The organism is Sphingomonas sp. BK069 (assembly GCF_014193405.1).
GTDB lineage: Bacteria > Pseudomonadota > Alphaproteobacteria > Sphingomonadales > Sphingomonadaceae > Sphingomonas.
Window position 1 is genome coordinate 57,672 of the sequence record NZ_JACHZH010000006.1, and the last position, 55,495, is coordinate 113,166.

Annotated in this window: 53 protein-coding genes (2 of these 53 only partly in view); 19 read left to right on the top strand and 34 right to left on the bottom strand. The window is 70.7% G+C overall.

Features of this window, described 5'->3' with window-relative positions; all coding sequences use genetic code 11:
- A protein-coding gene (locus FHY02_RS17215) for a penicillin acylase family protein (RefSeq protein ID WP_409314217.1) crosses the window boundary here: on the bottom strand, positions 1-735 show its start. 1,470 nt of this gene lie to the left of the window's left edge; the window shows 735 of its 2,205 coding nt (coding positions 1-735); it begins with the start codon at positions 733-735; its stop codon lies beyond the left edge, outside the window.
- Positions 736-905: 170 nt separating this feature from the next.
- Between FHY02_RS17215 and FHY02_RS17220 the strand changes: the two genes are divergently transcribed.
- Positions 906-2,861 carry an ATP-binding protein gene (locus FHY02_RS17220; RefSeq protein ID WP_183924498.1) on the top strand — a complete coding sequence of 652 codons (1,956 nt, stop codon included), beginning with the start codon at positions 906-908 and terminating at the stop codon, positions 2,859-2,861.
- 210 nt (positions 2,862-3,071) lie between these two features.
- A complete protein-coding gene (locus tag FHY02_RS17225; protein WP_183924500.1) occupies positions 3,072-3,251 on the top strand; it encodes a hypothetical protein in 180 nt (59 codons plus the stop codon).
- A gap of 9 nt (positions 3,252-3,260) precedes the next feature.
- On the opposite strand, the gene FHY02_RS17230 is transcribed toward FHY02_RS17225, so the two are convergent.
- From FHY02_RS17230 to FHY02_RS17255, 6 genes are all read right to left on the bottom strand, one after another.
- A complete protein-coding gene (locus FHY02_RS17230; RefSeq protein ID WP_183924502.1) occupies positions 3,261-3,596 on the bottom strand; it encodes a protealysin inhibitor emfourin in 336 nt (111 codons plus the stop codon).
- Positions 3,596-4,675: a M4 family metallopeptidase gene (locus tag FHY02_RS17235; protein WP_183924504.1), complete on the bottom strand. Its 1,080-nt coding sequence runs from the start codon at positions 4,673-4,675 to the stop codon at positions 3,596-3,598. Before FHY02_RS17235 ends, FHY02_RS17230 begins: the two co-directional genes overlap by 1 nt.
- Before the next feature lie 20 nt (positions 4,676-4,695).
- Positions 4,696-5,475: a hypothetical protein gene (locus FHY02_RS17240; RefSeq protein WP_183924506.1), complete on the bottom strand. Its 780-nt coding sequence runs from the start codon at positions 5,473-5,475 to the stop codon at positions 4,696-4,698.
- A gap of 10 nt (positions 5,476-5,485) precedes the next feature.
- Positions 5,486-6,478, bottom strand: coding sequence for a hypothetical protein (locus FHY02_RS17245; protein ID WP_183924508.1), 993 nt, complete (start codon positions 6,476-6,478; stop codon positions 5,486-5,488).
- Between the two features lie 438 nt (positions 6,479-6,916).
- Positions 6,917-7,300, bottom strand: coding sequence for a hypothetical protein (locus FHY02_RS17250; protein ID WP_183924510.1), 384 nt, complete (start codon positions 7,298-7,300; stop codon positions 6,917-6,919).
- 119 nt (positions 7,301-7,419) lie between these two features.
- Positions 7,420-8,481, bottom strand: coding sequence for a phosphatidylinositol-specific phospholipase C1-like protein (locus FHY02_RS17255; protein WP_183924512.1), 1,062 nt, complete (start codon positions 8,479-8,481; stop codon positions 7,420-7,422).
- Between the two features lie 193 nt (positions 8,482-8,674).
- Here FHY02_RS17255 and FHY02_RS17260 point away from each other — a divergent pair, with 193 nt between their 5' ends.
- From FHY02_RS17260 to FHY02_RS17270, 3 genes are all read left to right on the top strand, one after another.
- On the top strand, positions 8,675-11,908 hold the full coding sequence (locus tag FHY02_RS17260) for a glycoside hydrolase family 2 TIM barrel-domain containing protein (protein ID WP_183924514.1): 3,234 nt from the start codon (positions 8,675-8,677) through the stop codon (positions 11,906-11,908).
- A gap of 421 nt (positions 11,909-12,329) precedes the next feature.
- Positions 12,330-14,786 (top strand): TonB-dependent receptor domain-containing protein, encoded by a 2,457-nt coding sequence (locus FHY02_RS17265; RefSeq protein WP_311731872.1) that lies wholly within the window; start codon positions 12,330-12,332, stop codon positions 14,784-14,786.
- 52 nt (positions 14,787-14,838) lie between these two features.
- Positions 14,839-17,361, top strand: a complete 2,523-nt coding sequence (locus FHY02_RS17270; RefSeq protein WP_183924516.1) for a TonB-dependent receptor domain-containing protein — start codon at positions 14,839-14,841, stop codon at positions 17,359-17,361.
- Positions 17,362-17,370: 9 nt separating this feature from the next.
- Here FHY02_RS17270 and glf read toward each other — a convergent pair whose 3' ends face one another.
- Positions 17,371-19,743, bottom strand: coding sequence for a UDP-galactopyranose mutase (gene glf / locus FHY02_RS17275; protein ID WP_311731873.1), 2,373 nt, complete (start codon positions 19,741-19,743; stop codon positions 17,371-17,373).
- 179 nt (positions 19,744-19,922) lie between these two features.
- Between glf and FHY02_RS17280 the strand changes: the two genes are divergently transcribed.
- Together FHY02_RS17280 and FHY02_RS17285 are read left to right on the top strand one after the other, a co-directional pair.
- Positions 19,923-21,755: a family 1 glycosylhydrolase gene (locus tag FHY02_RS17280; RefSeq protein WP_183924518.1), complete on the top strand. Its 1,833-nt coding sequence runs from the start codon at positions 19,923-19,925 to the stop codon at positions 21,753-21,755.
- A gap of 99 nt (positions 21,756-21,854) precedes the next feature.
- Entirely contained in the window at positions 21,855-22,268 is a 414-nt protein-coding gene (locus tag FHY02_RS17285) for a VOC family protein (RefSeq protein ID WP_183924520.1), read from the top strand.
- A gap of 30 nt (positions 22,269-22,298) precedes the next feature.
- On the opposite strand, the gene FHY02_RS17290 is transcribed toward FHY02_RS17285, so the two are convergent.
- The 3 genes from FHY02_RS17290 to FHY02_RS17300 form a co-directional block, all read right to left on the bottom strand.
- Positions 22,299-22,892: a cysteine hydrolase family protein gene (locus tag FHY02_RS17290; RefSeq protein ID WP_183924522.1), complete on the bottom strand. Its 594-nt coding sequence runs from the start codon at positions 22,890-22,892 to the stop codon at positions 22,299-22,301.
- Positions 22,885-23,316 carry a hypothetical protein gene (locus FHY02_RS17295; protein WP_183924524.1) on the bottom strand — a complete coding sequence of 144 codons (432 nt, stop codon included), beginning with the start codon at positions 23,314-23,316 and terminating at the stop codon, positions 22,885-22,887. Before FHY02_RS17295 ends, FHY02_RS17290 begins: the two co-directional genes overlap by 8 nt.
- 122 nt (positions 23,317-23,438) lie before the next feature.
- The gene (locus FHY02_RS17300) at positions 23,439-24,536 is read right to left on the bottom strand and encodes a CAP domain-containing protein (RefSeq protein WP_183924526.1); all 1,098 of its coding nucleotides are present in this window, start codon (positions 24,534-24,536) and stop codon (positions 23,439-23,441) included.
- Between the two features lie 215 nt (positions 24,537-24,751).
- Between FHY02_RS17300 and FHY02_RS17305 the strand changes: the two genes are divergently transcribed.
- Positions 24,752-25,090 carry a P-II family nitrogen regulator gene (locus tag FHY02_RS17305; protein ID WP_132910351.1) on the top strand — a complete coding sequence of 113 codons (339 nt, stop codon included), beginning with the start codon at positions 24,752-24,754 and terminating at the stop codon, positions 25,088-25,090.
- 92 nt (positions 25,091-25,182) lie between these two features.
- On the top strand, positions 25,183-26,595 hold the full coding sequence (glnA, locus tag FHY02_RS17310; RefSeq protein ID WP_183924528.1) for a type I glutamate--ammonia ligase: 1,413 nt from the start codon (positions 25,183-25,185) through the stop codon (positions 26,593-26,595).
- A 210-nt stretch (positions 26,596-26,805) separates the two neighbouring features.
- Here the strand turns inward: glnA and FHY02_RS17315 are convergent, their stop codons facing one another.
- The 3 genes from FHY02_RS17315 to FHY02_RS17325 form a co-directional block, all read right to left on the bottom strand.
- The gene (locus tag FHY02_RS17315) at positions 26,806-27,309 is read right to left on the bottom strand and encodes a pyridoxamine 5'-phosphate oxidase family protein (protein WP_183924530.1); all 504 of its coding nucleotides are present in this window, start codon (positions 27,307-27,309) and stop codon (positions 26,806-26,808) included.
- A 263-nt stretch (positions 27,310-27,572) separates the two neighbouring features.
- Positions 27,573-28,187: a 30S ribosomal protein S4 gene (gene rpsD, locus FHY02_RS17320; RefSeq protein ID WP_183924538.1), complete on the bottom strand. Its 615-nt coding sequence runs from the start codon at positions 28,185-28,187 to the stop codon at positions 27,573-27,575.
- Between the two features lie 168 nt (positions 28,188-28,355).
- A complete protein-coding gene (locus FHY02_RS17325; RefSeq protein ID WP_409314215.1) occupies positions 28,356-28,655 on the bottom strand; it encodes a DUF1244 domain-containing protein in 300 nt (99 codons plus the stop codon).
- A gap of 68 nt (positions 28,656-28,723) precedes the next feature.
- On the opposite strand from FHY02_RS17325, the gene pyk reads away from it, so the two are divergent.
- Both pyk and FHY02_RS17335 read left to right on the top strand, forming a co-directional pair.
- Positions 28,724-30,199 carry a pyruvate kinase gene (gene pyk / locus FHY02_RS17330; RefSeq protein ID WP_183924542.1) on the top strand — a complete coding sequence of 492 codons (1,476 nt, stop codon included), beginning with the start codon at positions 28,724-28,726 and terminating at the stop codon, positions 30,197-30,199.
- A 98-nt stretch (positions 30,200-30,297) separates the two neighbouring features.
- Positions 30,298-30,480 (top strand): hypothetical protein, encoded by a 183-nt coding sequence (locus FHY02_RS17335; protein ID WP_183924544.1) that lies wholly within the window; start codon positions 30,298-30,300, stop codon positions 30,478-30,480.
- 157 nt (positions 30,481-30,637) lie between these two features.
- Here FHY02_RS17335 and FHY02_RS17340 read toward each other — a convergent pair whose 3' ends face one another.
- Entirely contained in the window at positions 30,638-31,759 is a 1,122-nt protein-coding gene (locus tag FHY02_RS17340) for a carboxypeptidase family protein (protein ID WP_183924546.1), read from the bottom strand.
- The gene (locus FHY02_RS17345) at positions 31,756-32,367 is read right to left on the bottom strand and encodes a hypothetical protein (protein WP_183924548.1); all 612 of its coding nucleotides are present in this window, start codon (positions 32,365-32,367) and stop codon (positions 31,756-31,758) included. The genes FHY02_RS17340 and FHY02_RS17345 overlap by 4 nt, the downstream gene beginning before the upstream one ends.
- A 377-nt stretch (positions 32,368-32,744) precedes the next feature.
- Here FHY02_RS17345 and ykgO point away from each other — a divergent pair, with 377 nt between their 5' ends.
- The 4 genes from ykgO (at position 32,745) to FHY02_RS17365 (ending at position 34,858) form a co-directional block, all read left to right on the top strand.
- Positions 32,745-32,870, top strand: a complete 126-nt coding sequence (gene ykgO / locus FHY02_RS17350; RefSeq protein WP_003046794.1) for a type B 50S ribosomal protein L36 — start codon at positions 32,745-32,747, stop codon at positions 32,868-32,870.
- Positions 32,871-32,878: 8 nt separating this feature from the next.
- Entirely contained in the window at positions 32,879-33,505 is a 627-nt protein-coding gene (locus tag FHY02_RS17355) for an HAD family phosphatase (protein WP_183924550.1), read from the top strand.
- A 2-nt stretch (positions 33,506-33,507) separates the two neighbouring features.
- A complete protein-coding gene (locus tag FHY02_RS17360; protein WP_183924552.1) occupies positions 33,508-34,419 on the top strand; it encodes an EamA family transporter in 912 nt (303 codons plus the stop codon).
- A 64-nt stretch (positions 34,420-34,483) separates the two neighbouring features.
- A complete protein-coding gene (locus tag FHY02_RS17365) occupies positions 34,484-34,858 on the top strand; it encodes a DUF4440 domain-containing protein (protein WP_183924554.1) in 375 nt (124 codons plus the stop codon).
- A 193-nt stretch (positions 34,859-35,051) separates the two neighbouring features.
- Here the strand turns inward: FHY02_RS17365 and FHY02_RS17370 are convergent, their stop codons facing one another.
- On the bottom strand, positions 35,052-36,515 hold the full coding sequence (locus FHY02_RS17370; RefSeq protein WP_183924556.1) for an ATP-binding protein: 1,464 nt from the start codon (positions 36,513-36,515) through the stop codon (positions 35,052-35,054).
- A gap of 372 nt (positions 36,516-36,887) precedes the next feature.
- Between FHY02_RS17370 and FHY02_RS17375 the strand changes: the two genes are divergently transcribed.
- Both FHY02_RS17375 and ruvC read left to right on the top strand, forming a co-directional pair.
- On the top strand, positions 36,888-37,631 hold the full coding sequence (locus FHY02_RS17375) for a YebC/PmpR family DNA-binding transcriptional regulator (protein WP_183924558.1): 744 nt from the start codon (positions 36,888-36,890) through the stop codon (positions 37,629-37,631).
- A 64-nt stretch (positions 37,632-37,695) separates the two neighbouring features.
- Entirely contained in the window at positions 37,696-38,202 is a 507-nt protein-coding gene (gene ruvC / locus FHY02_RS17380) for a crossover junction endodeoxyribonuclease RuvC (RefSeq protein WP_183924560.1), read from the top strand.
- Between the two features lie 19 nt (positions 38,203-38,221).
- On the opposite strand, the gene FHY02_RS17385 is transcribed toward ruvC, so the two are convergent.
- The 8 genes from FHY02_RS17385 to FHY02_RS17420 form a co-directional block, all read right to left on the bottom strand.
- Positions 38,222-39,169, bottom strand: a complete 948-nt coding sequence (locus tag FHY02_RS17385; protein WP_183924561.1) for a DUF1176 domain-containing protein — start codon at positions 39,167-39,169, stop codon at positions 38,222-38,224.
- Between the two features lie 302 nt (positions 39,170-39,471).
- Entirely contained in the window at positions 39,472-40,386 is a 915-nt protein-coding gene (locus FHY02_RS17390; RefSeq protein ID WP_183924563.1) for a hemolysin family protein, read from the bottom strand.
- A 9-nt stretch (positions 40,387-40,395) separates the two neighbouring features.
- Positions 40,396-40,905 carry an rRNA maturation RNase YbeY gene (ybeY, locus tag FHY02_RS17395; protein WP_183924572.1) on the bottom strand — a complete coding sequence of 170 codons (510 nt, stop codon included), beginning with the start codon at positions 40,903-40,905 and terminating at the stop codon, positions 40,396-40,398.
- 1 nt (position 40,906) lies between these two features.
- On the bottom strand, positions 40,907-41,305 hold the full coding sequence (locus FHY02_RS17400) for a type II toxin-antitoxin system VapC family toxin (protein ID WP_183924575.1): 399 nt from the start codon (positions 41,303-41,305) through the stop codon (positions 40,907-40,909).
- Positions 41,302-41,556, bottom strand: coding sequence for a type II toxin-antitoxin system VapB family antitoxin (locus FHY02_RS17405; protein WP_183924577.1), 255 nt, complete (start codon positions 41,554-41,556; stop codon positions 41,302-41,304). Before FHY02_RS17405 ends, FHY02_RS17400 begins: the two co-directional genes overlap by 4 nt.
- 46 nt (positions 41,557-41,602) lie before the next feature.
- Entirely contained in the window at positions 41,603-42,604 is a 1,002-nt protein-coding gene (locus FHY02_RS17410; protein ID WP_132908698.1) for a PhoH family protein, read from the bottom strand.
- A gap of 129 nt (positions 42,605-42,733) precedes the next feature.
- On the bottom strand, positions 42,734-43,612 hold the full coding sequence (locus FHY02_RS17415; RefSeq protein ID WP_183924578.1) for a hypothetical protein: 879 nt from the start codon (positions 43,610-43,612) through the stop codon (positions 42,734-42,736).
- 56 nt (positions 43,613-43,668) lie between these two features.
- The gene (locus tag FHY02_RS17420; RefSeq protein ID WP_183924580.1) at positions 43,669-44,256 is read right to left on the bottom strand and encodes a TetR/AcrR family transcriptional regulator; all 588 of its coding nucleotides are present in this window, start codon (positions 44,254-44,256) and stop codon (positions 43,669-43,671) included.
- 122 nt (positions 44,257-44,378) lie between these two features.
- On the opposite strand from FHY02_RS17420, the gene FHY02_RS17425 reads away from it, so the two are divergent.
- Positions 44,379-44,771 (top strand): RidA family protein, encoded by a 393-nt coding sequence (locus FHY02_RS17425; RefSeq protein WP_183924582.1) that lies wholly within the window; start codon positions 44,379-44,381, stop codon positions 44,769-44,771.
- Between the two features lie 126 nt (positions 44,772-44,897).
- On the opposite strand, the gene miaB is transcribed toward FHY02_RS17425, so the two are convergent.
- The 8 genes from miaB to FHY02_RS17465 form a co-directional block, all read right to left on the bottom strand.
- Positions 44,898-46,235: a tRNA (N6-isopentenyl adenosine(37)-C2)-methylthiotransferase MiaB gene (miaB, locus tag FHY02_RS17430; protein ID WP_183924584.1), complete on the bottom strand. Its 1,338-nt coding sequence runs from the start codon at positions 46,233-46,235 to the stop codon at positions 44,898-44,900.
- Complete coding sequence (locus tag FHY02_RS17435; protein ID WP_183924586.1) at positions 46,226-46,969, bottom strand: 1-acyl-sn-glycerol-3-phosphate acyltransferase; 744 nt, start codon at positions 46,967-46,969, stop codon at positions 46,226-46,228. The genes miaB and FHY02_RS17435 overlap by 10 nt, the downstream gene beginning before the upstream one ends.
- 249 nt (positions 46,970-47,218) lie before the next feature.
- A complete protein-coding gene (locus FHY02_RS17440) occupies positions 47,219-47,638 on the bottom strand; it encodes a Fur family transcriptional regulator (RefSeq protein WP_132908705.1) in 420 nt (139 codons plus the stop codon).
- 155 nt (positions 47,639-47,793) lie between these two features.
- Entirely contained in the window at positions 47,794-48,270 is a 477-nt protein-coding gene (rimI, locus tag FHY02_RS17445; RefSeq protein WP_311731874.1) for a ribosomal protein S18-alanine N-acetyltransferase, read from the bottom strand.
- On the bottom strand, positions 48,267-48,902 hold the full coding sequence (gene tsaB, locus FHY02_RS17450; RefSeq protein WP_311722147.1) for a tRNA (adenosine(37)-N6)-threonylcarbamoyltransferase complex dimerization subunit type 1 TsaB: 636 nt from the start codon (positions 48,900-48,902) through the stop codon (positions 48,267-48,269). Before tsaB ends, rimI begins: the two co-directional genes overlap by 4 nt.
- Before the next feature lies 1 nt (position 48,903).
- On the bottom strand, positions 48,904-49,506 hold the full coding sequence (locus FHY02_RS17455) for a malonic semialdehyde reductase (RefSeq protein ID WP_183924590.1): 603 nt from the start codon (positions 49,504-49,506) through the stop codon (positions 48,904-48,906).
- 44 nt (positions 49,507-49,550) lie between these two features.
- A complete protein-coding gene (locus FHY02_RS17460; protein ID WP_183924727.1) occupies positions 49,551-50,123 on the bottom strand; it encodes a NifU family protein in 573 nt (190 codons plus the stop codon).
- A 105-nt stretch (positions 50,124-50,228) separates the two neighbouring features.
- Complete coding sequence (locus FHY02_RS17465) at positions 50,229-51,086, bottom strand: aspartyl/asparaginyl beta-hydroxylase domain-containing protein (RefSeq protein WP_260159377.1); 858 nt, start codon at positions 51,084-51,086, stop codon at positions 50,229-50,231.
- 176 nt (positions 51,087-51,262) lie between these two features.
- Between FHY02_RS17465 and FHY02_RS17470 the strand changes: the two genes are divergently transcribed.
- On the top strand, positions 51,263-54,226 hold the full coding sequence (locus tag FHY02_RS17470; RefSeq protein ID WP_183924592.1) for a pitrilysin family protein: 2,964 nt from the start codon (positions 51,263-51,265) through the stop codon (positions 54,224-54,226).
- Between the two features lie 134 nt (positions 54,227-54,360).
- On the opposite strand, the gene FHY02_RS17475 is transcribed toward FHY02_RS17470, so the two are convergent.
- Positions 54,361-55,495, bottom strand: the 3' portion of a protein-coding gene (locus FHY02_RS17475) for a long-chain fatty acid--CoA ligase (RefSeq protein WP_183924594.1). 698 nt of this gene lie beyond the right edge of the window; 1,135 of the gene's 1,833 nt are visible here — the last part of the coding sequence; its start codon lies beyond the right edge, outside the window; the stop codon is at positions 54,361-54,363.

The window sequence follows — 55,495 nt, forward strand, 5'->3', positions numbered from 1 at the left end:
CCCGGTGTCGCTGCTCAGCTGCGCCTCGGAGCGGAAGTAGAAGCTGGTGTGCGGGTTGATCAGCAACAGCGCATGCCCGTCGCGGGTGAGCCGCGGCGCGATGGCGATGCCGTTCGAGCCCGACGGCTCGCGCGGTACCACACCGCGCTCCTCCGGCGTGGGCGGGGTCGGGCGATCATAGAAGCTGCGCAGCGCGCTCAGCGGGACGCGCTCGACGTCGCCGCCGATGCTGCCTTCGGTGAAGCTCAGCGCCATCCACGGCTCGTAGCGGGTGAGCACGCGCGGCCGCACCGCGGGATGGGAGGCGAGATAGAAGTTGAGTCCGTCCGCCCAGGCCTGGGTCAGCGCGCGTAGCCACGGCGGGCAGGCGGAATAGGTCGCGCGCAGCTCGGCCTCATCGACGAACAGCCGCTGGCGCAGGTCGGCCCAGAGCGCGGCCTCGCCCTCGGCCTCGGCGGTGCGACCGAGCGCGGTGAGATAATTGGCTTCGACGCGCGCGAGATCGTCCTCGGCCTGGGCGTAGCTCAGCGCGAACACCGCGTCCGCGTCACTGCGGCCGTGGACGTGCGGGATGCCCCAGTCGTCGCGCGTGATCGTCGCCGCGGCGGCGTGGCGACGCCAGCGCGCGGCGTCTGGCTCGGCGGCATCGGCCCGCGCGCCGAGCACGAGCAGCGCGGCGGCAGCCGTGATCCGAAGTGGCGACGTTCGTGGGGGGTGGGAAGGAAGCGGGCTCACCGTATGAGGATAGCCGTGCCACGCGCGGAGGCAACGCCACTGGCAATAACCTGGCAGTCGCCATCACCGCTGGTTCTTCTCCCGCTAAGTCAGTAGCCTGCGCCAGGAGCCGCGGTCCGACGGGCGCGTGCGAGACGAAGGGGACCGAGGGCGGTGAGGGAGATCGACGCATGAGGCGCTCGCTCGCTCTGCTCGTGCTCGCGGGCGTGATCCCGATCGTGGCGCTGGGCGGCACGTTCGGCGCGCTGACGCTGCGCAGCGAGCGCGAGGCGGTCGCCGCGCGGGGCCGCACCGACGCCAATCTCGCCGCTGCTCTGGTCTCGCAGACGCTGCGCAGCAACGTCGCCGCGGTCGAGATGGTGGCGCAGTCGCCCGCGCTCGACGGCGCCGCGCCGGACGTGGCGCGCTTCGCGACGCTGGCGCGCCGCATCCTCGCGAACCAGCAGGACTGGCACGCGATCGTGCTGGCGGACGTCGAGGGGCGCGTGGTGTTCGGTACGGCGCCGGTCGGTACGGCGGCGGCGCCGCTCGCCGGTCTCGACGCGGCGGTGCTGCGCCGACTGCGCGACCGCGCCGAACCGCAGATCGGTACCTTCTCGGTCGCGAGCGACGGTGCGCGGGTCTTCCCCGTCGCCGTGCCGGTGGGCCGGGCAGGGCAGGTGCGTTATGTCGTCGCCGCACTGGTGCCCGCCGCGCGGCTCGAGCGGCTGCTCCGCGTCGAGCCGCTCGCGCCGGGCTGGACCGCCTCGATCATCACCCCCGCCGGCCCCGCGCTGATGGTGCCGCGCGACGCCGCCCCGCTCGTCCACACCGACCCGCGCCCGGTCGAGCTGTGGATGCCGGTGAGCGGGGCGCGCTGGTCGGTCCGCATCACCGCGCCGGCGCAGGCTTTCTTCGCCCCGGTGCGGCAAGCCGTGCTGCTGCTGCTCGCTGCGGCGGCGCTCTGCATCCTGCTGCTGGCACTGCTCGGGCGGCTGCTCGTGGGCGAGCTGCGCCAGCTGCGTCGCCGCGACGCCTCCGAGCTGCAGCGTCAGCGGATGGAGACGCTCGGCCGGCTCACCGGCGGCGTCGCGCACGACTTCAACAACCTGCTGACGCCGATCATGATCAGCCTGGAGCAGCTGCGGCGCCACGCCGCCGACGCCGCGTCGACGCGCCACGTCGACGTCGCGATGGCCGGCGCCGAGCGCGCGCGGCTGCTGGTCAGCCGGCTGCTCGCTTTCTCGCGGCAGCAGCAGCTCTCGCCCGAGCCGGTCGAGCTCGCGGCGCTGGTCGACGGGCTGATGGACCTCGTCGAGAAGTCGCTGACGCCCGCCATCACGATGACGGTCGCGGTCGCGCCCGAGCTCTGCGCGGCCGAGGCCGATCGCGGGCAGCTCGAGCTCGCCATCCTCAACCTCGTCATCAACGCGCGCGACGCCATGCCCGACGGCGGCGCGCTGCGGCTCTCGGTCGCGCGCGCCGAGCCGCGGCATACGGCGGGTCTCGCCGCCGGCCACTATGTCGCGATCACCGTCTCCGACACCGGCAGCGGCATGGACGCGGCGACGATCGCGCGCGCGATCGACCCCTTCTTCACCACCAAGCCGATCGGCAAGGGAACCGGTCTGGGGCTGTCGATGGTCGATGGCTTCGCCTCGCAGTCGGGCGGGGCCTTCGTGCTGGAGAGCGAGCCGGGCCGGGGGACGAGCGCGCGGATCGTGCTGCCGTGCAGCGCGCGACCGGCGGTCGCGGCGCCGCTCGCCGCGGCGGCGGCGGGCACCAGCGCGCTGACGATCCTGCTGGTCGACGATGATCTTCGTGTGCGGCGTGCTACCGCCGAGGTGCTCGCCGAGGCCGGTCACGCGGTGACTGAGGCGGCGGACGTGGACGAGGCACTGGCGCTGCTGGCGACGCGGGAGCCGGTCGACGTGGTCGTGACCGACTTCATCATGCCCGGTCGCTCGGGCGCCGAGCTGATCGAGCAGCTACGCGCCGCGTGGCCGCACGTCGCGGTGCTGATGGTCACCGGCCATGTCGAGGACGATGGCGCGCTGCCCGACGGCGTCGAGCTGCTGCGCAAGCCCTATCGCGGCGCCACGTTGCTGGCGGCGGTGGAGCAGGCGGTGCGCCAGCGCGGCAGGTGACGGGCGCCGGGAGGGTGTCTCCGCGTATCAGCGGCACGGGCGGCTTATCTCCTTCGCGATGCGCCCGGAACGCGCCATGGCGCGTTGAGGCAGGAAGCGGAGGATCACGGCAGTCATGACGAGAGGTCGGCGCGTTCCGCTGCCCCTCGTCGCGGCCGACGCGTCCGCCCCGGCACGGGCTTCTCCCGCGCCGGCGAGGAGGAGCCCAAGATGCGCGACAGCGAGACCTTCACCGCCAACGCCGTTCGCTGCCGCGAGGAAGCCGACGCGGCGACGCTCGACAACGTGCGCGACCGCTGCCTGCGGGCCGAGGCCGCCTGGGCCGCGATGGCGTCGCGCAGCCGCCGCTCCGAGAGAGCGCGCGACGAGCGAGTCGCCGCCGTCGCCTGACGAGGGCGATCAGGCGCCGCCGCGCTCGCGCGTGATTCGGCGCACCGTCGCGACCAGCGCGGCGAGCCTCGGGTCGTGGATCGGTTCGGCGAGCTGCAAGTCGCGGCTGCGGCCATCGATCGTCAGCCCGATGGTGTAGGTCCGCGCGTCCGGGCTCGGTGCGGCGGGCTGGGGCGTGCAGTCGAAGAAGCTGGCCTCGTCGGCGAGCCGCGCCAGCTCGGCGCGCTCGTCACCGCCCAGCCGCTCGAGCGGCACGCAGGAGTCCGTCGCGCGGCCGGGCAGATGCGCGAAGCCGCCCTCCACCCGCATCCGCGCCTCGCCGCCGCACCCCGCCTCGTCCGCCATCAGCTCACTCCGACATCGCTCCACGCCGTGCCGACCGCGGTCGCCTCGGCACTGCCCGCGCCGTACAATCGTCCGGCCACGTCCACCGTCACCCGCGCGAAGGCGGCGAAGTCGGTGTTGGCCCTGACATTGGGGTCGAGCAGCGCATTATACCAGATCGTGCCGGCGCGGTCCCACGCCTTGCCGCCGATCGCCGTCGCGGCGAGGTAGAAGGCTCGGTTGGGAATACCGGAGTTGATATGGACCCCGCCATTGTCCTGGTTGGTGCGGACGAAATCGTCCATGTGCGCGGGCTGCGGGTCCTTGCCGAGCACGGGATCGTCATAGGCGGTGCCCGGTGCCTTCATCGAGCGCAGCGCGCTGCCCTTCACCTTGGGCGTGAACAGCCCCTCGCCGATCAGCCAGTCGGCCGCGGCGGCGTCCTGGCCGAGCGCCTTCTGCTTGACGAGCGATCCGAACACGTCCGAGATGCTCTCGTTGAGCGCGCCCGACTGGTTGAAATAGGCCAGCCCCGCCTCCTTCTCGGTGACGCCGTGGGTCAGCTCGTGGCCGATGACGTCGAGCGCGAGCGTGAACCGGTTGAACAGCGCGCCGTCGCCGTCGCCGAACACCATCTGCGTGCCGTCCCAGAAGGCATTGTCATAGTCCTGGTCATAGTGGACGGTGGCGTCGAGCGGCAGGCCGGCGTCGTCGATCGAGTTGCGCTGATACGCCTCCCAGTAGAGCGCGAAGGTGGCGCCGAGCCCGTCATACGCCTCGTCGGCCGCCGGATCGCCGGTCGGCGCATCGCCCTCGCGGCGCACGACGGTGGCGCCGGGCGCCTCGGGCTTGTGCTGGGCGTCGCGGATCGTGCGCAGCGGGCTCGGCGTGAGGATGTTGCCCGCGGCGCTGCGCAGCCGCGCGACGCTGCCCAGCACCGGCCCGGCGGTGGTGGCGCGGACGATCCGGATCGAGGGATCGACCAGCAGCGCGCGGATCGCCGTGCCGCGCAGCTCCGGCGGGCCATGCTCGGCGATGCGCGAGAGGATGTAGGGTGGCAGGATGCAGTGGATCGCGTGGCGGTGGGTGAGCGTGCACATCGGCGTCTCTCCTTGGCAGATCAGCGGCGGGCGCGGCGCAGCCACAGCGGCGCGAGCGCAACCCAGATGATGGTGACGAACGCGAGCAGCTGGCGCGTCTGCTCGGCGCCGCCGGGCAGGTAGCCGAACCCGCCGAGCGCGGCGGCGTAGAGCAGGAAGGAGGCCAGCGCGACCGCGATCGCGGAGACGTCGGGCTGGCCGCCGCTGTCCTGCGTGCCGAACCAGCGCAGCGCGACGACGAAGACGCCGATCACCGCGATCAGGATCAGCCGCACCGAGCGGTCCTCGCCCGCGATGCCGGCGGCGAGCGGGTACAGCGCCACCGCCTCGACCGGGAACAGCTTGGCCAGGCTGGTGTAATAAGGCTCGGCGGCTGCCGTGGTGGGTGGCGCGAGGGCCTGCCGCGCCGGTTCGTCGCGCGCACGGTCCAGTCGCAGTGCGCCGCGCAACAGGGGCGGGGACGGGGTCGAAGCGACGGCGTTGGGCGGCTCGGCGCGCAGCGCGGCGGTGGCGCGTTCCACCGCGGCAGCGTAGCGCTCCAGCGCGACATCGCTCGGCATCAGCCCCTCGCCCGCGCGCCGCGCCTCGATCGAGCGGTCGAGCACCGCGGCGAACACCGCGGCGTCGCCCGGCACGGTGATCAGCGTCGCCGCGAAATGGTCGAGCGCGTCGCCCAGGGCCGTGCGCAGCCCGAACAGCCGATCGAAATAGCGCGGCAGGAAGCGGCCGTCGGCGACATAGGATTGCACCTGCTCGGCGAGCGCGTCGGCGGCGGCGAGTGCCTCGGCGTAGCGGGTCATCCCATCCTCCTCACAGCGGGCGCGCGATGGTGGTGACCAGGGCGAGCGCGCGCGCGATCCGGTCGAGGTTGAGCTTGGCGGCGGCGCGGCGCTGCGCCGGGGTGAGCCGCCCGGACAGTGCCGCGCGCAGGTCGGCCTGGGCGGTGGACGCCAGCGCGAGCGCGTCCGCCACCGCCGCGACGCGCGCGGGGCCGGTGCGCGCCGCCTCGCGCGCGGCGAACACGCGCGCGGCGAGCTGCTCGCGCTGCTCGGCGGTGAGGTCGGCGCGGTGGCGCAGATAGGTGCGGAACAGTGCGTTCCCGTAGAGATCGTCGGCGCTGCGCGCGGCGGTGCGGCCCCAGCCCTCGACCTCGCCGCGCAGCTCGGCCAGCGCGCGGTCGACCGCGTCGCCGCGCTCGTCCACCAGCGCACGGACCTGGCCCGCGGTGCGCGCCTCGCGCGCGAGCTCGGCGGCGAAGGTGGCGAGGGCGACCAGGCCTTGGCCGCGCGGCGTCGCCGGATCGACCTCGGGCACGCCCGCGGCGGCGACGACGCGGCCGACCCGCTCCGCGAAGGCGGTCAGCTCGGCGGAGACGTCGGTCTGGGGGGCGGCGAGGATCGTCGCCAGCGCCTCGACATAGTCGCCGACGGCGGCGAGCAGCGCGACGCGCGGTTCGAGCAGCGCGCGCGGGCTGGTGCCGACGTCGATGCTGAGGACGGTGTAGCCGGGCGCGGGCGTGTCGCCCTCGGGGCAGAGCGATGCCGGCGGAGCGGTGGCGCTCACCGGTACCTGGATCCGCAGCGGCGAGGCAGGCAGGCAGCTCGGGTCGCTGGCGACCAGCGCCGCTGCGGCGTCGCGGCGGCGCTGCTCGACCGAGTCGAGATAGGCGGCGGTGGCGGTGACCGCCTCGCGCCCGCGTGCGCTGACGTCGGACGCGGCCTGTACCCGCACCGCGTTCGTCGCACAGCCGGTGAGCAGCAGCGCGACGGCGAGCGCGGCCGGCGGTGGGACGGGTGGGCGCATGGCGGGCGACTTACCTCCATCTCAACGGGCGAGATCGCCGAATCGGGTCACGCCGCGACTTATGTTCCACACCTGTTCTATGTAGGACAGAGCAAAGCGGCGGACCGCCACGGAAAAGGCGCGATTGATCAATCAACGAGCGTCGCTCATCCGTTCCCCGCTTAGGGCCGGGAGCCCGTTGGAGTGATCTGGGTGGCGGTCACTGCCGTCTCCCACCTGGCCCCGGGCTTCGCCGGGGCACGACGGCGCCGCGCTCGGGCTGGAGGACGAGACGCTCGCCGACGGTGCGGCGACCACCTACCGCGTGCCGATCCCGCCGATCGGGATTGTGCCCGACCATCGGCACGGCACGGCCGCCTTCTAGCGCGAGGACATCGATTGGGCCGGGAAGGCGCTGACGCTGCGCCGCTGGTGTGTGAGGCGAGCCGACGTTCGCCGCTACGCCGCCGCCGACTCCGCGCCGAGCAGCCAGACCTCGGCCTGCTCGACCGTCTCGAAATAGCAGGCGGCGCGCTCGGCCGCGGCGCGGCGGATCTGCGAGCGCGCGAGCGAGCGGGCGACGACGAAGGCGAGGCGGCGCGAGGCGTGGCGCGGGTCGGCGAGAACGGCGCGGAACTCGGCGACGCTGCCCTGCGCCTGGATGTCCATCTCGCGGATGTCGACGAGCGTGACATGCGCGTTCGCGCCGCAGGTGAGCAGGGCGTGGGCGGCGTCGCGCGCGGCGAGGAAACGCGCGATCGCGGCGGCGTCGAAGAAGCCCGACATGGTGATGCGCACCAGCGCGCGCGGCACGTCGACCTGGATGAGGAAGTGCGCGGTCATCGCTGAGTGGCTTAGCCGAGCGCTGGTAAAGGTTGCGTTAGCTGCGTCGGGGGGCAACGGAAGGGCTCCGGCCGCGCGACGCCGGAGAGTTGCCGTCGCTTATGCCTCCCGCTCCCTGCTCACCGCTCGCCGATCGAACACCCCTTCGGCCGGCGCACCGGGTTGCAGCGCGCCACGCCGCCGCCCGGCAGCGCCACGTGATAGCCGCCGCGGAAACGCGGGTCGGGCCAGAGATAGTCGGTCGACACATACTGGGCCCCGCTCGCCAGCGCGGTGTCGCGACGGCGCGTGTCATTGCTCCGCGCCTCGCGCGTCTCGGCATCGGCGCGGGTGCGCACGAGATAGCCCGCGGCGACGTCGCGGCGGATGCGCGCGGCGTCCGCCATCGTCTCGTTGAGCGTGAGATAGGCCGCCGCGGGCGAGTCCTCGTCGGTGTTGATGAAGAACACGCGCCCTTCCAGCGATCGCCGCGCACCGCGGTACAGCGCTACCTTCGCCGGCGTCTCGTCCATCGCGAACAGGATCTTGCCGCGCGCCTGCTTGAGCGTCGGCCAGTTGTTCGCCAGCACCGCCTCGCGCAGCGTCGGGTAGCGGCCCTGGACGTCGTCGGGGGTGATCAGCTTGGCCGGCGGCAGCACCGCGCGGATCTCGGCGTCGAGCGCGTCATAACCTACGGCGTCGGGCACGACCGAGTCGATCCCGCCCCGCGCCGCATTCTGCTCGTCCTTGACGTTGAACATCAGCATGATCGGCACGTGGCGCGGGTGCGCGTCGGACCAGCGGCGGATGATCGTCAGGCACTCGGTCAGCAGCACGCAGTTCGACGAATTGTCGATGCCGGGGATGTGGAGCACCTTGTAGCCCGGCCGGCGCAGCGCCGGATCGTCCGACCCGCGCGCGTAATGGCCGCCCTGCGGATCGTAGTTGACGTCGATCTCGAGCTGGCGCGCGCCCTTGTCGAGCTGCTCAGTCAGGTCACGGTGCGCGTAATCGAGCGCGTCGGCGAGCTTCGGGTCGGCGGCGCGCAGCCGGGCCATCGTCGCGGCGGGCATCGCGCGCTTGTAGCTGTTGTGCGTACCGATCACCTGCACGTCGTTGAGTCGCAGCGGCCCGGCGTCGCGCGCCGCGGCCGGGGCGGCGAGGAGGGTGGCGAGAGCGAGCGTGCGGGCGAGACGGATCATGCGCGCTCCCTAGAAAGCGCGCGTGAAACTGGCGTGACACCGTCGGACGTCGCCCGAGTCTTGCGCGCCCTCAGCAATGGTTTGCGCTCAACATCAGCGGCTTGCGCGAGACCGCTTGTGCCGCTGCGGCGTGGTATTATCGTCAGACAATAGCAGGGTGGCGGAAGGCTGCCCGCACGGGAGGAAAGAGGGAATGCGCTCGCTGTTGCTCGCCGGCGTCGCCGCCGCGTCGCTGGTCACGCCGCTCGGATCGAAGGCGGTCGCGCAGGGGCTGCCGCAGGTGCAACCGGTGCAGGTCGATGCGTCACGGCCCGACTGGGAGAACCCCGCGGTCAACGCGCGCAACAAGCTGCCCGCGCACGCCACCGGCTTCCCTTTTGAGACGCGCGCGCTCGCGCAGGCGGGGGAGGAGGCGCGCTCGTCGCGCTATGTCGCGCTCGATGGGACGTGGAAGTTCGCGCTGTCCCCCAGTTCCGACGACCTGCCCGCGGGGTTTGAGAAGCCCGACTTCGACGTCGCGGGCTGGAAGGACATCAAGGTCCCCGGCGATTGGCAGGCGCAGGGCTTCGACCAGCCGCGCTACAACAACGTCACCTACCCGTTCCCGGCCAACCGCCCGCTGATCCCGCATGCGACCAACCCGGTCGGCTCCTACCGCCGCGACGTCGACGTGCCCGCGGGCTGGCAGGGCAGCGACGTGATCCTCCACATCGGTGCGGCAGGCTCGGCCTATGACGTCTGGGTCAACGGCGAGAAGGTCGGCTATTCCGAGGATTCGAAGCTGCCGAGCGAGTTCGACGTCACCCGCTTCGTCAAACCGGGGCGCAACACGGTGGCGATCCAGATCCACCGCTGGTCCGACGGCAGCTACCTCGAGGATCAGGACTTCTGGCGCGTCTCGGGGATCGAGCGCTCGGTCTACCTGCTCGCCGCGCCCAGGACGCGCGTGCGCGACGTGTTCGTCCACGCCGGGCTCGACGACGCCTATCGCGACGGCAAGCTCGCGGTCGAGGTGGCGGTGACCGGCACAGCCGCGACGAGCGCGCGCTACGCGCTGATGGACGGCGATCGTCTCCTCCAGCAGGCGCGCGCCGCCGTGCCGGCGGGGCCGGGCGAGCGCGAGGTGACGCTGAGCGGCACCGTGGCGAACGTGCGCCCGTGGACCGCGGAGACGCCGAACCTCTACACTTTGCTGGTCGAGCTGTACGACGCCAAGGGCGCGCTGATCGAGTCGAGCGCGCGCCGGATCGGCTTCCGCACCGTCGCGATCATCGACGGCCGCGTGACGGTCAACGGCAGGCCGATCACGATCCGCGGCGTCAACCGCCACGAGCACGACCCGGAGACCTTCCACACCATCACGCGCGCCTCGATGGAGCGCGACGTGCAGCTGATGAAGCGCAACAACATCAACGCGCTGCGCATGTCGCACTATCCCAACGACCCGTATATGTACGAGCTCGCCGACCAGTATGGCCTGTATGTGATGGACGAGGCCAACGTCGAGAGCCACGCCTATATGGAGGCGGGCAACAATCACCCCGACGACCGCGCCAAATACCAGATCGGCTTCGACCCGGCGTGGAAAGACGCGCATGTCAGCCGCGTCACCAACATGATCGAGCGCGACAAGAACCACGCCTCGATCATCTTCTGGTCGCTTGGCAACGAGGCGGGGATCGGGCCGAACTTCGAGGCGGGCGCGGCGGCGGCCAAGCAGCGCGACCCGTCGCGGCTGCTCAGCTATCTCGGCTGGGGGACGTGGGAAGGCGTCCACGACCATCGCCCGAACTACTTCGCCGATATTTACGCGCCGATGTACGACACGGTCGAGAAGATGCGCGACTATGCCGTCAACTGGCGCTTCAAGCAGCCGATGATCCAGTGCGAGTACGCGCACATGATGGGTCAGACCGGCGGCAACCTGAAGGAATATTGGGACACGATCTACGCTCACCCCGACAAGCTGCAGGGTGGCTTCGTGTGGGACTGGGTCGACCAGTCGATGTACCGCTATACCAAGGACGGGCGCCGCTACTGGGGTGACGGCGGCGAGTACGGCCCCAACCCGGGCGGCGACATTGAGTTCGGCGACGGGCTGCTCCAGTCCGATCGCACGCCCAACCCGCAACTGTATGAGCTGCGCAAGGTCTATGCGCCGGCGCAGTTCGACGGCTTCGATCCCGCCACGGGCCGCGTGACGGTGCGCAACCGCCACGACTTCCGCGACCTGTCGGGCTTCAGCTTCGATTGGGAGCTGGAAGAGGATGGCGTACCCGTCGCCAAGGGTGCGCTCGCCCCGCTCGCCACGCCCGCGCGCGGCGCGGAGGCGATCACGCTGCCGCTCACGGGCTATCAGCGCCGCGCGGGCGCCGAATATTTCGTCACGGTTAATGTCCGCGCCAGGGAGGGCGCGATCCCCGGCGTGGCGGGCGGTACCTTGCTCGGCTTCGAGCAGTTCCAGGTGCAGCCGGGCGCGGCCACCGCGCCGGCCGTTGCGACGGGCGCGGTGGCGCTCAAGCAGGCGAGCGGCGCGGTGACCGTGTCGGCGAACGGCGCGACGCTCACGATCGATCGCGCCACCGGGCTGGTGCGCGACTATGCGCAGGGCGGGCGCACGCTCGCGAGCGGCGGCGCGCCGCATTTCTGGCGCGCGGTGACCGACAATGACATCGGTATCGGCACCGACCGCAAGCTGGCGATGTGGAAGGCGATGAGCGACACGCGCCGGGTGACCGCGGTGCGCAGCGCGCGCACCGACGCCGGCGCCGAGGTGACGGTCGACTATGCGCTCGGCGACGGCGCCGCGACCTTCACTACCCGCTATGCCATGACGGCGGACGGCAGCGTCGCGATCGACGGCCAGTTCACGCCGGTGAAGACCGACCTGCCCGCGCCGTTCCGCGTCGGTCTCGCCTTCGCGATGCCGACCGACGTTACCGAGGTGGAATGGTACGGCCGCGGGCCGCACGAGAGCTATGTGGATCGCAAGACCTCGGCGCCGATCGGACTGTGGCGCGGCAAGATTGCCGAGCAGAACCACGACTTCATCCGCCCGCAGGAGACCGGCAACAAGGTCGACGTGCGCTGGATGGAGCTCTCGGGCGGCGGGCGCGGCGTGCGCGTGCAGGGCGACCGACCGCTGATGATGAACGCGCTGGCTTTCCCCTATGCCGATCTCGACCGACACACGCCGGGCACGTGGAAGTCGACCGACGTGGTGCCGCACGGCCAGGTCACGCTGCTGGTCGACTCCGCGCAATGGGGCGTCGGCGGCGACACCGAGTGGAGCCAGGCGGGGCTGCCGATGCCGCAGTACCGGACCCGGCTGGAGCCGACGCGCGTGACCTTCCGCCTCACCCCGTTCGCGGGCGAGGGCACCACGCCCGACCGCGCGCGCGCGGCGAGCGCGACCGGCGAGGACTGATCGCGCCGGGTCGCATCGCTTGGTGGGTCATCCACCGGGTTTAAACCAGTGGAGTACTCCTGCGAACGCCGGAGCCCAGGGCCACGAACGTCGTGCGTGCCGCCCTGGGCTCCGGCGTTCGCCCGAGCACGGATCGGTGAAGGCAGATCGCGATCCACCCCCGCCGCGAGCGGGAGGTTGATGCCGCAGTATACTCCGTCGCTGACACCAGTGGTGACCCAGACCGGTGATTTTCTATATCGTAAGTAGAATTAAACGGCCCGCCAATCAGCGGCTTCACCTTTTGATCTGATCTGGCGCAATCTTCGTTGCCGCAGCACCATCATCAATCCGACTTATCATAGGGGCGCCAGACAATAAGGGGCGCGCCGTGCATATTAAGACCTTGCTTCTGTTCACCTGCGTACCGTTAGGAGTCGGCGTGCCGCAGCTCGCCGCCGCGCAGCAGGCGCCCGCGACGAACGACCGGGACGAGGTCGCCGCCACGCCCGACGCGACGACACCGCGCCGCGACGTGGTCGTCACCGCGGTGGCGCGCGGGCGCGACCGGCTCGACACCGCGGTCTCGACCAGCCAGCTGCTCGCCAGCGACATCGACAAGATCGCGCCGCGCTCGGTCGCCGAGATCTTCCGCAACATTCCCGGCATCCGCTCGGAGAGTTCGGGCGGCGAGGGCAACGCCAATCTCTCGATCCGCGGGCTCCCGATGGCGACCGGTGGAGGCAAGTATCTGCAGCTGCAGGAGGACGGCCTCCCGCTCGTCGAGTACGGCGACCTGGTTTTCGGCAACGCCGACATCTTCCTGCGCGCCGACCTGGGCGTCGCCAGCATCGCCTCGGTGCGCGGCGGCTCGGCCTCGACCTTCGCGTCCAACTCGCCCGGCGGCGTGATCAACCTGATCTCCAAGACCGGCGAGACCGAGGGCGGGGCGGTGCAGCTGCTCACCGGGCTCGACTATGGCGAGCATCGCCTCGACCTGGACTATGGCGGGCGGCTCGGCGACGGCTGGCGCTTCCACGTCGGCGGTTTCGTCCGCCAGGGCGAAGGGCCGCGGCGGATCGGCTATGACGGCAACCGCGGCGGCCAGATCAAGCTCAACCTCACCAAGGAGTTCGACGGCGGCTACGTGCGGCTCTACGGCAAGGCGCTCGACGACCGCACCGTCAGCTACATGCCCAACCCGGTGCGCGTGACCGGCAGCGACGCCGACCCGCGTTACGAGAGCCTTCCCGGCTTCGATATCGGCCATGACGCGCTCTATTCGCGCTACGCGCTGCCCAACGTCACGCTGGACGGCGCCAACCGCCGCAGCGTCCACGACCTGCGCGACGGCATGCATCCGGTGGTCAACGCGGTTGGGCTCGAGGCGCAGGCGACGCTCGCCGGCTGGACGGTGATCGATCGCTTCCGTTTCACCAGCATCACTGGCCGCTTCATCGCCAACTTCCCCGCCGCGATCGACGGCGCGAGCGACATCGCCACCGCGCTCGGCGGCGCCGGCGCGACCCTGCGCTACGCCAGCGGGGCGCAGCCCGGACAGGCCATCGCGCGGCCGGGCCAGCTCGGCGCAGGCAACGGCCTGCTCGTCGAGAACATCGTCTTCGACGCCAAGATCAACAGCTTCGGCAACCTGTTCAACGATCTGCGTGCCAGCCGCGTGGACCCGATCGGGCGCGGCGAGCTGACCAGCACGCTCGGCTTCTACCGCTCGCGCCAGGACGTCCACACCGACTGGCTGTGGACATCGGACCTGCTCGAGCTGCGCGGCCGCGGCACCGCGGCGATGATCGACCTCTACGACGCGCAGGGCGTGCCGGTGACGCAGGACGGTTTCTACGGCTACAGCGCCAGCTTCTTCGGTGACTGCTGCCACCGTCGCCACCGCGTCGACTATCACACCAACGCGCCGTTCGGCTCGCTCAACTACAAGCTCGGCCGCGTCTCGATCGGCGGCAGCCTGCGCTACGACTTCGGCGACGCCGCCGGGCTGATCTATGGCTCGGACCTCGGCGGGGATCGCCCCAAGCTCATCGCGCGCGACATGAACGGGGACGGCACGATCGCGGCGGCGGAGCAGCGTGTCGCGGCGCTGCCGCTCGGCAGCCCGGCGCCGGTCTTCTACGGCTGGCATTACCTGTCCTACTCGACCGGCATCAACTGGCGCGTCGCCGAGCCGTTCGCGGTCTTCGCGCGCTACAGCCGCGGCGCCCGCACCAACTCGGACCGGCTGCTGTTCGGCCCCGGGCTAGACGTCGCCACCGGCGCGCTGACCAACCGCCGCGCCGCCGTGGACCGGGTCGAGCAGGTCGAGGGCGGGCTGAAGTACCGCCGCGACGGCGCGCGGCTCGATCTCACCGGCTTCTGGGCGCGCACCGGCGAGCAGAACGCGCAGATCACCACGCCCGGCTCGTTCATCGACCGCGTCTATCGCGCGCACGGCATCGAGGCGGAGGGAGCGCTCACGGGCAAGGTCTTCAGCCTCACCGCCGGCGCGACCTTCACCGACAGCAGGATCGCGATCGACCAGATCGATCCCAGCACCATCGGCCATGTGCCGCGGCGCCAGGCACGCTTCATCTTCCAGACCACGCCCGAGCTGACGTTGGGGCTGATCGAGCTCGGCGCCAATGTCGTCGGCACCACGAGCAGCTTCGCGCAGGACGTCAACAAGCTGAAGCTGCCGGGCTTCTCCACCGTCAACGCGTTCGCGACCTATCATCTCACCGAGCGGGTGCAGCTCTCGCTCAACAGCAACAACGCCTTCGACGTGCTCGGCTTCACCGAGTCCGAGAATGCGACGATCCCGGCGAACGGCATCGTTCGCGCCCGTTCGGTCAACGGCCGCACCACCTCGTTGGCGCTGCGCCTGCTGCTCTGAGCACGGCGCCGCTCCCCGACCCGCTTCCTCTTTTCACCACGGACGACATATCATGCGTTTCAAGACCCTCCTCCTCGCGGCGGCGGCGCCGTTGTCGATCGTCGTGCCCGCGCACGCGTTCGCTCAGGCCACGACGAACGTGACCACGCCCTCAGTCGAGACGACCGCTTCCGACCAGCGGGGCGCGACGGAGACGCCGCACCGCGACGTGGTCGTCACGGCGGTGGCGCGCGGGCGCGACCGGCTCGACACCGCGGTCTCCACCAGCCAGCTGCTCGCCGACGACATCGACAAGATTGCGCCGCGCTCGCTCGCCGAGGTGTTCCGCAACATCCCCGGCATTCGCTCGGAGAGCTCGAGCGGCGAGGGCGGCGCCAACCTCTCGATCCGCGGCCTGCCGATGGCGACCGGCGGGGGCAAATACCTCCAGCTCCAAGAGGACGGCCTGCCGGTGCTGGAATATGGCGACATCGCCTTCGCCAACGCGGACATGTTCATGCGCGCCGATCTCAACCTCGCCGCGATCGCCTCGATCCGCGGCGGTTCCGCCTCCACCTTCGCGTCCAATTCACCCGGGGGCGTGATCAACCTGATCTCCAAGACCGGCGAGACCGAGGGCGGCGCGGTCCAGCTGCTCGAGGGCCTGGACTATGGCGAGCACCGGCTCGACGTGGATTATGGCGGGCGGCTGGGCGACGACTGGCGTTATCATTTCGGCGGTTTCGTCCGTGTCGGCGAGGGGCCGCGCCGGATCGGCTATGACGGCAACCGCGGCGGCCAGTTCAAGCTGAACCTCACCCGCGAGTTCGCGGGCGGCTATGTCCGGCTGTACGGCAAGGTGCTCGACGACGGCGCGGTCGGCTATGCGCCCAACCCGGTGCGCGTGACCGGCAGCGACGCCTCGCCGCACTATCAGAGCCTGCCGGGTTTCGACATCGCCCACGACGCGCTGTTCTCGCGCTACGCGCTGCGCGTGCCCACGCTCAACGGCGACAATCGCTACAGCGTCTATGACGAGCGCCACGGCCGCCGCTCGACGGTTCAGTCGTTCGGCGTCGAGGCGCAGGCGACGCTCGCCGGCTTCACCGTGATCGACCGCTTCCGCTACAGCCATATCAGCGGGCGGATCGGCGGCGACTTCCCGGAGAGCGTCGGCGCGGCGAGCGAGATCGCCGCTACGATGGTCAAGCCCGCCGGCACGCTGCGCTACGCCACCGGCCCGAACGCGGGTGTCCCGATCACGGACCCGACCGCGCTGAGTGGCGGCAACGGCCTGCTCGCGCGGATGATCGTCTTCAACACCAAGCTCAACGATCTCGGCAACGTCTTCAACGATCTGCGCGGCAGCCGCGTCGACCCGATCGGCCCCGGCGAGCTGACCAGCACGCTCGGCCTGTACAATTCGCGGCAGGATATCCACACCGACTGGCTGTGGGCGTCGCGCGTGATGGAGGTGCGCGGCGGCGGTAACGCGACGCTGGTCGACGTGCTCGACGCCGATGGTGTGGCACAGACGCAGGAGGGTGTGTACGGCTATGGCGCCAGCTTCTTCGGCGATTGTTGCCGGCGCCGACATCGCGTCGATTATTTCACCAACGCACCGTTCGGCTCATTGAACTACAAGCTCGGCCGCGTCTCGATCGGCGCGAGCCTCCGCTATGATCTGGGCCACGCCGAGGGGCTGATCGCCGGGTCCGACCTGTACGGCAAGCCGATCCCGCTGACGTCGCGCGACATGAACGGCGACGGCGTGATCGCGCCCGCGGAGGAGCGGGTAGCGTATTTTCCGGCCGGCTTCTCCGCACCGGTCGATTACGACTGGCACTATCTCTCCTACTCGTCGGGCATCAACTTCCGCCTGGCCGAGCCCTTCGCCATCTTCGCGCGCTACAGCCGCGGCGGGCGCACCAACGCCGACCGGCTGCTGTTCAATCCCGCGAACATGAGCCTGGTGACCGGGCGACTCACCAAGCCGAACGCAGCCGTCGATCGTGTCGAGCAGGTCGAGGGCGGGTTCAAATTCCGCCGGGCCGGTACACGGCTCGATCTCACCGGCTTCTGGGCGCAGACGGGCGAGCAGAATGCGGAGAGCACGCATCCCGGCGTGTTCGTCGACCGTGTGTATCGCGCGCACGGCGTCGAAGGCGAAGGTAGTCTCGATCTCGGCGTCTTCCGCCTCTCCGCCGGTGGCACCTACACCGACTCCAAGATTGTCGCCGACCAGATCAAGCCGATCACGGTGGGCAATGTCCCGCGGCGCCAGGCACGCTTCATCTACCAGGCGACGCCGGAGCTGGCGTTGGGGCCGATCGAGCTGGGCGCCAATGTCGTCGGCACCACCAGCAGCTTCACCGACGACACGAACCAGCTGAAGCTGCCCGCCTTCACCACGGTCGGCGCGTTCGCCACCTGGCACCTGGGCGAGCGGCTGCAGTTGTCGGTCAACAGCAACAACCTGTTCGACCAGCTCGGCTTCACCGAAGCCGAGGACGCGGCGATCCCGGCGAATGGCATCGTCCGCGCCCGCGCGATCAACGGCCGCACCACCTCGCTGGCGCTGCGCCTGCTGCTCTGATCACGCCGATCAGGCCGCCGCGGGGCGGAGCAGCGGCTCCACCCGCGGCGCGTCGGGCTCGCGCCAGCGCTCCGCCAGCCGGCGGTAGGTGGCGAGCGCCTGCCCGACGACCTGGTCCATGTTGTAATAGCGATAGGTCGCCAGCCGCCCGACGAAGCTCACGCCCGCCTCGGCGATGGCGAGTGCCTCGTAGCGCTTGAACAGTTCCTGGTTCTCCGCGCGCGGGATCGGGTAATAGGGATCGCCGGTGGCGCTCGGATATTCGTAGGTGATGCTGGTGTTGGGCGCCTGCTGCCCGGTGAGATACTTGTACTCGGTCACGCGGGTGTACGGCACGTCGGGCGAGGGATAGTTCACCACCGCGACCGGCTGGTGCCACTCCTGCTCCAGCGTCTCGTGCTGGAAGCGCAGCGAGCGGTACGGCAACTGGCCATAGCGGTAGCCGAAATATTCGTCGATCGGGCCGGTGAAAACGAGATGGTCGTGCGGATAGGCGTCGCGCGCCTCATGGTAGTCCACGCCGAGCAGCACGTCGATGTTGGGATGGTCCAGCATCCGCTCGAACATGCGCGTGTAGCCGTCGCGCGGCATCGCCTGGAAGCTGTCGGTGAAGTAGCGGTCGTCGGTGTTCGTCCGGGTCGGCACGCGCGCGGTGACCGATTTGTCGAGCTCGGACGGGTCGAGCCCCCATTGCTTGCGCGTATAGCCCTGGAAGAAGGTCTCGTAGAGATCGCGCCCGACGGCGGAGATTACCACGTCGGCCGAGGTGCGCACCACGTCGACCGGCTCGGCGCGGTTGGCCAGGAAGGCGGCGGCCTCCGCTTCGGTCTCCAGCGCCAGGCCGTAGAGCGCGTTGAGGGTGGTGCGATTGATCGGCATCGGCACCAGCGTGCCGCGCACGTCGGCGAGGACGCGGTGCTCATACGGGCGCCAGTCGGTGAAGCGCGACAGATAGTCGACGATCTCGCTTGAGTTGGTGTGGAAGATGTGCGGGCCATATTGATGGATCAGCACGCCACCCGCGTCGAGATGATCATAGGCGTTGCCGGCGACATGCGGGCGGCGATCGACCACCAGCACGCGCTTGCCCGAGCCGGCGGCGAGCCGCTCGGCCATCACCGCGCCCGCGAAGCCGGCGCCGACCACCATCACGTCGTAGCGCTCGCGCTTCGTCACCGGCCAGGCCACCGGAGAAACGATCGGCTGGACGTGGCTGCCGCGCGCGATCGCGGCGTCGATCAGCGCGGCCATCTCGCTCTGGACCTGGTCCCACGACCCGCGTGCGAGCAGCGCGTCAACTTGCGGCAGCCAGCGCTCGGGCGCGCGCGCCAGCGCGAGCGCGGCGTCGCACGCCGCGGCGAACTGGGGCGCCTCGGCCGCGACGAACACGCCCGGCACGTCGCCGTAGCTGCGCACCACGTCGGTCACCGGGGTCGACACCACCGGGCGGCCGGCGGCGAGATATTCGGGCGTCTTGGTCGGGCTGATGAAGCGCGTGGCCTCGTTGATCGCGAAGGGCATCAGCGCCACGTCCCAGCCGCGCAGATAGTCGGGCAGTTCGGCGTAGCCGCGCCCACCGGGATAATGGAGGTTGGCGCGCCGCGGTAGGTCGTCGGGTGAGATCTTCACCACCGGGCCAAGGATCACGATCTGATAGTCGGGGCGCGCGTCAGCGAGCGCGGCGAGGAGTCCGAGATCCATCCGCTCGTCGATCACGCCGTAGAAGCCGAGCCGCGGCGCGGGCAGGTCGCTCTGGTCCGCGGGGGTCGCGCCGGGCGCGCGCGCGGCGGCGAAATGCGCGACGTCGACGCTCGACGGGAAGGCGTGCACCGCGTCGTGACGTTCGCGTTTCGCCTCATAGAGGCTGTGGCCGCCGGTGAAGACCAGATCGGCCTGGTCGAGCAGCCGCTGCTCGAGCGGCAACAGGTCATGCGGCGCGTTCTTGAACTGCGACAGCTCGTCCATACAGTCGTAGACGATGCAATCGGCGGCGAGATGCTCGGAGAAGGGCAGCATCATCGGCGTGTAATACCAGCGCACCACCGGGCCGCGCGGTGCCGCCATCATCGCGTCGAGCAGGTCGCGCAGCGTCGCGCATACCGCGTCGCCGGCGAGACCGGCGGGAAGGTGCGGGGTGCACACCGTCACCCCGGTATTGGCGCAGCGGCGCTGCTCCACGCGCGGCCCGGCGTCCGCCGCGGTCACGATGGGCTCCTCCCAGAACAGCACCTGCCGTGCGCGCGCGAAGCGACTCATCAGATGCTGCGGTCGCTGGAAGACGAAATCCCAACGCAGGTGGCTGAAGCAGATCAGCGTGCCCTCGTCGTCGCTAGCGGTCGCACGGCTGTCCTGGTGCGGCAGGGGGGGCGAGGGCAGGGTCACGGAGGAGTCTCCCGATGGTTCGGACACATTGGGAAACTCAGCAACATAGCCGCATGTTCCAGTGTAAGTATCTGATAAACCTAGGTTTGCTTTGGAGTGTCGACGGCGATTTTGCGCTGGCGAGGCAACGGCGCGCGGGCCCGGACGTTGGCGGCACGATCGGGCAGAGGAGCCGGAGCATGCGCGAACTCGAGCTGTGGGGCGGCCTGGAGTGTACCGTGAATCGTGTCGGCGACCATTACGTCGATCAATTCGCGCTGCTCGGCCATCGCGACCGCCCCGAGGACATCGATCTTATCGCCGACCTCGGGATCAGCGCGCTGCGCTATCCGATTCACTGGGAGAGCGTCGCGCCGGAGCGGCCGGAGTCGCGCGACTATGGCTGGTATGATCAGCGGCTGGAGCGGCTGCGCGCGCGCGGCGTCGGCGTGATCGCGGGGCTGGTCCATCACGGCTCGGGTCCGCGCTACACCGACCTGCTCGACGAGCACTTTCCCGCGCTGCTCGCCGATTACGCCCGCGCCACCGCCGAGCGTTATCCGTGGATCGACGACTGGACCCCGGTCAACGAGCCGCTCACCACCGCGCGCTTCGCCGCGCTGTACGGCCATTGGTATCCGCACCGCGTCGAAGAGCGCGACTTCTGGCGCGCGCTGGTCAACCAGGTCGACGGCACCGCGCGCGCGATGGCCGCGATCCGCTCGGTCAGCCCGCGGGCACGGCTGATCCAGACCGAGGACCTGGGCCGCAGCTTCGGCACCGTCGCCACCCGTGATCAGGTGGCGTTCGACAATGTCCGCCGCTGGGCGACGTGGGACCTGCTGTGCGGCCGAGTCGTGCCCGGTCATCCGCTGCACGCGCGCTTGAGTGACTTCGGCCTCGCCGCGCGGCTCGACGCCCTCGCGGCGGCGCCGTGCCCGCCCGACGTGATCGGGGTGAACCATTACCTCACCAGCGATCGTTTCCTTGATCACCGCGTGGCGCGCTATCCCGCTCACACGCACGGCGGCAACGGGCGGCAGCGCTACGCCGACGTCGAGGCGGTACGCGCGCTCCAGCCCGGCGCGCCGGGGCTGGTGGGGGTGCTGCGCGAGACTTGGGCGCGCTACCGGCTGCCGCTGGCGGTGACTGAGGTGCACAACGGCTGCACGCGCGAGGAGCAGATGCGCTGGATGGCCGAGGCGTGGGACGGTGCCGTGGCACTGCGCGCCGAGGGCGTCGACTTGCGGGCGGTGACGTGCTGGTCGCTGCTCGGCAGCCAGGGGTGGAACACGTTGCTGACCGGCGGCGGATGGTACGAGCCCGGCGTCTACGACGTCTCCTCCGGCGTGCCGCGCGCGACGGCGATGGTGCCGCTGCTGCGCGCACTGGTGTCGGGTAGCGCGCGCGACCCGCTGGCGCACGTGCCCGGCTGGTGGCGCCGGTCGGAGCGGCTCGCTTATGCCGCGGTGCCGCGCCCCGCACCGATGTCGGCGCAGCGGCCGTACCAGGAGGTCGCGCGCGTGGCGGTGCCGCCGCTGCTGGTGCTCGGACGCGACGACGCGCTCGCGCCGCATCTCGCCGCAGCCTGCGCGCAGCGCGCGATCCCTATGGTCTTCGGGGAGCGCGATGACGACTCGCCGGAGGCCTGGGCCGTGGTCGACCTCAAGGGCGACCCGCGCGGCGGCGGCTCGCCTCCGACACGTCCGCGCCTGCGAATCGAGGCGAGCTGGGGTGATGAACCGCCGCGATCGCGGCGCCGCACGCCCGCGACGCTGGTTGCCGTCGCCGATGATCTGTTCGCGCCCGACCGGCCGCCGACGCCGCGGGCCGCGACGCCCACCTACGTACCCGACCTGATCCGCGCCGCGCTCGATCTGCTGATCGATCGCGCGACCGGCGAGTGGCACCTGCGCCACGGCGATGCGGGGCGGGAGCCGCCGGTGCGCAACCTGCTGCTGCTGCGACCTCTGGAGCAAGCACTCGCCGAACAGGCTTCAGCCGCCGCCGCGCTCCCCGCGCGCGCCGCCTGAGCCGCGAGCGGGGCGGAATAGAGTGAGGCGGATCGCCGCGGTCGGGCTGGTCGTTGAGCGTAGCGGCGGCGCCTGAGCGCCGCACCACGGGAGACGATGATGCCGCAGCTCAACGGGGTGCTCGAGACCGCGCTGTATGTCGACGACAAGGCGCGCTCGATCGCCTTCTTCCGCGACGTGCTGGGGCTGACGATCCTGCGCGACGAGGAGCGGCTCACCGCGTTCGACGCCGGCGGCGGCAGCGTGCTGCTGATCTTCGCGCGTGGCGAGTCGACCGCGGGCGAGGACACGCCACAGGGGCATATCCCCGGGCACGACGGCGCCGGTCCGCTCCACATGGCGTTCAAGACCGCGGCTGAGGATTATGACGCCTGGCGCAATCATCTGCGGGCGAACGGGGTGGGCGAGCTCAGCGAGATCCACTGGCCCGCGGGCGGGCGCAGCGTCTATTTCAACGATCCCGACGGCCATGTGCTCGAGATCGCCACGCCGGGGCTGTGGCCGAACTATTGAGCGGGTGATCTTCCGGGTGGCGGGCGCAGCTCAGGTGTCGGCCCGCGCCAACCACGTCTCCAAGCTCAGGTCGTCGCTCGCCGCGGTCTCCGCGCACATGCTCTTGCGCATCAGCTCCAAGGCCCAGTCGAGATGCTCTCTCCGCTCGCTCGCGACTGTGTCCTCGGGCACCCACAGGTCATAGTCGCGCATGTGCGCGTCGGCGGCGGTGAACAGCACGCAGATGTCCGCCGCGACCCCGGTCAGGATCAGCCGGCTCACGCCGAGCTGGGGCAGCAGCACCGGCAGGTTGGTCGCGTAGAAGCCGGAGAACTGCGGCTTCACCACGAAATAGTCGCGCTCGCGCGGGCGGAGCGCGTCGATCAGCGCGGCGCCGCGGCTGCCCTCGCGACGGCAATGGTCGACGATGCTCGATCGCTCGGCGTGCCAGCGCCCGAAATTGTCGTTGACGTAGATCACCGGCACGTCGGCCGCGTCGGCGCGGTCGCGCAGCGCGCGGATGCGGTCCGCCGCCGCGATGGCCGCGGGAGCGAGCTGCTCGCCGCCATCGAAGTCGAGGTCGTTGATCATGTCGATGATCAACAGCGCAGTGGCGCCGGGCGTCGGCTCGGTGGCGTCAGCCATGCCGAGCGCTCTCGGCTACTGATGCGGGTGCGGGTGACAGCGGCCTCATCGCGACGAGCAGCGCGCGGACGGCATCGACGATCTGATAGGAGGCAAAAGGTGCGAGCAGGCACGGGCGCGCAGCGAGATGCGGCGGCGGTGCCATCCCCGCCTCGCCGATGAGCAGCAGCGGCACGCCGCCGGCGTCGAGCGCGTCGAGCAGCGGCAGCGCGCTTCCATCGCTCAGCCGCAGGTTGACGATCGCGGCGGCCGGGCGCTCGCGCAGGTTGGCGAGCAGCGCCAGCCCCTCCGTCACAGAGCGCACCGGCCCGAGCAGCTGCGCCCCGGCGTCGTGGAGCGCGTGGCGGAGATAGTCGGCGCGGAACGGCTCGGCCTCGGCGAGCAGGAGCAACGGCCGTGCGGGCAGGGAAGCGTCCGGAAACATGCGCGCAACCTGACACGCGCGTCGCGGCTTCGCGTTGATCTGGAGTGGTTCCGGTTGATTTAGCCAGGGACGTGCCCGGCATGAGCCGGGCGAATGCCCGTCGCGGCAGGTCGGGTGCCCGGCTACGGCACGATCCGGAAGGTGTAGCTGTAGCTCTGCGGCTGGCCGCGCACCGTCACGCCGTCGATCGTCACGGTGTAGGTCACGCCGTTGGCCAGCCCCGCGACCGCGAACTGGATGTTGTTGGGCACGCCGTAGCCGGTGTTGTCGAAGCTGATGTTCGACACCGTCAGCGCCGTGTCGCCGTTCGCCACCCGTATCGTCGCCTTGGAGAAATCGACCTGCGCGTTGGCGCCGCCGCGCCGCGTCGCGTCGGCGATCACCGAGAAGGATAGCAGCGCGGCGGGGTCGAAGTAGCGCGCCGGATAGTCGCCGTAGGGATAGGCCACGTACGGCGGCAGCCCGCCCGGCGCCGTGACCCCGCCGGTGAACGACACCACCTTCATCGCCGCCGCGTCGGTGCGGCTGCCGTCCGCGAGCACCTGCGCGACGCGGCCGTAGCTGATCTTGCCCAGAAAGGGATCGAGCATCCAGCGGCGATGGCCGACGTTGTTGGCGACCAGGTTGGTCGTCTCGGTGAGCCACCCGCCGAGATACATGTCCTCGGTATAGTAGGCGAGATAAGGCGAGATCAGGCCGCCGTAGAGGTTGCTCGTTCCCGCGCCGGTCGAGCCGGTATCGGTGTAGCATTTCCAGTCGGCCGGCGGCGTGTGGGTGAGCTGGCCGTTGGCCGCCATCATCAGCGCCGCCTGGGTCGCCTGCTCGTCGTCGGCGCTGGAATAGGTCACCGCGGGCAGGCGGTGGAGCGCGCGGATCGCATTGAGCCGCGCGAGCACGTCGGCGCGCACGCTGTCGGCCAGAACACCGGCGCGGCAATCGGGCACGTCGGGTTGGCTGGTGAAGAGCGCGGCGGCGCGTGCCGCCCAGCTGCCGGTCGGCGCGGGGGAGGCGGGATCGGCAGCGACCGGCGTGGGGGTGGGGGTGGGCTGCGGCGTCTGGCTCGGCGTCGGCGAGGGAGCGGGTGCGGTGGCCGGCGTCACCACGACCGCGGCGGGGGTGTTCGCCGTGCTGCTGCCACCGTCGCCACCACCCCCGCAGCCGCCGAGCAGCAGCAAGAGCGACGACACGCCGAAGATCCAGGACAACCGGAAGTTACGCATGTCGCCCCTTATCCCCCTGCCGCTTAACAAATTGGCCTGCGTCGGGTTGCTCAAAGCGGTGGCAGTCGGCGGGTGTTTGCCCGTTTTTCGGGCAGGCGCGCCGACGGCCCGGTCGGTCGCCGCACTGGGTTGCCCTGAGCGTCCGCGGCTGGCACGGTCGGTGCAAGGTACCTCGCGGGGTATCGGTCTTTCATCCGAGGTGGGGCGTCAATCGCGTGAAGAAGATCGAGGCGATCATCAAGCCGTTCAAGCTGGATGAGGTGAAGGAGGCGCTGCACGAGATCGGCGTCAGCGGCATCACCGTGACCGAGGCCAAAGGCTTCGGGCGGCAGAAGGGCCATACCGAGCTGTATCGCGGCGCAGAATATGTCGTCGACTTCCTGCCCAAGGTGAAGCTTGAGGTGGTCGTCGAGGACGGACTCGCCGAGCGCGTGGTCGAGGCGATCGCCGCCGCGGCGCAGACCGGCCGGATCGGTGACGGCAAGATCTTCGTGATTCCGGTGGAGACCGCGCTGCGCATCCGCACCGGCGAGCGCGACAACGACGCGATCTGACATCCCATCGCCCCGGCCGCACGCCGGGGCGTCCCTGTTACCGCGTGCCCCGGCAACGTTCGGGGAGCGCACCTGCGAGAGAGAGAAGCATCATGGCGAACACGGCCGCAGACGTTCTGCAGAAGATCAAGGACGAGGAGATCGAGTGGGTCGATCTGCGCTTCACCGATCCCAAGGGCAAGTGGCAGCACCTCACCATGGTCGCTTCGGTCATGGGCGAGGACGAGTGGACCGACGGCCTGATGTTCGACGGTTCCTCGATCGCCGGCTGGAAGGCGATCAACGAGTCGGACATGATTCTCAAGCCCGACCTCGACGCGGTCTACACCGATCCTTTCTCGGCGACGCCGATGCTGATCGTGTTCTGCGACATCGTCGAGCCGTCGACCGGCGAGGGCTATAGCCGCGACCCGCGCACCACCGCCAAGCGCGCCGAGGCCTATGTCGCCACCACCGGGATTGGCGACACGGTCTATGTCGGCCCCGAGGCCGAGTTCTTCATGTTCGACGACGTCCGCTTTGAGAACAGCTACAACACCAGCTACTTCAAGATCGATGACATCGAGCTGCCGACCAACACCGGCCGCGAATATGAGGGCGGCAATCTCGCGCACCGCCCGCGCGCCAAAGGCGGCTATTTCCCGGTCGCGCCGGTCGACTCGGCGGTCGACATCCGCGGCGAGATGGTCTCGACCATGATCGAGATGGGCCTGCCGTGCGACAAGCACCACCACGAGGTGGCGGCGGCGCAGCACGAGCTGGGCCTGACGTTCGGCACGCTGACCACCACCGCCGATCGCATGCAGATCTACAAGTACGTCGTGCACCAGGTCGCGCATGCCTATGGCAAGTCGGCCACCTTCATGCCCAAGCCGATCAAGGAAGATAACGGCTCGGGCATGCACACCCACTTCTCGATCTGGAACGGCAAGGAGCCGCTCTTCGCGGGCAACGGCTATGCCGGCCTGTCCGACACCTGCCTCTATTTCATCGGCGGGATCATCAAGCACGCCAAGGCGATCAACGCCTTCACCAACCCGACCACCAACAGCTACAAGCGGCTGGTGCCGGGTTACGAGGCCCCGGTGCTGCTCGCCTATTCGGCGCGCAACCGCTCGGCCTCGTGCCGCATCCCCTACGGCACCGGTCCGAAGAGCAAGCGCGTCGAGGTCCGCTTCCCCGACGCGATGGCGAACCCGTACCTGGCCTATGCCGCGCTGCTGATGGCGGGTCTCGACGGGATCCAGAACAAGATCCATCCCGGCGAGGCGATGGACAAGAACCTGTACGACCTGCCGCCGGCCGAGCTGGCGCAGGTGCCGACGGTCTGCGCGTCGCTGCGCGAGGCGCTCGACTCGCTGATGGCCGACCACGACTTCCTGCTGAAGGGCGACGTGTTCACCAAGGATCAGATCGAGGCCTATGTCGAGCTGCAGTGGCAGGACGTGGCGCGCTGGGAGATGACCCCGAGCCCGGTCGAGTACGACATGTACTACAGCGCGTAAGTCGCGCCGAGCGGCTGACGCGAGAAGGGCGCCCGGTGCGAACCGGGCGCCCCTTTTGCTTAGATAGGCTCCTCCCCGCTCGTGGGGAGGGGGACCACTCGCGCCGCGAGTGGTGGAGGGGGCCGCCTCAAACGAGCCGCCCCATGGGGGGAGAGCCTCCTCCGTCAGCGCATCGCGCTGCCACCTGCCCGCGAGCGGGGAGGATTAGGGTCACGCCGGCGAGCTCTCCGCCGTCGTCGCCACCTTGGCGTGGCTGCCCGACTCGCTCGCCTTGATCGTCCCGCCGAACAGCATCTTCACGCGGCCCGAGAGCGAGATGTCGCTCTCCCACAGTTCGGCGCTGTCGATGTCGACGCGCAGCAGCGCCAGGTTGGGGTCCTCGCGGCCGCCCGGAAACCAGGCCTCGGCCTGCTTGTTCCAGAGCTTGTCGATCAGCACGGGATCGTTGTCGATGCGCGCCTCGCCGTCCATGCAGGCGAAGAAGTCGTGCCCCTTGGACACATATTGCGCCATCACGCGTCCGCCGCCGGCGAGCCGATTGTCCTTGCCGACGAAGAAGAACAGCGTGTCGACCTGATCCTTGTCGAGCTGCGCGGTGAGCGGCTCACTGTGCGACGAACCGTCCGCCGCGCCGACCATCACGAACGGGCTGTCCGCCATCCTCTGCCACAGGTCGTGCTTGAGCTTGGTCGGGTCGGTGTTGGCGTCCGCCATCTTGGGTCTCCTATCGATGTGGACGGAGAACGAGAGCGGGTCGGGTTGGTTGCGGGCAGGGCGGCCGCGCTAAGGTGGCGACGGCGTGCTCCTGCGCACGCAGGAGCCCAGAGCCACGAGCGCGACGCGTGCGGCCCTGGACTCCGGCGTTCGCCGGAGCAGATTACCCCAACGAAAAACCCCGGCACGCGGCCGGGGTCTTGGAGGAGAGCGACGGCTCTCCCGCGCCACCCCGGCAATACCGGGGCGACGGATGGGTCAGGTCAGCGCGAGTAGAACTCGACGACAAGGTTCGGCTCCATCTTCACCGGATAGGGCACCTCGTCCAGCGTCGGCACGCGAATGAAGGACACCTTCGCGGCGCCGTCGGGAGCGACATAGTCGGGCACCTCGCGCTCGGCGAGCTGCTGCGCCTCGAGCACCAGCGCCATCTCCTGCGCCTTGGTGCCGAGCGTGATCTCGTCGCCGACGTCACAGCGGCGCGACGCGATGTTGCACTTCACGCCGTTGACGCGGACGTGGCCGTGGCTGACCAGCTGGCGCGCGGCCCAGATCGTGGGCGCGAACTTGGCGCGGTACACGATTGCGTCGAGGCGGCGCTCGAGCAGGCCGATAAGGTTCTGCGAAGTGTCGCCCTTCATGCGCGACGCCTCCTCATAGGCGTGGCGGAACTGCTTCTCGGTGACGTCGCCGTAATAGCCCTTGAGCTTCTGCTTGGCGCGCAGCTGGATGCCGAAGTCCGACATCTTGCCCTTGCGACGCTGGCCGTGCTGGCCCGGGCCGTACTCGCGCTTGTTGACCGGGCTCTTCGGCCGGCCCCAGATGTTCTCGCCGAGACGACGGTCGAGCTTGTACTTGGCGCTGCTGCGCTTCGACATCAGATATTCCTAAGCAATGGCGTACAACGTTGGTCCCGGTCATCGCGCCGCGTGATCCACGAGGTGGAAAGCGCAGGCCCGCCGCTTCACCGGGGTGCGGGGGCGATTGCGAAGCGGCGCGGGTAGCGGGGCAGGGCCGCGGAGTCAAGCTGAACGCCCGCGCCACCGTCAGGCGTTGCGCGCGACGCTCTCCTTCATCCGCGCCAGCTGCTCCGGAGTCGCTTCCTGCTGGTGGCGGTCCTTCCATTCGGCGTAGGGCATGCCGTAGATCGTTTCGCGCGCGGCGTCCTTGGGCAGGCCGCCGGCCTCGCCGATCCAGTCGGACAGGCAGTTGCGGCAGAAGCCCGCCAGCCCCATCAGGTCGACGTTCTGCGCGTCGGTGCGGTGGCGCAGGTGGCGCACCAGGCGGCGGAAGGCCGCCGCGGCGGTCGCGTCGTCGAGCGTGTCGAGGGGGTCGCGCTGATCCATCTGCATCTCCGGATTTGATCCCGGCGCGTTAGTCGCTAAGGCGTCCGCGGCAAAGCAGGAAGGCGCATGTGACCGAGACATCCGATACGATCGCCCCGCGCTCGCGCAAGGTTCGCGTGCTCGCCACCCTAGGCCCGGCGAGCGACACGCCCGAGATGATCGCGACGCTGTTCCAGGCAGGAGCGGACGCGTTCCGCATCAACATGAGCCACGGCGACCAGGCCTCGAAGGCGCAGATCATCCGATCGATCCGCGCGCTGGAGGAGAAGTTCAACCGCCCCTCGACGATCCTCGCCGATCTCCAGGGGCCGAAGCTGCGCGTCGGCAAGTTCGCCGGCGGCCGCGTGATGCTGGAGCACGGCAGCACGTTCACGCTCGACCATGACCCGACGCCGGGCGACGCGACGCGCGTGCGACTGCCGCATCGCGAGATCTTCGCCGCGATCGAGCCGGGCGCGCGCCTGCTGCTCGACGACGGCAAGCTGGTGCTGCGCGTCACCGACCATGACGAGAACCGCATCGTCACCAACGTCGAGATCGGCGGCGCGCTGAGCGACAACAAGGGCCTCAACGTCCCCGACGTGGTGGTGCCGATGGCGGCGCTGACCGAGAAGGATCGCTCCGACCTGTCGTTCGCGCTGGAGCAGGGGGTCGACTGGATCGCACTGTCGTTCGTCCAGCGCCCCGAGGACCTCGCCGAGGCACGCAAGCTGATCCAGGGCGAGGCCGCGCTGCTCGCCAAGATCGAGAAGCCCGCCGCGATCGAGCGGCTCGAGGAGATCGTCGAGATGTGCGACGGCGTCATGGTCGCCCGCGGCGACCTCGGCGTCGAGCTGCCGCCGCAGTCGGTGCCGCCGCTGCAGAAGCGCATCGTCGAGACCGCGCGCCGGATGGGCCGACCGGTGGTGGTCGCGACGCAGATGCTTGAGTCGATGATCCAGAGCCCGTCCCCGACGCGCGCCGAGGTCTCCGACGTCGCCACCGCGATCTACGACGGCGCCGACGCGATCATGCTCTCGGCCGAGAGCGCGGCGGGCGCCTGGCCGGTCGAGTCGGTGGCGATGATGAACGCGATCGGCGACGCGGTGGAGCGCGACCCGATGCACGGCGACCGCATCCACTTCACCGTGACGCGGCCCGATCCCACCACCGCCGACGCGCTGGCGGAATCGGCCAAGAACATCGCCGCGACGGTGTCGGCGGCGGCGATCATCTGCTTCACCAGCTCGGGTTCGACCGCGCGCCGGATCGCGCGCGAGCGGCCCTCGGTGCCGATCCTGGTGCTCACCCCCAACCGCGAGACCGCGCGGCGGCTCGGGCTGCTATGGGGCACGCACAATGTGGTGACGCGCGACGTCGAGTCGTTCGAGGAGATGGTGGCCAAGGCGAAGCGGATCGCGCTGCGCCAGGGTATCGCCCAGGCGGGTGACCGCGTGATCGTGATGGCGGGCGTGCCGTTCCGCACCCCCGGCTCGACCAACGTGCTCCACGTGGTGCGCATCATCGGCGACGAGTTGAAGGACTATCGCGCGCAGGGCGAGTGAGGCGCGCGGCCTGATCCGTCGCCACGATCCGCGTCCGAAAGTGACGCGGATCGAGCGGCGGCGGTAATTTGGTCCCGTCGCTCCCGGATCGATCGCGCATGAAGCGCGCGAACGGGGCGGGGGCAACGACGTCACGCGCGGCGACGCACGAGCGCGTACGCAACGAATTGGCGCGAGCGCGCCGCACCGTCGCGATGGCGATCGATCCGGTCTCCGCCGGCTCGCCGCGCCGCTATATCGGCGAGCGCGAAGGCGAGCTGCACCGCCGCGCGGTGTGGTGAGGGCCGTTTGACGATCCTCCCCGCACGGCGGGGAGGGGGACCGCTCGCGAAGCGAGTGGTGGAGGGGGCTCTCCCCGCAGTGCAGCGCCTGCGGAAGCCCCCCTCCACCATGCTGCGCATGGTCCCCCTCCCCGCAAGCGGGGAGGATTAACTTCCCTCACAGCTCGTCGATCATCTCCGCGACCACCTCGAGGCACGAGACGCCCAGCCGGCGGCTGCGCTCGGGGCTCCAGCCGAACGCGGCGTCGGGGTTGGGGTCGTGGTCCTTGAACGGCATCTCCAGCGTCACCGACACCGCGCCGAAGCGCTCGGCGAGCTGGTTGGTCGACATCGACAGATTGGCCTTGCCCGGCGCCGAGCGCTCATAGCCCAGCTCGGTCTGGAAATCGCGGCTGTGCGCCGCCAGCCGCCGGCCGAAGTCGTAGAATTTGGCGCCATGCGCGTCGGTCCAGGAGGGGATGCCCTCGAAGCCCGCGATGAAGTTCGCCGGGATCGCCTCGTCGCCGTGGACGTCCATCGCGAAGGTCACGCCGGTGCGGTCCATCTCGCGCAGCACGCACAGCACCTCGGGACTGCGCTCGGGCGACGGCGCATGCCACTCGCGATTGAGGTTCACCCCCGCCGCGTTGGTGCGCAGATGGCCGCGGCGCGTGCCGTCGGGGTTCATGTTGGGCACGACATGGACCGTCGCCGCCGCCAGCAGCGGTGCCGCGGCGTCGCTGGTGAGCCAGTCGAGCGCGCCCTCCATCCAATATTCGGTCATCGACTCGCCGGGGTGCTGGCGGCCATACAGCCACACCTGCTTGGCACCGCCGCCGACGCGGAGATAATCGATCGCCTGGCCGTCGAGCGTCTGTCCCAGCTCCCGATGAGTCACACCTGGCCGCGCCGCGATCCGCGCCACCAGCCGCGCGTGCATCTCCATCGTGAACGGCGCGAAATAGGCGAACCAGGCGAGGTCGCCGGTGCCGGTCCAGTCGAAGGTGAGCACGCCGCCGTCGTAGCGCGTGTCGATCATGCGCCACCCCGCCAAGTCGGTCGAGGCGCGGGTGCGATAGCCCGGCCAGCCGAACGGATAGGCTGACTGGCCGGCGTTGACGATGCGGAACGTCACCCGCCTGCCGCGCAGCCCGGCGGCGCGGAAGAAGAACCATTGGTAGAAGTCGGATTGGTGATCGCGGACGATCTCGAGATCGCAGGTCCAGTCGTCGCCCTCGCCGCGGAGCTCGACCACGCGGATGTTGCCGCCATCGAAGGCGGCGTTGATCTGTAGCGTCATTTCACCTCGACCGTGCGCCCGGACTCGCCGGGGAAATCCTTGAACAAAGCGGCGGCGAGCCGCGCCGCCACGGCGTTGGCGTCGGCGTCGGCGTCGGCGTCGGGCGCGCTGGTGTCGGTGAGCGACTGCGCCTGGCCCTCCCAGATCGCGTTGGGACCGCGCCGCAGCCGCACCGCCAGCTCGGTTACCACGCCGATGCGCTCGCGCGCCTTGCCCAGAGGGAAGCTGACCCCGCCGCCCAGTCCGGTGCCACCGCGCCGCCCGCCCGAGAAGCCGCCCCCGCCCAGCCCGATCTGCACCGGCGAGCTGCGCGGCGGCAGCGGCCGGTCGGTTCGGGTGAAGCCCACGGTGGCGATATACTGCGCGGCGGTGCCGGGCGCGGGGCTGGTGAAGCCGTTGCGCAGCAGCTCGGCCTCCACCGCGGCAGCGTAGGTCTTGTACTCGAGACTGGGCGAGCCCGCGCCCTGGAGCGGCTCGACGCTGACGGTGCCGCGCTCGGCCACGGCGTCATAGTGGAAGCGGGTCGCCTCGACCGGGAAGCGCTGCGGCCCGGTGGCGCAGGCGGCCAGCGGCGCGGCGGCGAGAAGGACGAGGACGACACGACGCATGACACATCCTTCGCGGAAACGATCGTTGCGCCATAGCAACGCCGCAGCGCGTCGCAAGCTCCGCGGGGGCGGGGAAAGGGACGGATCGCCGCAGCGGGTTCATCGCGGCAGGGGCGCTTCGAGACGAGGCTTCGACGAACGCAGCCTCTCCTCAGCGCGAACGGACGTGAGCGAACAGCGGGGCGATCTCAGCTGCACCGCGCGTCTCTTCGCCCGCCGCGCTCCTTCGCCGTTCATGCTGAGGAGCCACTGAGCTTGTCGAAGTGGTGTCTCGAAGCGCGCCCCCATCCGCCACTCTCCCCGACTCAGGTTGACTTTGCACCCCCTGCTCTCTAGGCGGCGCGCTTTCTCATTCTCTCGATAGAAGCGCCATCGCCATGAAGATCCGCAACAGCCTCAAGTCGCTCAAGGACCGCCACCGCGACAATCGCGTGATCCGTCGTCGCGGCCGCACCTACGTCATCAACAAGACCAACCGCCGCTTCAAGGCGCGCCAGGGCTGAGCCCTGACGTGACGTCGGCGGCCGGCGCCCCGACGTCGGTGATCTTCGACGTCGGGCACGTCCTCTACGACTGGGAGCCGCGTGCGCTCTACGGGCGCCTGTTCGACGACGAGCAGGCGCTCGACTCGTTCCTGCGCGACGTGGCGACGCGCGAGTGGCACTTCCAGCACGACGCCGGCCGGCCCTTCGCCGAGACCAGCGCCGAGCTCGCCGCGCTGCACCCGCGGCACGCCGAGATGATCGCCTTGTGGGGGCCGCGCTTCGGCGAGCAGATTCCCGGACCGATCCCGGGCATGCCGGCGCTGGTGGAGGAGCTCGACGCGCGCGGCGTGCCGCTGTTCGCGATCACCAATTTCTCGGGCGAGTTCTTCGCGCCGTTCCGCGCGCGCGAGGCGGCGCTGTTCGACCGCTTTCGCGACATCGTCGTTTCCGGCGACGAGCGCGTGGTGAAGCCTGACCCCGCGATCTTCTACCTCGCGCTGCGCCGCTTCGCGCGCACCGCCGACCAGGCCTTCTTCGTCGACGACAACGAAGCGAACGTCGCTGCCGCACGTGCGCTCGGTATCCGCTCGCACCTGTTCTCCGGCGCGGCCGCGCTGCGCGCCGAGCTGACCGCGCTCGACCTTCTCGGCTGAGCATGGCCGCGCCGGTCTCGGGCGCGGTGCCGCCGCGCCACCTGCTGCTCGCGCTCGCCGTGGTGGCGGTGTGGGGCACCAACTTCGTCGTGATCCGCGCCGCGCTCGACGTGCTGCCGCCGCTCGCCTTCGCCGCCTGCCGCTTCGCGCTCGCCTTCCTGCCCGCGCTGGTCGTGCCGCGCCCCAAGGTGAAGTGGCGCTCGCTCGCCGCTTACGGCCTGCTGATCGGCGCCGGGCAGTTCGGGCTGCTGTTCCTCGCGATGGACGGCTGGATCTCGCCCGGTCTGGCGAGCCTGGTGGTGCAGAGCCAGGTGTTCTTCACCATCGGCCTCGCGATCGTGCTGAGCGGCGAGCGCGTCCGCTCCTACCAGCTCGGCGCGCTGGTGCTGGCGAGCGCGGGCATCCTCACCATCCTCGTCCACAACGACCGTGCCGCCACTCCGCTCGGCATAGCGCTGACGATCGCGGCGGCGATCAGCTGGGCCGGCGGTAACCAGGTCGCCAGGGCGAGCGGCACCACCGACATGCTGGGCTTCGTCGTCTGGTCGAGCGCCTTCGCGGTGCCGCCGCTGGTCGCCGCCGCGCTGCTGGTCGAGGGGGCGGCGCCGATCGCGGCGGCGGTGCAGCGCGCCGGCCCGGGCGTGTGGGCCGCGGTGGTATGGCAGGCGGTCGGCAACACCCTGTTCGGCTACGCGGCCTGGGGCTGGCTGCTGGCGCGCCATCCCGCCGCGACGATCACGCCGAGCGCGATGCTCGTGCCGGTGTTCGGGATGGGCACCTCGGCCTTGTTGCTGGGCGAGCCGCTGCCGGGGTGGAAACTGCTCGCCGCCGCTTTGGTGCTGGGCGGGCTGGCGCTCAACCTGCTGTGGCCGCGCGTCAGCGGCTATCCGTGGCGGCGCGGCGCGGCGGGCTGAGCCGCGACGGAACGATCCCGCGCCCGCCTCGCTTGGTGGCGGAACAGTCACGGGAGCAGGTAGCATGGAAGACGGTCGCGTGTGGGCGTTCGAGGAGAGCCTGTGGACCGCCGACGCGGAACACTATCGCGAGTCGATCGACGAATCGGCCCTGATGGTGGTGCCGCAGCCGCCCTATGTGCTGGAGAGCGAGGCGGCGGTGGAGGCGGTGAGCCGGACGCCGCGCTGGGACGCGGTGCGCTTCAGCGACCAACGTATCGTGCGCCCGCAGGAGGGGCTGATCGTCGTCGCCTACAAGGTCGAGGCGTCGAAGAGCGGCGGCGAGACCTATGTCGCGCACTGCACCTCGACCTATCGCCGGATCGAGCACGAGCGCTGGACCGTGGTGCAGCACCAGCAGACCCCGCCGCTGGTGGCGGAGGCGCAGCTGGAGGGGTGAGGCTGAGCTAAATTCTCCCGGAGGGGGAGGGGGACCGCCCGGCGCAGCCGGGTGGTGGAGGGGTGTCGCCGGCGGAGAGCCGATCGAGCCTCGCGGATGTTGTCACCCCTCCGTCAGGCCTGCGGCCTGCCACCTCCCCTTTCAGGGAAGGATCTAGAGGGCTCTCCGCACACGACCACGCCCCTGAGTCTCCCTAAGCCGCCTCTGCCGCCCCGGTCGTCCATCCCAGATGCGGGATCGTGATCGAGCGCTTGCCCGCCATGTCGGTGCGGGTGACGAACAGGTCGCGACTCTCGATATAGCCGATCAGCCGCTTCACCCGCCCGAGCGAGCTCGTCCCATAGGTGTGCGCGATCGCCTCGTCCGATGGGCATGGCTCGCCGTCGCGCGCCGCCTTGGCGACCAGCAGGAAGGCGCCGAGCATGTCGTCGGGCAGCCCCTGCGCCAACGCCAGCGCGCTCGCCCATTCCTCGGCGTGCGGGGTGAAGATGCCCGCGCGCGCGCATGACAGCCGGCGGCTGAAGGCGGGCAGGTCGAGCGCGGGGCGCGCCACGCCCGTCATCCGGCAGCGCACCTGAAAGTCCTGGAACAGCACCGCGGCGGGCCGCCCCGCGCTCTCCGCGTCGGCGACGATCGCGCGCAGCACCTCGGCGTAGATCGCCTCGACCTCCTCCTCGGAGCGGTCGGGCAATGCGGGCGCGGGCACGCCCGGCGCCGGCGGCGCGGCGAGGTCGGCGAGCAGCTCCTCGCTCGGCACGCGGCGCGGGCGCGGATCGAACGACAGCGGCAGCGACGGCGCCGCCTCGGGGGTGACGTCGAGCAGCGCCTGGACGTCGACGCTGTCCGCCTTGGGCAGCGGCACCAGCTTGGGGCTGCCGCTGCGCGCCTGCGTCTCCACCGCGCCGATCTTCACCGTCAGCGGGCGGCGCGACACCGCCGGACCGAGCGCCAGGAAGGTGCCACGCGCGAGGTCGCGGATCACGTCGGCCTGGCGCCGCTCCATGCCGAGCAGGTCCGCCGCGCGCGCCATGTCGATATCGAGGAAGGTGCGCCCCATCAGGAAGTTGCTCGCCTCGGCCGCGACGTTCTTGGCGAGCTTGGCGAGCCGCTGCGTCGCGATCACTCCGGCCAGCCCGCGCTTGCGGCCGCGGCACATCAGGTTGGTCATCGCCGAGAGCGAGGCGCGGCGCACGTCCTCCGCGACCTCGCCCCCAGTGGTGGGGGCGAACAGCTGCGCCTCGTCCACCACCACCAGTGCGGGATACCAATGCTCGCGCGGCGCGTCGAACAACGCGCCGAGGAAGCCCGCGGCGCAGCGCATCTGTCCCTCTGCCTCCAGCCCCTCCAGGCTGAGCACGACGCTGGCGCGATGCTCGCGCAGCCGCGCGGCGATGCGCGCGATCTCGCGCTCGGCATAGTCCGCGCCCTCGATCACGACATGGCCGTAGCGCTCGGAGAGGGTGACGAAATCGCCCTCGGGATCGATCACCACCTGCTGCACCTGCCCGGCCGAGCCCTCGAGCAGGCGGCGCAGCAGGTGCGACTTGCCCGAGCCCGAATTGCCCTGGACGAGCAAGCGGGTGGCGAGCAGTTCCTCGAGATCCATTGTCACGGGCGCGCCCGACGTATCGGTGCCCATGTCCACGCTGACGGTCATTGGCGTCGCCTGTGCCCGATGCGGCGGAGTCGGGGCAAGCGCGATGATGGGGAGAGGGGTGTCGCTCATGGTTCGCCGCCGCCTGCGAGCGAGCCCTTGCGCCACCCACCCTCCCGTCATCCCGGATTTGGTCCGGGATCCACTGTTCCGCACCTCCTGCAGGCGTTGTTCTCGCGGATGGGTGGACCCCGGAACAAGTCCGGGATGACGGACGAGGGGCGTCCGGCTTGTCGCAACGGGTCACGCCTCTGTTCTCTGGTCGGAAGGGCGGGGCGGTCCGGCCCTCCGGCCTCGTAGAAGCCAGGCGCCCCCCGCACTGGCATCGCGCGCGTCGGCGGGATAAAGGCTCGGGATTACCCGCTAGAGGCAGTCATGGCAGGCCATTCCAAATTCAAGAACATCATGCACCGCAAGGGTGCGCAGGATAAGAAGCGCTCGGGCATGTTCTCCAAGCTCAGCCGCGAGATCACCGTGGCGGCGAAGATGGGTCTGCCCGATCCCGACATGAACCCGCGCCTGCGCGCCGCGGTGAACGCCGCCAAGGCGCAGTCGATGCCCAAGGACAATATCCAGCGCGCGATCGACAAGGCGACCAAGGGCGACACCGAGAATTACGAGGAGATCCGCTACGAGGGCTTCGGCCCCGGCGGCGTGTCGCTGATCATCGAGGCGCTCAGCGACAACCGCAACCGCACCGCCACCAACGTGCGCACCGCGGTGTCGAAGAACGGCGGCAATCTCGGCGCGAGCGGGTCGGTGAGCCACGCCTTCGACCGCGTCGGGCTGATCACCTATCCCGCGAGCGCGGGCGACGCCGAGAAGGTGTTCGAGGCCGCGCTGGAGGCGGGCGCCGAGGACGTCACCTCGAGCGACGAGGGCCATGAGATCTGGACCGCGGTTGCCGACCTGCACGAGGTCGCCAAGGCGCTCGAGCCGGTGCTGGGCGAGGCCGAGGGGGCCAAGCTGGCGTGGCGCCCGCAGACCATGGTCGAGGTCGGCGAGGACGAGGCGGCGACTCTGTTCAAGCTGATCGACGCGCTCGACGACGACGACGACGTCCAGACCGTATGGGGCAATTACGAGGTCTCCGATGCGGTAATGGAGAAGCTGGGTTGATCGCGATCCTCCCCGGCGCGGGGAGGGCCAGATCCTCCCCGCCATGCGGGGAGGACGTGAGAGCATGATCATTCTCGGGCTCGATCCGGGGCTGGGCACCACCGGCTGGGGCGTGATCCACGCCGACGGCAACCGGCTGAGCCACGTCGCCAACGGGCAGATCCGCACCGATCCGTCGATGCCGCTGCCGCGCCGCCTGTCCAACCTCCACGCCGCACTGACCGACGTGATCCTCGCCGAGCGCCCCGACTCGGCGGCGGTGGAGGAGGTGCTCGGCAACACCAACGCGCAGTCGACGCTCAAGCTGGGGCAGGCGCGCGGCGTGGTGCTGCTTGCCGCTGCAGGGGCGGGGCTGGCGATCGGTGAATATCATCCCTCCACCGTGAAGAAGGCGGTGGTCGGTACCGGCGGCGCGGAGAAGCGCCAGATCCAGGCGATGATGGCGGTGCTGCTGCCCGGCGCCAGGCTCGCCGGCCCCGACGCCGCCGACGCGCTGGCGGTGGCGATCACCCATGCGCACCATCTCGCCAGCGCCGAGGGGATGCGCCGCCGCGCGCGGGTGACGGCCTAGCCGCGGAGAGCGCCGGCGGTCAGTGCACCGCCACCGTGGCGCGCCACGTCGTGATCACGTCCTCGTCGCCGCTGGCGTCCGGCAATGCGGCGTCGTGTTGCTCGAGCACCAGGCGGAAACGCTCGCCATCCCAGGCATATTCCTGTCGCAGCGGGCCCGCCGCGCTGACCAGGCGGCGTCGCGTGGGGTCCCAGCTCGGTGGCGCCGCGGCGGGTGCGCGGTCCGTCGTCGCCGCGATCGCTGGTCCCTTCGGCGGGAGCAGGTACAGCGCGGCGAGCCCGTTCGTCGCGGCGCAGCCGGGGTCGAGCGCCAGGAGGGTGTGCGCGGCGTCGAGCCGCCAGGTCCGTGCCGCGGCGCAGTCGGCGGCGGGGCGGCCGAGCAGCTTGCGCGCGTCCTTGGCGGAGAAGCGACGCGGCGGCTCGCCGGTCACCTCGGGCTGGTCGATCACCGGCAGCGGCGGCACGGCCGCGATCGGAGCGGTGACGGCGCCGCGCCCGGGCGGGACGAGCGCCACGGCGCTGCCCTCGCGCCCCTGCACCGCGTCGATCGCGCGCAGCGTCGCGCCGAGTCCCACGAGCGAGGCGCCGGCGAGCACGTGCCGATCCGACGCGAACAAGGTCAGGCGTCGCCCGCGCACCAGCGCCGCGGCGAGCTTGCCCTCGAACGGCAGCGCGAGTCCGCCACCGCCACCGGGCGCGATCATCTGCGCGAGCGGCCGCCCGTCGACCGCCAGCGTGACTCGGCGGGCCGCCGCGACGCTGGGGGGAAGGGGCACGTCGAGCCGCGCCGGTGCCACGGTTGCGCCGTCGCGCCGCAGCGCCAGCCGCAGCCGCGGCTCGCTGCCGCCGCTGTCGCGGACCAGCGCGTCGCAGCCGCGCTGATTGTCGCAGCCGAGGATCCAGTCGCCATGGGTCGCGAGCGCGGCCGGCGCCGCTTGAAGCAGCAGCGCGGCGAGGAGAGACGCCATCGAACACCTCCGAGCCCCGGCACGGCGCGGGCACCGTCGCGATTAGACCGCAACGAGGTAAATAAATCGTTGAGATCGGCGACAGAATTGGCTGCCGGCTAGGCACGGTGCCGGCGGCATGGTTGGGCCGCCGGCGTGGGGGGCACGCCGGCGACCCCCGACCCAGCTGCCAGTCGGGCGACCCGAAGGGCTGACCTGGTCGGTCGCGTGGGGGGGCGGCGCACCGCCCCCGAACCCTCGCCGCGGCGCTAGCGCAACCCGTCGCCACGGGGCAACCCCGACCTACCTCGTTGCGCCGCGCCTCAGGCGTCGACGTCCTCCGGCTCCGGTACGGGGGGATGGAGGCGCAGCCGGTTGATCCGGCGCGAGTCGGCGTCGACCACCTCGATGCGCCAGCCGCTCGGGTGATCGACGCACTCGCCCGCCTCGGGCACGCGCCCGGCGAGCACCGCGGCGAGGCCGCCGATCGTGTCGACATCGCTCTCCGCCTCGGCGAGCCGCGCGTCGACGGTCTCGCCGACATCCTCCAGCTCGACGCGCGCGTCGGCCTCCCAGGCGCCGCCGTCGAGCGGGACGAGCAGCACCTCGGGCGCGTCGTCGTGCTCGTCCTCGATCTCGCCGACGATCTCCTCGATCAGGTCCTCGATCGTGACCAGCCCTTCGGTGCCGGAATATTCGTCGAGCACCACCGCGAGGTGGATGCGCGACTGGCGCATGTCGGCCAGCAGGTCGAGCGCGCCGCGGCTCATCGGCACGTACAAAGGCTGGCGGATCAGCGCCGCGATCGTCTCGGGTGGCTCGCCGCCGCGGGCGAGGATCGCGAACACGTCCTTGATATGGACCATGCCGATGATGTGGTCGAGGTTCTCGCGATACACCGGCAGGCGGCTCACCCCCGCCTCGGCGAACACCTCGACCAGATGCGCGAAGCTGGTCGCCTCCTCCACCGCCACCACGTCGGCGCGCGGCACGCCGATGCCCCCCGCGTCGCGCTCGCTGAAGTGGAGCAGGTTGCGCACCATCTGGCGCTCGAGCGGGGTGAGATCGCCCTTCAGATCGGGCGCCGGGTCTTCCTCGTAACGGTCGATCGCCTTCTCGAGCACCTCGCGCAGCGTCGCCTCGTGCGGTTCGCCGAAGATAAGGTTGCGCAACCCCGACCAGATGCCGGGTTCGTGATGGTGGTCGCCGTTACCGGCGGTACTTCGGTCGTCGGCCATCGCCGTTCGTCAGTCCTCGCGTATGAGATAGGGGTCGGCGACGCCGAGGTCGGCCAGCGCGGCGCGCTCGATCTCCTCCATCGCGTCCCCCTCCTCGTCGGTCATGTGGTCATAGCCTAGCAGATGCAGCGTGCCGTGCACCACAAGGTGGGTGAAATGATCACCGACCGCGATCCCGCGCTCCGCCGCCTCGCGCGCGCAAACGCCGTGCGCCAGCACGATGTCGCCGAGCAGCAGCTCGCCGTCGTCCGAGTTCTGGCTTACGGTGGCGAGCAGGTCGGGCTGCACCATCGGGAAGGACAGCACGTTGGTGGGCTTGTCCTTGCCGCGATACTGGCGGTTGAGCGCGTGCACCTCGGCGTCGTCCGTGAGCCGTACGCTCACCTCCACCGCGGCGCGGGTGGTGAGCAGTTCGCCGTGCGGCGTGTGCGCCACCGCGGCGCGGGTGGCGGCAAGCGCGCGCTGCTCCCACGCCTCGCCGGGCCAGGGTTCCTCGCGGGTGAGTTCGACGTGGATCATGTCAGGCGAGGTCCGTGTGCGAGAAATCGTCGCCCTTGTAGAGCAGGGCGGCGGCATGGGTCTTGGCGCAGGCATAAGCGAAACAATCGCCCATGTTGAGTCGCGCGGGGTGGTCGGTGCCCTTGCCGTAGCGGGCGTGGGCCGCGATCGCCGCGACCGTCTGCGCCTCGCCGACCGTGACGAGATCGATCGCGAACTCGTGCAACAATGTCGTCAATTCCGTGTAGGCGACGTCGATCGTTATGTTCCGCTTGTGCGCCACCGCGCGCGCCGTCTCCCAGAGCGCGATGGGTGAGGAGAGCCGGCGCTCTGCCGCGCCGAAGTTAACCTCCAGCTCGCGCGCGTCCGGCTCCCCCGTCGCGATCGCCACCAGCGCCGAGGCGTCGATGAAGACGGTCAACCGCCGTCCTCGTCGTTGAGCGAATCGTAGAACGCCTTGTTCGCCTCGCGCCCGGTCGGCTCTCCGAGCGGATGCGCGGCCCGCCACGCATCCAGCCGTTCGTGGATGGTGCGCCCTCGCTCCGCCCTCAGCGCGTCTCGTGGGTGCAGCAGCGCGTCATGAACCGCCGCGGTCTTGGTGACGTGCAGCAGCTCCGCGACCTCGCGTGCCAGGTCGGCGGTCTCGTCGTTCTTGATATACAACGCACCCATGATGCCTCCGTATATCCCCTCTAGGTTAAAAGGATATCCCGTCGCATCAAGCCTCACGGCCCTCATACGCCTCCACGATCCGCCCGACGATCGGATGGCGCACCACGTCGCCCGCGGTGAAGCGGCACAGCGAGATGCCCTCCACGCCCTCCAGCCGGAAGGTCGCGTCGGCCAGCCCGCTCGCGGCGACGCCGCCGGGCAGGTCGGTCTGGTTGGGGTCGCCGCAGATCACCATGCGGCTGTTCTGGCCGAAGCGGGTGAGGAACATCTTCATCTGCGCCGGCGTGGTGTTCTGCGCCTCGTCGAGGATCACGAAGGCATCGGCCAGCGTGCGCCCGCGCATGAACGCGATCGGCGCGATCTCGATCTCGCCGCTGGCGATGCGGCGCTCGACCTGCTCGGCGGGGAGACAGTCGTGCAGCGCGTCGTACAGCGGGCGGAGATAGGGATCGACCTTCTCCTTCATGTCGCCGGGCAGGAAGCCGAGCTTCTCGCCCGCCTCGACCGCGGGGCGCGACAGGATCAGCCGCTGAACGCTGCCCGAGATCAGCTGCGACACCGCCTGCGCCACCGCGATATAGGTCTTGCCCGTGCCCGCCGGGCCGAGCGCGAAGATCATCTCGTGCGAGGTGAGCTCGCGCATGTAATGCGCCTGTGCGGGGGTGCGCGGCACGATCGTCTTCTTGCGCGTGCGGATCATCACGGAGGGGGCGCCGCTGCCCGAGTCGGCGCGGATGATACCGTCGAGCACCGGCTCGGCCGCCATCGCGATGGCGGCGTCGACCAGCCCGGTGTCGACCTCCTCGCCGCGCTGGATGCGGTGATACAGATCGTTGAGCGTGTCGCGCGCGAGCGCCACCTGCTCGGCGGTGCCCTCCAGCCCGACGCGGTTGCCGCGCGCGGTAATATAGACGCCGAGCCGGTTCTCGAGCGCCACCAGATGCTGGTCATATTGGCCGAACAGCTGGCTGAGCAGCTGGGGCTTGTCGAACAACAGCTCGACGCGGGAACGCTCGCCGGATTGGGCGGGAACGGGCTTTCGGCTCATGCGGCTCCTTGCACGGCGGCGGACGCGCCGGTTGAGGCGGGAGATAGGCGCGAGGGGCGGTGACGCAATGGCATCGCCGCCGAGTGTGGCAGGCGCGACGCGGCGGACAAGCCGAAATCGCGCGTGCGGCTAACCGAAATTCAGCGATGGGGGCGTGCCGCGACGGTACGCCGTGGCGGCCGCTTCGAGCGGGAACCGATGCCGCGCCAGCTGCGCGAGGTGACGCCGCAGCGCGCCGGTCAGCGCCGTGCCGACCGCCTCGCCCGCGGCATCGGTGAGCCAGTCTGGCCGCAGCGCGAGACCCGCGGCGGTCAGCTCCACCGCGGCGCCGAGCTGGACGAACCGCCGCCGCACCGTCGCCTCGGGCAGATGCAGCGCCTCGGCGACGAGGCGGCCACGCACCGGCCGCCACCCCGGTGTGAGCTGGTGCGGCGGCGCGGCGCGGCGGAACAGGGCGGGATCGGCGGTGATCGCGGCGGCATTGCCCGCCAGCAGAGCGGCGAGCAGCACCCGGTCGAGCGGCTTGGCACAGCGCGACTGTTCCGCCGCCACAATGGCGAGCGTGAGATCGGCCGCGACGCCCAGCCCCTCGATCCAGGCATATTCCCCCGGCATCGCGCTGAGCTCGGGGAGCAACGCCGCTGCGGCGAGCCGCTCGACCAGGGCCACGGCACGGTCGTGGACCCGCGCGAGACGCGGCGCCAACGCGGGATCGTCCAGCGGGCGGCCGGCGACGATCATCCCGCCCGCGACGCGGCGACACCGCCCCGCAGCGGCGAGCGCGGCGACGTGACGGCGCGCGGTCTCGAACGGCATGGCCAACGTCTCGCCGACCCCGAGCACCGGGGTCGGTCGCGCGCCGTCCAGCGTACGGCGCAACAGCAGCAGGTAGATCAGCACTCGCTCGACCCGCGCGCCGAGCACCGGGGTCAGGTCGGCGACCACGCCGGCGAGCAGCTCGGCGAGCAGGCAGCGGATCATCAGGGTCGGGGGGAGCGCGCCGATCACACCGTGCAGCCTCGCTGCGCCGCGCCGGCGCGTCCAGCACCTCGCGCCGGCATGGGTCAGCGCGCGCGCAGCCCCTCGGCCATCAGCGCGAAGGCGTCGAGCGCGCGCGGCAGCGCGACGTCGGGCGCCTCGCTCGCCGCCACCCACAGTGCCGCGTTGAGCGCGGCACCGCTCAGCAGCCGCGCCGCCGCCTCGACGTCGACCGCGCGCATCGTCCCGGCCGCGACGAGGCGCGCGACCGTGTCCCGCGTCTCGGCGAGGCAGGCGTTCTGGCTCGGCCAGCGCGACGGGTCGCCCAGCACGGCGGGACCGTCGAGCAGCACGATGCGACGCACCTCGGGGTCGAGCGCCATCTCGATATAGGCGGCGGCCTCGGCGAGCAGCGCGTCCCAATCGTCGCGGGCGGAGGCCGCTGCTGCCCGCGCGCGCGCGGCCATCTCGTGGTCGACCTGCGCGACCACGGCGGCGAGCAGCCCCTTCTTGTCGCCGAAGCCGTGATAGAGCGCGCCGCGCGTCAGCCCCGCCGCCGCTGTCAGCTCGTCCATCGAGGCGCCGGCGTAGCCGTGCGCGGCGAAGGCGGCGCGCGCGGCCGCGAGCAGTCGCGCGCGGTTCGCCTCGGTGGTCTCGGCACGGCGTCCTGCCATCTCGGATATTCTCCTTGCATACGTGGCGTATGCGAATTGACATACGGTACGTATGCCGTCACCTACGCAGCGTATGCCGAATGGCGGGCCTGATCCAGTGCCGGCCTCATAGGAGAAGACCGATGAGCTACCGTGACGTCGTCGACCTGCCCCACCGCCACGCGCTGTATGACGCGCACGGCTATTCCCCAGCGGTGCGCGCGGGCGAGCTGCTCTTCGTCTCCGGCCAGGTCGGCAGCCGCGACGACGGCTCGCCCGAGCCCGAGTTCGAGGCGCAGGTTCGGCGCGCCTTTGCCAATCTCGCGACCGTACTGGGCGCGGCCGGGCTCGACTTCGACGACGTGGTCGACGTCTCCACCTTCCACACCGATCCGGCGACGCAGTTCGAGACGATCATGAAGGTGAAGGGGGAGGTCTTCGGCGCCGCGCCCTATCCCACCTGGACCGCGGTCGGTGTCACCTGGCTCGCGGGCTTTGATTTCGAGATCAAGGTGGTGGCGCGGCTGCGGCCCTAGGCCGGCCGATCACGATCCGGCGCAGGCCAAGGCGTTGTGGGGAAGGTGGTGGTGGGACTCACCAGCGTTTCTCGACTGGGCTCCGACCTTCGCCGGGGCACGCGCGGGACGGCGACACCGCCCGCCTCAGGCCGCGTCGCGGAGCGCCACCGCGCCGGTCAGCGAATTCGGTCCTGCCGCGGCGAGCGTCACCTCGACCAGGTCGCCGATCGCATGATCGCCGACGAGATGGACCGACTGGAGCCACGGTGACTTGCCGAGCCACTGGCCCGGCAACTTGCCGCGGCGCTCGATCAGCAAGGTGCAGCGCCGCCCGACCGAGGCGGCGTTGAAGGCCGCCTGGTCGCGGTTGAGCGCCGCCTGCAGCCGCTGCAGCCGCTCGTCCATCACCTCCGCCGGCACCGACGCCGCCAACTCGGCCGCAGGCGTGCCCGGGCGGGGCGAATATTTGAAGCTGAACGCCTGCGCGTAGCCGACCCGGTCGACCAGCCGCAGCGTCTCGGCGAACTCCGCCTCAGTCTCGCCGGGGAAGCCGACGATGAAGTCGCCCGACAGCGCGATGTCGGGCCGAACCGCGCGGACGCGGTCGAGCAGGCGGAGATAGCCGTCGACCGTGTGCGCGCGGTTCATCGCGCGCAGCACGCGGTCGCTGCCCGCCTGCACCGGCAGATGGAGGAAGGGCATCAGCGACACGACGTCGCGGTGCGCCTCGATCAGCCCCTGCGCCATGTCGTTGGGGTGGCTCGTGGTGTAGCGGATGCGCGCCAGCCCCGGCAGACGGTCGAGCGCGACGATCAGGTCGTGCAGCCCGCGGCCGTCGTCGTCGCGCCAGGCGTTGACGTTCTGCCCAAGCAGGGTGATCTCGCGCGCCCCGGCGTCGACCAGCGCGCGCGCCTCGTCGAGGATCGCGGCATAGGGGCGGCTCACCTCGGCGCCGCGCGTGTAGGGCACGACGCAATAGGTGCAGAACTTGTCGCAGCCCTCCTGCACGGTGAGGAAGGCGCTCGCGCCGACGCGCCGCCGCGTCGGCAGGTGCGCGAACTTGGACGCGAGCGGCATGTCGGTGTCGAGCGCGGCCTCGCCTGACGCGGCGCGCGCTACCAGGCCGGGCAGATTGTGATAGGATTGCGGGCCGACCACCACGTCGACCTTGGCGCGGCGCACGATCTCCTCGCCCTCGGCCTGGGCGACGCAGCCCGCCACCGCGATCATCGGCGCGTCGCTGCCGCGCTCGCGCGCGCGCTTGCGCAACCGGCCGATGTCCGAATAGACCTTCTCGGTCGCCTTCTCCCGGATGTGGCAGGTGTTGAGCACCACGAGATCGGCGGCGTCAGCGTCCGCGGTGCTGACCAGCCCCTCGGCCGCCATCAGCTCGGCCATGCGCTCGCCATCATAGACGTTCATCTGGCACCCGAACGACTTGACGTGGAAGGTCTGGGGCGGGGTCTTGGCAGTCACGGACATGGCGCGCGCTCTACCGGAAACGCGTTCGTCCCGCTACCCGCGGCCAGGATGCGGCGGCGCGCCTCGGCGGCGATCGCCTTGCGATCGCCGGCGGGGGCGAACGGTTCGAGGAAGGTGAGCGTCGCCACGAACGTGCCGCGCCGTGTGAGCACGCGGCACGCATGCGCGATGCCGGGCTCGTCGCCGACCCAGGCGAGCGAGCGCGCGGCGGGCTCATAGTCGATCCGCACCGGCTGCACCATCAGCCCGGGCGGCGGCGGATCGAGCGCGGCGAGCAGCGCGGCCTTGAACGGCAGCAGCGTCGCGCCGTCGCTCGTCGTGCCCTCCGGGAAGATCGCGACCGGCTGGCCGCGGGCGAGCGCGGTGCGCAGCGCGGCGACCTGGTCGGCGACGCCGAGCCGGTCGCCGCGGCGGACGAAGACGGTGCGGTTGAGCGTGCTCAGCCAGCCGACCAGCGGCGCGGCGCGCAGCTCGGCCTTGGCCACGAAGGCGCAGCCGCTGGCCCCGGCGAGCAGGAGGATGTCGAGCCAGCTGAGATGGTTGGCGAGCAGCATCGCGTCGCGTCGCAGCGGCGTGCCGAGGACCCGCACGCGCGCGCCGAACAGCCACGCCGAGACGCCGAGGAACCGCCGCGGCCAAGGCGAGCGTGCGCGCACAAGCCGCCAGAGGCCGTGGAGCAGCAGCGCCAGGAGCAGCCAGGCGACGAGCGCGGCGAGGCGGAAAAAGGCGATCACGCGGGGAGCGGGAGGGAGATGGGACCGGCACGCGCCGTAACGGCCGCTCGCTCTTCCTCCAAGGGCGGCTCCACCCCGGCGCACGCCGGGGTCCAGGTGGGGAAGGTCTCGGCGGGGCCATCACGGCCTCCCCACCTGGACCCCGGAATGCGCCGGGTTGGTCGGCTGTGGTAAGGCGCACGCGTCGCACCAGCAGGCGAGCCGCCGAGATGAGCCCGGAGCAGCCGTATCACCGCGACCCCACCCGCCTCACTTCTTGGCGAGCGAAACGCCGTACAATTCCATGCGATGGTCGACTAGGCGGAAGCCGAGCCGCTCGGCGATCGCCTTCTGCAGCAGCTCCAGCTCGGGATCGACGAACTCGATCACCTTGCCGGTCTCGACGTCGATGAGATGGTCGTGATGCGCCTCCGGCGAGGGCTCATAGCGCGCGCGGCCGTCGCCGAAATCGTGGCGGTCGAGGATCCCCGCCTCCTCGAACAGCCGCACGGTGCGATAGACGGTAGCGATCGAGATGCCCGGGTCGATCGCCGAGGCGCGGGCGTAGACCTTCTCGACGTCGGGGTGATCCTCCGCTTCCGACAGCACGCGCGCGATGATGCGGCGCTGTTCGGTGATGCGCAGCCCCTTCTCCTGACAGAGCGCTTCGAGATCGATCTTTCGAGCCATGCGGCCCTATGTAGTGCGTCCGGCTTGTTGCGAAAAGCGCTAGCGACTCGCAAGAAGGCGAATAGCTATGATCAGAGTGAGTTGCTCTCGCGGGATGGGTGCGCAGGGCGGGCGGTTCGCGTCGCAAGCCGCTCGGCCGCGAGTCGCCTTCCGCCTCACTCCAGCGCAAGCGCGTAGGTATGCGCGTCGAAGGTCTCACCGTCACGGTTGCGATAATAGTTGCGGCGCACCCCGGCGCGGCGGAAGCCGTGGGCGGCGTAGAGCGCCACCGCGGGGTTGTTGGCGCGCACCTCGAGATGGAGCCGCTTCACCCCGCGCGAGCGGCACTCGGCGATCGTCCCGCGCAGCAGAGTCGCGCCGATGCCGGTGCGCGCGTGCGCCGGGTCGACCGCGATCAGCAGCAGCTCGGCCTCGTCCATGATCGCGCGGCTCAGCGCGAAGCCGACCACCGCGCCCTCGACCCGCGCCAGCGTCAGCCACACGCCGGGCATCGCCAGGATGCCAACGCACTGGCTGCGCGTCCAGGCCTCGCCGTAGCGCGGGTCGAAGGCGGCGCCCATCACGCGGTCGATCGCCTCGGCGTCGGCGGCGGCCCCGGCGGCGAGCTCGACCAGCCGCACGCGCGCGCTCACGGCGCGACGCGCGGCGCCGGCGGCTTGGCGTCGGGCGCGCGGCCGTAGAAGGGCACCGCCGGCAGCGCGCGTTCGGCGCCAGGCAGCAGCAGCGCGTGCGCCGCGTCGGGAAGTGCGGGGCGGTCGGCGACGGTCTCGTCGAGCGCGGCGAGCCAGCGCGTGCCCGTACCGATCGCCGCGGCGCCGTCGAGTTCGGCCAGCGCCGCCGCCGGCGTGAGCGAGCGGGGCGTGTCGAGCGGCCGGAACGGGCGAGCGAAACGCTGCATGAAGACCTCACCGTGCCCGCCTTCGGCGATCACCGCAAGAGCCGCCAAATCCGTGTTCTCGGCCAGCGCGGCGGCGGCGACGAGCGCCAGCGCGCCATAGCCCGAGACCGCCGCGCCCCAGCCCAGCGCGAGCGCGCGGGCCGCGGCGACACCGACGCGGATGCCCGTGAAGCTGCCGGGACCGACGTCGACCAGGATGCGCGCGGCGCGGCCGCCGTCGGGAAGGCCGGCGATCATCGGCACCAGCCGCTCGGCATGGCCGCGCCCCACCTCCTCGTGCGCGTGCGCGATCAGGCGCTCGCGCTCGAACAGCGCGACCGAGCAGGCCGCGGTAGCGGTGTCGATGACGAGCAGCCGGTCGCGCACGTCAGGCGATACGGTTGAATGTCTCGAACGCGGGGCGCGGCAGTCGCTCGTGCAGCGTCGCGGTGTCGCCATAGCCGAGCGTGGCGATGAAGTTGGTGCGGACGTTGGGCGTGTCGGCGAAGAAGGCCTTGTCCACCGCGCCGCCGTCGAAGCCCGACATCGGCCCGACCCCGAGCCCCAGCGCGCGCGCCGCGAGGATCAGATAGGCGCCCTGTAGCGACGAGTTGCGAAAGGCGGAGGCTTCGCGCAACTCGCGGTTGCCGTCGAACCAGCTCTTGGCGTCGACGTGCGGGAACAGCGTGGGGAGATGCTCGTGAAACTCGGTGTCCATGCCGATCACGACACTCACCGGCGCGGCCAGCACCTTGGCCTTGTTGCTGTCGGAACAGGCGGCGGCGAGGCGCGCCTTGGCCTCGTCCGACACGCACCACACCAGCCGCGCGGGCAGTTGGTTGGCCGAGGTCGGCGCCATCTTCATCAGGTCCCAGATCGCGCGCAGTGTCTCCTCGGACACGGGCTCGTCGCGATAATGGTTGAAGGTCCGCGCGGTGCGGAACAGCTGGTCGAGCGCGGCATCGTCGAGGGGGCGGTCGAGCGCGGGCATGGCGATCCTGTCGATAGGGAAGGGAGAGCGATCGGGCGCGCGCGTCAGACCGCGCGCACCTCAGTCACCTCGGGGACATAGTGGCGCAGCAGCTGCTCGATGCCGTTCTTGAGCGTGGCGGTGGAGGAGGGGCAGCCCGAGCAGGCGCCCTGCATGCGCAGGAACACCTTGCCCTTGTCGAAGCCGCGATAGACGATGTCGCCGCCGTCATTGGCCACCGCGGGGCGGACGCGCGTGTCGATCAGCTCGCGGATCTGCGCGACGATGTCGGCGTCGGCGGGATCGTCGGTGAAGGTCTCTTCCTCCGCGGGCACGCTGAAGTCGGCGCCGCCGGTGCGGAACAGCGGCATCTGCGCGGTGAAATGGTCCATCAGCAGCGCGAGCACGTCGGGCTTGAGCTCGCTCCAGCTCACCCCCGGCGCGGCGGTGACCGAGACGAAGTCGCGTCCGAAGAAAACGCCGGTGACGTCGCCCAGATCGAACAAAGCGGTGGCAAGCGGGCTCGCCTCGGCCTCTTCGGGCGTGGCGAAGTCGCGCGTGCCGGCGTCCATCACGATGCGCCCCGGCAGGAACTTCACGGTCGCCGGGTTCGGCGTGGCTTCGGTCTCGATCAGCATGGTCGGCATGTGGCGCCTGCGCGGCAGAGGATCAAGCGGGCGCCGCGAAAGGGATTGTTTCGGGGACGGGTAAAATCCTCCCCGTGCCGGCGAGGATCTTTGGCTTCACCCATCCAGCTGTTGCACCGCGGCGTTCCACTTGGCGACGTTGGCACGCGCTTCCTGCACGAAGGCGGAGCGCTTGACCGCGCCGAGGAACAGGTCGGCGAACCACTTGCCCGGGTTTCGCAAGGGTCGTTCGAACTGGATCAGCAGCACCACCCGGGTGCCGGCGGTGTCGTTCCACACCTCGTGGCGGTAGGTGTCGTCGAACACCAGGGTCTCGCCCTCGGCCCAGCGCACGACGCGATCGTCGACGCGCATCCGCACGTCGCCGTCGCGCGGCACGATCAGCCCGAGATGGCAGGTGATCAGTCCCTTGGTCACACCGCGATGGTCGGGGATGTGAGTCCCCGGCGCGAGGATGGAGAAAAAGGCCGAGTTGAGCCCCGGGATCTGCTCGATTACCTGTTGGGTACGCGGGCAACGCGCCAGATTGTCGTGGATCGGATAGCCGTAGCCCCACAGGAAGAAGGAGCGCCACTTGTTGACCTCGGCGATGGCGCGATGGTCGGGCGAGATCGTCGCCAGGCTGGGCGCGGCGTTGCCGACCAGCGCCACCGCGCGCGCCTCGTCGCGGATCGCTTCCCACTGCTCGCGCAGCAGCGCGGTCCAGGCGAAATCGCGCACGTCGAGCACGGGATCGTTGGGCACCAGCGACGAGCCCGCGATCAACCGGTCGAAGACGCCGCGCAGGTGCTTGCCGACGCGGATCAGCAGCGGGCGGTTGGCGTCGGCCCGCATCGCGGCACCGGGCACGGGCGCACCCGAGATCACGTTGAGATCGGGCACCAGCACCGGGTCGGCGGCATCGCCGCTGTCCTGCCACATCCGCGCCTGTGCCAACCGGCTGTCGTGCTTCATCGAAAACGTCCTCGTCGCGATGGCGCGCGCGCCATCGCTCTCTCTTTCCCGTCGGCTAAACCCGCATCGCGACCAAAACGTGGCATCCGCTTGGCAAAGGCTTGCTCGGGCACGGGAAAGGATCGTTTCACTGGTGTGAGTTGCCGCCGGCCCGCGCGCGCCCTACAAGCGCGGCCATGAATTCGTATTCGCGCGTGCTCGCGAAGCCGCTCGTCGCCCTCCTGCTCGTCTCCGTGTCGCTGCCGCTGCCCGCGCAGCAGCGCGCACGCCGGGCACCGGCGGCTCCCGTCAAACCCGTCGCCGCCCCGCCCGCGCCCGCGATCCGCGTCGACACCTCGCCGTGGCTGTTCAAGGGTTCGGACATCCCCCCCGATCCCGAGTGGCATTTCGGCGCGCTGCCGACCGGGCTGCGTTACGCAGTGCGCAAGAACGGCGTGCCGCCTGGGCAGGTCGCGGTGCGCGTGCGGATCGACGCGGGCTCGCTGTACGAGAGCGACGCCGAGCAGGGCTTCGCGCACCTGATCGAGCATCTGTCGTTCCGCGGCTCGCGCTACGTGCCCGACGGCGAGGCCAAGCGCGTGTGGCAGCGTTTCGGCGCCACCTTCGGCTCGGACTCGAACGCCTCCACCACGCCGACGCAGACGGTCTACAAGCTCGACCTGCCCGGCGCGACCGACGTCAAGCTCGACGAGAGCCTCAAGATCTTCGCCGGCATGATGGCCGAACCCGCGATTACCGACGCGGGTCTCGCCGCCGAGCGCCCAGCGGTGCTGGCCGAGCAGCGCGAGGCGCCCGGCGCGCAGGTGCGCTACGGCGACGCGATCCGCCAGACCTTCTTCGCCGGCCAGCCGCTCGCCGAGCGCTCGCCGATCGGTACGATCAAGACGCTGGAGGCGGCCACGCCCGCGACGGTTCAGGCGTTCCACAACAGATGGTACCGCCCTGCGCGCGCGGTGGTGATCATCTCGGGTGACATCGATCCCGACGTCGCGGCCAAGCTGGTGGTCAAGAATTTCGGCACCTGGACCGGCAAGGGCGCCGACCCGGCCGACCCGGATTTCGGCAAGCCCGATCCCAAGGCGCCGGCGACCAAGACGATCGCCGAGCCCTCGCTGCCGCCGGTGGTCGCCACCGCGACGCTGCGGCCGTGGGAGTATCGCGACGACACGATCATCTTCAATCAGAAGCGGCTGGTCGACTTCCTCGCGATCCGGCTGATCAACCGTCGGCTCGAGTCGCGCGCCCGCGCCGGCGGCAGCTTCCTCCAGGCGTCGGTCAGCCTCGACGACGTGTCGCGCTCGGCCAACGGCACCTTCACCAACGTGATCCCGATCGGCGATGACTGGGAGGCTGCGCTCAAGGACGTGCGCGCGGTCGTGGCGGACGCGATGGCGACTCCGCCGACCCAGGCCGAGGTCGATCGTGAGCTCGCCGAGTTCGATGCGGCGATGAAGAACGACGTCGACACCGCGCGCGTCGAGGCCGGCGCCAAGCAGGCCGACGACATGGTCAACGCTCTCGACATCCGCGAGACGGTGGCGGGGCCGAAGACCAGCTACGATATCCTGCAGGAGGCGCGCACCAAGGGCATGTTCACGCCGGCGGCGATGATCGAATCGACCAACCGGCTGTTCAAGGGCGACGTTCAGCGCGCGCTGCTCAACACGCGCACGCCCGACGCCAGCGCCGCGACCAAGCTGGCCGCCGCGCTCACCGCCGACGTCTCCAAGCTGGCGGGCAAGCGCGCCGAGCAGCGCTCGGTCGATTTCTCCAAGGTGCCCAAGCTCGGCACGCCCGGACAGGCGACCGCGCGTGCCACGGTGGGTGACCCGCCGATGGAGCAGGTGACCTTCGCCAACGGCGTGCGCGCGCTGATCTACGCCAACCCGTCCGAGACCGGGCGCGTCTACCTGCGCGTGCGCTTCGGGCGCGGCTATCAGGCGCTTCCGGGCGACCGGGCGACCCCGGCCTGGGCGGGCGAGACCGCGCTGATCGCGAGCGGCATCGGCACGCTTGATCAGGGCGCGCTCGACTCGCTCACCACCGGTCGCCGCATGGGGCTCGACTTCGACATCGGCGACGACGCCTTCCTGCTCGGCGCACAGACGACGCCGAGCGACTATGCCGACAATCTCACGCTGATGGCGGCCAAGCTCGCCGCGCCGCGGTGGGACGCGGCGCCGGTGGCGCGCGCGCGCGCGGCGATGTTGACGGGCTATGCCGGGCTGAACTCGTCCCCCGACGGCGTGTTGGCGCGCGACCTTGAGGGGCTGCTGCGCGACGGCGATCCGCGCTGGGGCATGCCGACGCTGGCGCAGATCCAGGCGCTCAACGCGCGCGACTTCAAGAAGCTGTGGCAGCCGCTGCTGGCAACCGGGCCGATCGAGGTCGACGTGTTCGGCGACGTCAAGGCCGACGAGGCGATCGCGGCGATCGCGAAGAGCTTCGGCGCGCTCAAGCCGCGCCGCGCGGACGAGGGGACGGGCGCGCCGGTGCGCTTCCCCGCGCACAACGCCACGCCCGTGATGCGCACGCACGACGGCGACGACAACCAGGCCGCGGCATTGATCGCCTGGCCGACCGGGGGCGGCTCGACCGACCACGCCGAGCAGCGCCGGCTCGACGTGCTCGCCGCGGTGTTCGCCGACCGGCTGTTCGATCGGTTGCGCTCGGTGGCGGGGGCGAGCTACTCGCCGACCGCGCAGAGCCAGTGGCCGGTGGGTCTGCCCGGCGGCGGGCGGCTGATCGCTGTGGGCAAGGTGGCGCCCGACAAGGTGCCGTTGTTCTTCCAGCTGTCGCGCCAGATCGCGGCCGAGCTGGTGTCGACCCCGATCAGCGCCGACGAGCTGCGCCGCACGATCGTGCCGATGCTGCAATATATGGCGCGCGCTTCGTCGGGGAACCAGTTCTGGCTGATCCAGACCTCGGGCGGCACCTTCGACCCCAAACGCATCGAGGCGAGCCAGAGCCTGATCGGTGACATGACCGGCATCACCCCCGAGGCGCTCCAGGCGAGCGCGGCCAAATATCTGCGGCCGGACAAGGACTGGACGATGGCGGTGGTGCCCAGGGCGGCCGGGGGCGGGGCGGGGGCGGCGACACCGGCCGGATCGCCGCTTCAGGCCGTGCCGGCGAAGTAGCGCGGTCTCCTCCCCCTAAGTTCCCCGGCGAAGGCCGAGGCCCATTTGGGCGACGTCGGCGATACACACGACAGACGTGCTAACTGGGCCCCGGCCTTCGCCGGGGCACCGGAGGCCTAGCGCGACCGCCTGCCTCAGCCCCCGTACAACGCGTCCAGCCGCGCGCCATAGACCTGGCGCAGCACGTGGCGGCGGATCTTGAGGCTGGGGGTGAGCTGCTCGTTCTCGATCGTGAAGGGGTCGTCCGCCACGATCCAGCGGCGCACGCGCTCGGTCACTGACAGGTCCTTGTTGGTGCGGTCCACCGCCGCCTGGAGCGCGGCGCGATAGGCGGGATCGTCCGGCGTCACGGGGTCGCGCCGCCCCTGCGCGCGCGCCCAGTCGAAGGTCCACTCCGGGTCGGGCACCAGCACCGCCACCATGTGCGGGCGACGGTCGCCGTAGATCATCGCCTGGCCGATCTCGGGCTGAAGGGTCAGCATGCCCTCCACCTTCTGGGGCGCGACATTGTCGCCCTTGTCGTTGATGATCAGGTCCTTCTTGCGGTCCGTGATGCGGATCCGGCCGCGTTCGTCGAGCTCGCCGATGTCACCGGTGTGGAGCCAGCCGTCCTGAAGCACGCGCGCGGTCTCGGCCTCGTTGCGCCAATAGCCGCGCATCACCAGCTCGCCGCGCACGAGGATCTCGCCGTCCGCGGCGATCCGCACCTCGGTCTCGGCGAGCGGCGGCCCGACCGAGTCCATCCGCAGCCCGGCGGAGGGACGGTTGCACGAGATCACGGGCGCTGCCTCGGTCTGGCCATAGCCCTGCAAAAAGCAGATGCCGAGCGACTGGAAGAACACGCCCACCTCGGGCGTGAGCGGCGCGCCGCCTGAGACCATCGCCTTGATCCGGCCGCCGAACTTGCGCGCGATCTTGCGCTTGAACAGGGTGTCGACCAGCAGCGCGGCAGGCCGGTCGCGCAGCCCCAGCCGCCCCTCGTAGCGCTTGGTGCCGACGTCGAGCGCGAGCCGCAGCAGCTTCTGCGGTGTGCCCCCCTGTTTCTCGATCCCCTTGGTGATGCGCGTCCGCAGCACCTCGAACAGGCGCGGCACCACCACCATGATCGTGGGGCGCACTTCCTCGATGTTGCTGGCGAGCTTCTCCAGCCCCTCGGCATAATAGATCTGCCCGCCGAGCCCGATCGGCAGGTGCTGGCCGCCGCTATGCTCATAGGCGTGGCTGAGCGGGAGGAAGGAGAGGAACACCTCGTCCCCCCAGCCGAAATCC

What these genes read in the sequence shown, in the direction of transcription:
- ybeY (WP_183924572.1), bottom strand. Translation starts at nt 40,905, where the DNA reads ATGATCCACGTCGAACTCACCCGCGAGGAACCCTGGCCCGGCGAGGCG.
- FHY02_RS17290 (WP_183924522.1), bottom strand. Translation starts at nt 22,892, where the DNA reads ATGGCTGACGCCACCGAGCCGACGCCCGGCGCCACTGCGCTGTTGATC.
- ruvC (WP_183924560.1), top strand. Translation starts at nt 37,696, where the DNA reads ATGATCATTCTCGGGCTCGATCCGGGGCTGGGCACCACCGGCTGGGGC.
- FHY02_RS17280 (WP_183924518.1), top strand. Translation starts at nt 19,923, where the DNA reads ATGCGCGAACTCGAGCTGTGGGGCGGCCTGGAGTGTACCGTGAATCGT.
- FHY02_RS17360 (WP_183924552.1), top strand. Translation starts at nt 33,508, where the DNA reads ATGGCCGCGCCGGTCTCGGGCGCGGTGCCGCCGCGCCACCTGCTGCTC.
- FHY02_RS17385 (WP_183924561.1), bottom strand. Translation starts at nt 39,169, where the DNA reads ATGGCGTCTCTCCTCGCCGCGCTGCTGCTTCAAGCGGCGCCGGCCGCG.
- FHY02_RS17295 (WP_183924524.1), bottom strand. Translation starts at nt 23,316, where the DNA reads ATGTTTCCGGACGCTTCCCTGCCCGCACGGCCGTTGCTCCTGCTCGCC.
- FHY02_RS17440 (WP_132908705.1), bottom strand. Translation starts at nt 47,638, where the DNA reads ATGGCTCGAAAGATCGATCTCGAAGCGCTCTGTCAGGAGAAGGGGCTG.
- FHY02_RS17235 (WP_183924504.1), bottom strand. Translation starts at nt 4,675, where the DNA reads ATGTGCACGCTCACCCACCGCCACGCGATCCACTGCATCCTGCCACCC.
- FHY02_RS17325 (WP_409314215.1), bottom strand. Translation starts at nt 28,655, where the DNA reads ATGGATCAGCGCGACCCCCTCGACACGCTCGACGACGCGACCGCCGCG.
- FHY02_RS17375 (WP_183924558.1), top strand. Translation starts at nt 36,888, where the DNA reads ATGGCAGGCCATTCCAAATTCAAGAACATCATGCACCGCAAGGGTGCG.
- FHY02_RS17345 (WP_183924548.1), bottom strand. Translation starts at nt 32,367, where the DNA reads ATGCGTCGTGTCGTCCTCGTCCTTCTCGCCGCCGCGCCGCTGGCCGCC.
- FHY02_RS17455 (WP_183924590.1), bottom strand. Translation starts at nt 49,506, where the DNA reads ATGCCCGCGCTCGACCGCCCCCTCGACGATGCCGCGCTCGACCAGCTG.
- FHY02_RS17335 (WP_183924544.1), top strand. Translation starts at nt 30,298, where the DNA reads ATGAAGCGCGCGAACGGGGCGGGGGCAACGACGTCACGCGCGGCGACG.
- FHY02_RS17260 (WP_183924514.1), top strand. Translation starts at nt 8,675, where the DNA reads ATGCGCTCGCTGTTGCTCGCCGGCGTCGCCGCCGCGTCGCTGGTCACG.
- FHY02_RS17230 (WP_183924502.1), bottom strand. Translation starts at nt 3,596, where the DNA reads ATGGCGGACGAGGCGGGGTGCGGCGGCGAGGCGCGGATGCGGGTGGAG.
- FHY02_RS17470 (WP_183924592.1), top strand. Translation starts at nt 51,263, where the DNA reads ATGAATTCGTATTCGCGCGTGCTCGCGAAGCCGCTCGTCGCCCTCCTG.
- FHY02_RS17390 (WP_183924563.1), bottom strand. Translation starts at nt 40,386, where the DNA reads ATGGCCGACGACCGAAGTACCGCCGGTAACGGCGACCACCATCACGAA.
- FHY02_RS17240 (WP_183924506.1), bottom strand. Translation starts at nt 5,475, where the DNA reads ATGACCCGCTACGCCGAGGCACTCGCCGCCGCCGACGCGCTCGCCGAG.
- FHY02_RS17315 (WP_183924530.1), bottom strand. Translation starts at nt 27,309, where the DNA reads ATGGCGGACGCCAACACCGACCCGACCAAGCTCAAGCACGACCTGTGG.
- FHY02_RS17465 (WP_260159377.1), bottom strand. Translation starts at nt 51,086, where the DNA reads ATGAAGCACGACAGCCGGTTGGCACAGGCGCGGATGTGGCAGGACAGC.
- FHY02_RS17365 (WP_183924554.1), top strand. Translation starts at nt 34,484, where the DNA reads ATGGAAGACGGTCGCGTGTGGGCGTTCGAGGAGAGCCTGTGGACCGCC.
- miaB (WP_183924584.1), bottom strand. Translation starts at nt 46,235, where the DNA reads ATGTCCGTGACTGCCAAGACCCCGCCCCAGACCTTCCACGTCAAGTCG.
- FHY02_RS17370 (WP_183924556.1), bottom strand. Translation starts at nt 36,515, where the DNA reads ATGACCGTCAGCGTGGACATGGGCACCGATACGTCGGGCGCGCCCGTG.
- FHY02_RS17250 (WP_183924510.1), bottom strand. Translation starts at nt 7,300, where the DNA reads ATGACCGCGCACTTCCTCATCCAGGTCGACGTGCCGCGCGCGCTGGTG.
- FHY02_RS17420 (WP_183924580.1), bottom strand. Translation starts at nt 44,256, where the DNA reads ATGGCAGGACGCCGTGCCGAGACCACCGAGGCGAACCGCGCGCGACTG.
- FHY02_RS17245 (WP_183924508.1), bottom strand. Translation starts at nt 6,478, where the DNA reads ATGCGCCCACCCGTCCCACCGCCGGCCGCGCTCGCCGTCGCGCTGCTG.
- FHY02_RS17460 (WP_183924727.1), bottom strand. Translation starts at nt 50,123, where the DNA reads ATGCTGATCGAGACCGAAGCCACGCCGAACCCGGCGACCGTGAAGTTC.
- FHY02_RS17220 (WP_183924498.1), top strand. Translation starts at nt 906, where the DNA reads ATGAGGCGCTCGCTCGCTCTGCTCGTGCTCGCGGGCGTGATCCCGATC.
- FHY02_RS17285 (WP_183924520.1), top strand. Translation starts at nt 21,855, where the DNA reads ATGCCGCAGCTCAACGGGGTGCTCGAGACCGCGCTGTATGTCGACGAC.
- ykgO (WP_003046794.1), top strand. Translation starts at nt 32,745, where the DNA reads ATGAAGATCCGCAACAGCCTCAAGTCGCTCAAGGACCGCCACCGCGAC.
- glnA (WP_183924528.1), top strand. Translation starts at nt 25,183, where the DNA reads ATGGCGAACACGGCCGCAGACGTTCTGCAGAAGATCAAGGACGAGGAG.
- FHY02_RS17410 (WP_132908698.1), bottom strand. Translation starts at nt 42,604, where the DNA reads ATGAGCCGAAAGCCCGTTCCCGCCCAATCCGGCGAGCGTTCCCGCGTC.
- FHY02_RS17405 (WP_183924577.1), bottom strand. Translation starts at nt 41,556, where the DNA reads ATGGGTGCGTTGTATATCAAGAACGACGAGACCGCCGACCTGGCACGC.
- FHY02_RS17425 (WP_183924582.1), top strand. Translation starts at nt 44,379, where the DNA reads ATGAGCTACCGTGACGTCGTCGACCTGCCCCACCGCCACGCGCTGTAT.
- FHY02_RS17270 (WP_183924516.1), top strand. Translation starts at nt 14,839, where the DNA reads ATGCGTTTCAAGACCCTCCTCCTCGCGGCGGCGGCGCCGTTGTCGATC.
- rpsD (WP_183924538.1), bottom strand. Translation starts at nt 28,187, where the DNA reads ATGTCGAAGCGCAGCAGCGCCAAGTACAAGCTCGACCGTCGTCTCGGC.
- FHY02_RS17340 (WP_183924546.1), bottom strand. Translation starts at nt 31,759, where the DNA reads ATGACGCTACAGATCAACGCCGCCTTCGATGGCGGCAACATCCGCGTG.
- FHY02_RS17225 (WP_183924500.1), top strand. Translation starts at nt 3,072, where the DNA reads ATGCGCGACAGCGAGACCTTCACCGCCAACGCCGTTCGCTGCCGCGAG.
- FHY02_RS17255 (WP_183924512.1), bottom strand. Translation starts at nt 8,481, where the DNA reads ATGATCCGTCTCGCCCGCACGCTCGCTCTCGCCACCCTCCTCGCCGCC.
- FHY02_RS17300 (WP_183924526.1), bottom strand. Translation starts at nt 24,536, where the DNA reads ATGCGTAACTTCCGGTTGTCCTGGATCTTCGGCGTGTCGTCGCTCTTG.